Consider the following 55,855-nt stretch of genomic DNA (forward strand, 5'->3'; position numbering starts at 1 on the left):
TCGTGGCGGGCTACCTGCTGGGAGGCCAGACCGGCCTCGTCATCGCCCTCGTCGCCGCGCTGGGCATGAACCTCTTCGCCTACTGGAACAGCGACCAGATGGTCCTGCGCATGGCCAATGCCCAGGAAGTCGGGCCGGAGAATGCGCCCGAGCTGTTCAACATCGTCCACGAGCTGGTGCAGCGCGCCGGCCTGCCGATGCCGCGCGTCTACCTGATCGACGAAGACCAGCCCAACGCCTTCGCGACCGGCCGCGATCCCGAGCATGCGGCGGTGGCCGCGACCACCGGCCTGCTGCGCTACCTCAGCCGCGAGGAGGTGGCCGGCGTGATGGCGCACGAGCTGGCCCATGTCCGCCACCGCGACACGCTGATCATGACCGTGGCCGCGACCCTGTCGGGCGCCATCGGCATGTTGGCCAGCTTCGGCGGCCTGATGGGCGGCGGCCGCGATTCCGAGGGCCGGCCGCTGGTCAATCCGATCGTCGCCATCGCCGCGATGATCCTGGCGCCGATGGCCGCCATGCTGGTGCAGATGGCGATCAGCCGTGGCCGTGAATACGAGGCCGACCGCATGGGCGCGGAGATCTGCGGCCAGCCGCAGTGGCTCGCCTCGGCACTGGCCAAGCTGCACGCCGGCACGCAGCAGATCCACAACGAGGCGGCCGAGCGCAATCCCGCGACCGCCCACATGTACATCGCCAACCCGCTCGCCCTGGCCGGCGGCATGTCGAGCCTGTTCTCGACCCACCCGCCGATGGAGGAGCGCATTGGGCGCCTGCAGGCGATGGGCGGCCAGGCCTACGCCCAGCCGCGCCCGCAGGCGTCGTACGCGCCTGGTCGCGGTCCGTGGGGAAATGCCTCCCCGCAGACCCCGCGCCGCGGTCCGTGGGGCTAACGAAAGGTCCCTCGCTACGCTCCAGGGCGGGGACGTAGCGAGGGACCTTTAGCTCGATCAGCTAAACCTTCGGCGGCAACGCCGCGGGCTCCTCGCCGAGGTCGACGGCGAGGATGCGTTCACCGCGGCGGGTGATCGCCGTGGTCGAAGTGTCGATCTCGCGCAGGTCCTTCTCGGTCTGGGCGAAGTGCTTCTTGAGATTGTCGACCCGGTCGTCGAGCCGCTTCACGTCGCCCAGGATCAGCCCGACCATCTTCTGGATCTCGCCGGCCTGCTCGCGCATGCGCACGTCCTTCAGGACCGCGCGCACCGTGTTGAGCGTGGCCATCATGGTGGTCGGCGACACGATCCACACCCGCGCCCTGTAGGATTCCTCGACCAGGCCGGTGAAGTTGGCGTGCAGCTCGCCATAGACGGCCTCGGAAGGCAGGAACATCAGCGCCGATTCGGCGGTCTCGCCGGGCACGATGTATTTGCTGCGGATGTCGGCGATGTGCTTGCGGATCGCCTGCTGGAAGCCGCGCTGCGCCGCCAGCAGCGCCGCGCCGTCGCCGGCCGGCACCGCCCGCAGCTGGCTGTAGCTTTCCAGCGGGAACTTGGCGTCGATGGCGATCGAGCCCGGCGGGTTGGGCAGCTTCAGCAGGCAGTCGGCGCGCACGCCGGTCGAGAGCGTCACCTGGAAGTCGTAGGCCGAGGGCGGCAGGGCGCTCTGGACCAGGTCGTTGAGCTGGACCTCGCCGAAGGCGCCGCGCGCCTGCTTGTTGGACAGGACCTCCTGCAGGCTGACGACCTGGGTCGACAGTTCGCCTATCTTCTTCTGCGCCTCGTCGATGCGGACCAGCCGCTCGCGCAGGTCGGTGACGATCTGGCCGGTGGCCTTCTCGGTGCGGTCGAGCCGCTCGGCGACGACCTTGCCCAGCGCCTGCTCCTGCTCGCGCAGCGACTTCTCGACCCGCTGCACGGTCTCGGCCTGCTGGCTCAGCGCCAGGGCGAGCTGCTGCTGCATGCGCTGCTCGGCCTCGCGGCTGCCACCACCCTGGCGCATCAGCACCGCGACCAGCACGACGACCAGCGATGCGACGGCGGCGAGGAGGGCGATCGACAGGGTATCCATTGTCCGACGTTATAATCCGCCGGCTCGACAAGCGCACGGTCGGCCGGTAATCCAAGCGTCCAATGGCACGCAAATACGATCCCCCCGCGCACGATCCGGACGTGTGGCTGTTCGATCTGGACAACACCCTCTACCCGGCGCGCTGCAATCTGTTCTCGCAGATCGACGTGCGCATCGGGCGCTACATCGCCGACTGGCTGAAGGTCACGCCGGAAGAGGCGCGGATCGTGCAGAAGCAGTACTGGCGCGACCACGGTACCTCGATGCGCGGGATGATGACGCTGCACGGCGTGAACCCCACGCACTATCTCGACTATGTCCACGACATCGACTACTCGCCGGTCGAGGCCAATCCCGCGCTCGAAGCGTCGCTGCGCGCGCTGCCGGGCCGCAAGCTCATCTTCACCGCCGGCGACGTGCCGCACGCCGAGCGCGTGATGGAGCGGCTGGGCGTGGCGCATCATTTCGAGGCGATCTTCGACATCGCCGCGGGCGAGTACTGGCCCAAGCCGCATCCGCAGATCTACGAATCGCTGGTGAAGAAGCACGGCATCGATCCGACCCGCGCCGCCTTCGCCGACGACATCTCCGTCAACCTAAAGCCCGCCGCCGACATCGGCATGCGCACGGTGTGGATCCGCACCGACGAGAGCGTGAAGCGCGCGGCCGACGCCGATCTCAGCCACATTCATCACCAGACCGACGACCTCGCCACGTGGCTCGACGACTGGCTGACCGAAAGGAACCTCAAGACGTGAAGATCCTGATCCTCGGCGCCGGCGCGGTCGGCGGCTATTGGGGCGCGCGCCTCACGCAGGCCGGCATCGACACCACCTTCCTGCTGCGCGAGAAGCGCGCCGAGAAGGTGCGCCAGGAAGGCCTTGTGGTGAAGAGCCCGAAGGGCGACGCCGTCGTGCCGGTCAAGGTCGTGACCAAAGGCGGCGAGGGCGGGCCCTATGACGTCATCGTGCTGGCCTGCAAGGCCTACGATCTCGACTCGGCCATGGAGTCCATCGCACCAGCGGTCGGACCGGACACGGTCATCGTGCCGATGCTGAACGGCCATGCCCATTTCGCCGCGCTCGACGCGAAGTTCGGCGCGGCGCACGTAGCCGGCGGGCTCGCCCGCATCTCCGGCATGCTGGGACCCAACGGCGAGATCCTGCACAGCGGCGCCTCGGGTGTGTCGTTCGGTGAGCGTGACGGCAAACCGGCGCGCGCCTCGCTGGTCGAGCTCGACGCCGCCTGCAAGAAGGCCGGCATCGATGGCGGCCTCAACCCCAACATCAACCAGGATCTCTGGGACAAGTGGATCATGCTGTCGACGATCGCCGGCATGTGCGCCTCGATGCGCGGCACGATCGGCGACATCATGGAGAGCGAGGACGGCGCCGCGATCGTCGCCGAGACGCTCGAGGAGAGTCGCAAGGTCGCCGTCGCCGAGGGCCAGCCGCCGAGCGACAAGGTCGTGGCCAACCTGCTGGGCATGCTGACGGCCAAGGGTTCCAAGGCGGTGGCCTCGATTCTGGGCGACATGGAAAAGGGCGGCGCCGCCGAGGGCAAGCAGATCATCGGTGACATGCTGGGACGGGCGCGCAAGCACGGCATCGCCGCGCCCAACCTGCGCTATGCCTACGCTCATCTGCAGACCTATGAAGCACGCCGCGCCCGCGGTGGGTTAAAGTAGTGGGTGGATTGAAGTAGAGGTTGCCATGAAGATCCTGATCCTCGGCGCCGGCGCGATCGGCGGCTATGTCGGCGGACGCCTGCAGCAGAGCGGCGCCGACGTGACGTTCCTGGTGCGCGAGAAGCGGAACGAGGCGCTGCAGCGCGACGGGCTGGTGATCAAGAGCACCAAGGGCGACATCACCCAGAAGGTGAAGAGCGTGACCAGCGGCACCGAAGGCGGGCCGTACGACGTCGTGCTGCTGACCTGCAAGGCCTACGACCTCGACTCGGCGATGGATGCCATTGCCCCGGCGGTCGGCGCGCACACGATGATCGTGCCGCTGCTGAACGGCATGCGCCATCTCGAGGCGCTCGACGCCAGGTTCGGTGCCGACAAGGTGGTGGGCGGCCTGGCGAGGGTCGGCGTTGCCATGAACGCGGAGGGCCATATCCTTCACACCAGCCCCTTCGCCGTGATCTCGTTCGGCGAGCGCGGGGCCGCACCCGCGCGCCAGGCGCTGGTCGATCTCGATGCCGCCATCAAGGCATCGGGCATCGACGGCGGGCTGAACGCCAACATCGTCCAGGATCTCTGGGACAAGTGGATCATGCTGTGCACTTTGGCCGCGACCTGCTGCCTGATGCGCGGCTCGTCCGGTGACGTGCTCGAAGCCGACGAGGGCCTGGAGATCGTGCTGGAGACGGTCGAGGAGGGCCGCAAGGTCGGGGCCGCCGCCGGGCACGACCCCGGCGAGAAGGGCCTCAAGACCATCCGCTCGTTCCTGACCGTGAAGGGCTCGAAGTTCACCGCCTCGATGCTGCACGATCTCGAGAAGGGCGGCATGGTCGAGGCCGACCATATCGTCGGCGACATGATCGCCCGTGCAAAGAAGGCCGGAATCGCGACGCCCAACCTGCGCCTCGCCTATGCGCACCTGCAGGTCTATCTCGCGAAGCGTGCGCGCAAAGCGGCTTGAAAGCCGGCACGGGAGGGGCTTAACTCCTCCTCATGAACTTTTCGGGCCCCTATTCGCGCGTGCCGCGACGGAACCATCCGATCGCGGAAGCGTAGTCCCCGAGCCGGCCATTGTGTCCCGGCATCGGGGCACGATCGCATTTGCGCGATCACCGATTAAATCCCATTCGTCTCATCAAATGCAGGAGCATCCGCGATGCCCGCCGTTGCACGTAATCGTTCCGTCCCCAACATCGTGGTCAGCGACGCCGACTGTGACCGGCTGACAGACCTCGCCACCGCGTCGCTGGAGCGGCTGCCGGAAGTGGCGGAGGAGCTGCTGGCCGAGATGGAGCGCGCCAAGGTGGTGAGCAAGGACAAGGTGCCGGCCGACGTCGTGCGCATGGGCTCGACGGTCACCTTCCGCTCCGACGCCGGCACCGATGGCGAGCAGCATGAACTCACCGAGACGCTGGTCTATCCCGCCGACGAGGACAGCGACGCTCACAAATTGTCGGTGATGACGCCGGTCGGCGCGGCGCTGATCGGCCTCGCGGTCGGCCAGTCCATCTCGTGGACGGCCCGCGATGGTCGCAAGCATCGCCTCACCGTGGTGAAGGTTTCCTGACCCTCACGGCTTGAAGCGCAGCAGGGCGACGCCGAAGCCCACGAAGACGGCGCCGCTCGCGCGATTGAGCCAGCGGCGCCAGATCCCGTGCATCAGGCGGTCGGCGAGCTTGCGCCCCGAGAGTGCATAGATCGAATAGAAGAACAGCTCGGCGCCCAGGAAGGTCGCGACCATCAGCGCGAACTGCGGACCCCAGGCGCGCGCGGGGTCGATGAACTGCGGAAAGAACGCCGCCGCGAAGACCAGCAGCTTTGGATTGCTGATGCCCACCAGGAAACCGTCGCGGAACAGCGCCACGCCGGACGTTCCGGTGGAAGGCGGTGGCGCCTCGTCGGCGACGGGCTCTCGCCAGACCTGGATGCCGAGATAGACCAGATAGGCGGCGCCCGCGATTTTCAGCACGTCGAAGGCACCGGGCAATGCCAGGAGGAGCGCGCTGAGGCCGGCGACCGAGCCCGTCAGCATCAGCACCAGCGCGGTGAGGCAGCCCGCCACGCCGATGAAGGCGGGTCCCAGCCCGAAGCGGATGCTGCGCGTCGTCACGTACAGCACGTTCGGCCCCGGCGTGCAGGAGATCAGCACGACGGCGCCGAGATAGAGCCACCAGGTTTCGAGAGTCATGGTGCGACCTCTGTGCTTTCCGCTTTCCTCCCCGTTCAAATGGGGAGGTGGCCCCGGCGCTGTTTACAGCGCCTTTTGGCCGGAGGGGTCGTGACCCCATCGCCCTCGCAAGACGAGGGCACTTCCCCTTTGCGGGCTCCGCAAAGGGGAAGAGGCTGAGTTGTCCTACCTCCGCGAGATCAGCGCCCCATACGCGGCCAGCGCCGCATGGTTCACGAGATCGCTCACGGTCGCGCCCATCTGCACGATCTGAACGGGCTTGGAGAGGCCGTCGATCACCGGGCCGATCACCGTCACGCCACCCAGCGACTGCATCAGCCGAGAGGAGATATGGGCGGAGTGCAGGCCCGGCATGATCAGGATGTTGGCCGGGCCGGTGAGGCGCGTGAACGGATAGGTCGACTTCAGCAGCTCGTAGTCGAGCGCCATGTCGGCCTGCATCTCGCCGTCATACTCGAAGTCGACCTCCTCGGCGTCGAGCAGGCGGATCGCCTTGCGGATGCGGTCGATGCGCTCGATCTCGCGGCTGCCGAAGTTCGAGAAGGACAGGAACGCGACCCGCGGCTCGTGGCCCATCATGCGGGCGTTCTTCACCATCTGCTTGGCGATGATGGCGAGCTGCTCGGGGCTGGGCGTCTCGTTGATCGAGGTGTCGGCGAGGAACACCGTGCCCTGGCGCGAGACGACGATGGAATAGCCCATCGGCACCTTGCCGGCTTCGATGTTGATCACGCGCTTCACGTCGGCGTAGCACTCGGGGAAGCGCCGCGTGATGCCGGTCACCATGCCGTCGGCGTCGCCCGCCGCCACCATGCAGGCGCCGAAGACGTTGCGGCCCTGGTTGACCATGCGCTGCACGTCGCGATGCAGGTAGCCGTCGCGCTGCAGCCGCTTGTAGACGAGGTCGGTATAGGGCCCGTTCTTGGTCGACAAACGGGCATTGTGGATTTCCAGGCCCGACGCGTCCTTGATGCCGAGCGTCTTCATGCTCTCGAGCACCTGCTCTTCGCGGCCGATCAGGATCGGCGTGCCGTAGCCGTTGTCGCGGAACATCACGGCGGCGCGGATCGTGCGCTCCTCCTCGCCCTCGGCGAAGACGATGCGCTGCGGATTGGCCTTCACCTGCTCGAACAGGCTCTGCAGGAAGTGGCTGGTCGGATCGAGCCGGCCCGAGAGGCTGCGCTTGTACTCGGCCATGTCGGTGATCTGCTTCTGCGCGACGCCGGAATCCATGGCCGCCTTGGCGACGGCGGCGGAGACCTCGACGATCAGGCGCGGATCGAACGGCACGGGCACGATGTACTCCGGTCCGTAGCGCAGGCGGCGGCCGGAATAGGCGCGGTCGACCTCGTCGGGCACGTCCTCGCGGGCGAGCTTGGCCAGCGCCTCGGCGGCGGCAACCTTCATCGCCTCGTTGATCGTCGTGGCGCGCACGTCGAGCGCGCCGCGGAAGATGTAGGGGAAGCCCAGGACGTTGTTGATCTGGTTGACGTAGTCGGAGCGGCCGGTGGCGACGATCGCATCGCCGCGGGCTGCACGCACGTCCTCCGGCGTGATCTCCGGGTCCGGGTTCGCCATGGCGAAGATGATCGGCTTGGCGGCCATCGACTTCACCATTTCCTTGGTGACCGCGCCCTTGACCGACAGGCCGAGAAACACGTCGGCGCCCTTCATCGCCTCTTCCAGGGTGCGCGCCTTGGTGCGCACCGCGTGGGCGCTCTTCCACTGGTTCATGCCCTCGGTGCGGCCCTGGTAGATTACGCCCTTGGTGTCGCAGAGGATGGCGTTCTCGTGCGGCATGCCCATCGCCTTCACGAGCTCGATGCAGGCGATCGACGCCGCGCCGGCGCCGTTCACCACCATCTTGATGTCCTTGATGTCGCGCCCGGTGAGATGCAGCGCGTTGATCAGGCCGGCCGCCGACACGATCGCCGTGCCGTGCTGGTCGTCGTGGAAGATCGGGATGTTCATCAGCTCGCGCAGGCGCTGCTCGATGATGAAGCACTCCGGCGCCTTGATGTCCTCAAGGTTGATGCCGCCGAAGGTCGGGCCGAGATAGCGCACGCAGTTCACGAACTGGTCGACGTCCTTGGTGTCGACCTCGAGGTCGATACAGTCGACGTCGGCGAAGCGCTTGAACAGGACGGCCTTGCCCTCCATCACCGGCTTGCCGGCCAGCGCCCCGATGTCGCCCAGGCCCAGCACGGCGGTGCCGTTGGAGATCACGGCCACCAGATTGCCCTTGATCGTGTAGTCGTAAGCGGTCGAGGGGTCCTTCTCGATCGCGAGGCAGGGGGCGGCGACGCCCGGCGAATAGGCCAATGCCAGGTCGCGCTGGGTGACCAGCGGCTTGCTGGCGATGATCTCGATTTTCCCGGGCCGCCCGCTGCGATGCATGATCAGCGAGTCGCCGTCGAGATCGCCCATCTGGTTGCTGACCATTTCTTCCGAGCTTTTGCTCGCCATCTGCTTTTTCTCTCCCAATTGAGCACGCATATTGGCGGTATTCCGCCGCGCGTGCCAGACACCCATCCCGCGCTGCAGCGCAACTTCCATGCCCAAGTACCGTCCACCTGTCGTCCACATGGACCGCTGTGCGGCGTGTGCTAGACCGAACCTCTCCCGAGGAAGCATTCAGTGTCCGACAGTTCAGCGATCCCCGCCGAGGCCACGCCGATGATGCGCCAGTATCTGGCGATCAAGGCCGCGCATCCGGACCATCTGGTGTTCTACCGGATGGGAGATTTCTACGAGCTGTTCTTCGACGATGCGGTGAAGGCCTCGGCGGCGCTCGACATCGCCCTCACCAAGCGTGGCCAGCATCTTGGCGAAGACATCAAGATGTGCGGCGTGCCGGTGCACAGCCACGAGGCCTACCTGTCGCGGCTGATCCGCCAGAGCTTCAAGGTCGCGGTCTGCGAGCAGGTCGAGGACCCGGCCGAGGCCAAGAAACGCGGCGCCAAGTCTGTCGTCGAGCGCGCCGTGGTGCGGGTCATCACCCCCGGCACGCTCACTGAAGACTCGCTGCTCGATGCGCGCAGCCACAACTATCTGGCGGCCCTGTCCGAGGCGCAGGGCGACCTGGCGCTGGCCTGGCTCGATCTTTCGACGGCCGATTTCGCGACCCAGCCGCTGCTGCCGGGTCAGTTGGCGGCGGCGCTGGCACGGCTGTCCCCGGGCGAACTGCTGGTGCCCGACCGGCTGCTGGCGCGCGAGCCGCTCAAGACCGTGCTGGAGGAGTGGAATGCCGTCCTGACGCCACTCCCCTCTGCCCGCTTCGACAGCGACAATGCCCGCAAGCGCCTGCTCCAGGCCTTCAACGTCGCGGCGCTGGAGAGTTTCGGCGATTTCTCGCGCGCCGAGGTCGCGGCCTGCGGCGCCCTGCTCGACTATGTCGAGCTGACCCAGGCCGGCAAGCGGCCGGCGCTGGTGCCGCCGCGCCGCGAGCGTGCCGACGGCACGATGGAGATCGATCCCGCGACGCGGCGCAATCTCGAGCTGGTTAAGAGCCTCGACGGGCGCCGCGACGGCAGCCTGCTCGCCACCATCGACCGCACCCTGACCGGCCCGGGCGCGCGCCTGCTGGCCGAACGCATCGCCGCGCCCCTGACGGACCGCGCCGAGATCGAGCGCCGGCTCGACCTGGTGCAGCTCTTCGTCGAGCGGCCGGCCGTGCGCGAGCGGGTGCGCGAGGCGCTGCGCCGGACTCCCGACATCGAGCGCGCCCTGCAGCGCCTTTCGGTCGGCCGCGGCGGCCCGCGCGACCTTGCTGCCCTGCGCGACGGGCTGGACTCGGGCGAGACGCTGGCGCGGTCGCTGCGGGCCGAGCCCGAAGCGTTGTTGCCGCCGCCGGCGCCTCTGGCCGAAATCGTCATGTGCTGCTCCGACCACGGTGCCATCGTGGCGGCGCTGGCCGAGGCGCTGGCCGATGAGCCGCCGCTGCTGGTGCGCGACGGCGGCTTCGTGCGGCAGGGTTACCGGGCCGAACTCGACGAGCAGCGGACCCTGCGCGACGACAGCCGCAAGACCGTGGCCGGCCTCGAAGCCAAGTATCGGACCGCGACCGCCGTGCCGTCGCTGAAGATCCGGCACAACAACATGATCGGCTACCATATCGAGGTGACGGCCACCCACGCCGACAAGCTCGACCTGGCGGCGCTCGGGTTCACGCGGCGGCAGTCCATGTCGAACGCCACGCGCTTCAGCACGGCCGAGCTGGCCGATCTCGAAACCCGCATCGGCCGCGCCGCCGACCAGGCGCTGGCGCTGGAGCTCGCCGTCTTCGAGGAGCTGGTCGCCAAGGTGATGGCCGTGGCGGCGTCGATCGCCGCGGCCGGCCGCGCTCTGGCGTGGCTCGACGTCGCCTCGGCGCTGGCCGAGCTGGCGGCCAGCAGCAACTACGTGCGGCCCCAGCTCGCCGACGATCCGGCTTTTTCGATCGAGGGCGGCCGCCATCCCGTCGTCGAGGCGGCGCTGGCCCGCCAGGGCGGCGCGGCCTTCGTGCCCAACGACTGCGCGCTGGGCACCGACCGTCGCCTGTGGCTGCTGACCGGCCCGAACATGGCCGGCAAATCGACCTTCCTGCGCCAGAACGCCCTGATCGCCGTGATGGCCCAGGCCGGCGCCTTCGTGCCGGCCAAGGCCGCCACCATCGGTATCGTCGACCGCCTGTTCAGCCGGGTCGGCGCCGCCGACGATCTGGCGCGCGGCCGCTCGACCTTCATGGTCGAGATGGTCGAGACCGCGGCGATCCTGAACCAGGCGACAGCTAGGAGCCTCGTCATCCTCGACGAGATCGGCCGCGGCACCGCGACCTTCGACGGCCTGTCGATCGCCTGGGCGACGCTCGAGCATCTGCACGACGTCAACAGATGCCGCGCGCTGTTCGCCACCCACTATCACGAGCTGGGCGCGCTCAGGGAGCGTCTCGACGCGCTCGCGCCCTACACGATGCGCGTCAAGGAATGGCAGAACGAGGTCGTGTTCCTGCACGAGGTGGCGCCCGGTGCGGCCGACCGTTCCTACGGCATCCACGTGGCCCAACTCGCCGGCCTTCCCGCCGCCGTCGTGTCGCGCGCCGAGGAAGTGCTGGCCGTGCTGGAGAAGGGCGAACAGTCCAGCGCGGCCACGCGTCTGGCCGACGACCTCCCGCTCTTCGCCGCCGCCCCGTCCCGTCCCGCGAGCGGCACGGCGAAGACGAAGGAATCGGAAGTCGAGAAGGCCCTGGCCGAGATCAACCCCGACGAACTCTCGCCCAAGGAAGCGCTCGACGCCCTTTATGCCTTGCGCGCACGTCTGCCCGGCACATGATCGCCGTCAGGCCGTTGGCAAGGGTTCGGGTTGCCAGCCTGTCCTCGCCATGAAGAGGCGGGCCGTGCCGTAGGCCAGCAAATACAGCGCAAACAGGTCGATGAACGCGACCAGGACGGCGAAGGCGATGGCGAAGGTCGACGAAGGTTGCTCCAGGGCCGCCGACGAGAAGGCTAAGAGCAGCGGGACGGCCAGGTCGATCAGCGTGCACAGGATCACGAGGGAAACGAGAGGGACCCGGATGCCTTTGGATTGCCGGGTGGCTTCACGGGGATCCCACTTCAATCCTGCCACGCTAGCGGCCGGTGCCAGGAACTGCAGCGAGAAGACCAGGCTCGTCAGAAGCATCGTCGCCGCGCTGATGACAGTTGCGGCCACCAGCCCCGTCTTGGACAACCCCGGTGCCACGACGATGAGCAGGGTCAAGCCTGCGACATACATGACGAATCCATAGGCGAAACCAAATCCCCAGACGCCGCCACTCGGCACAGACAAGCTTCGTCCGACTTTGCTCTTCGCCAGTAATTTCTTTCGCTGCTTCAGGTCGGCAAACATGGCGAGTTTCAGCCACCGATCGAGAGCAAGGGTGAAGAGGATCGCGAGCGCGATCGTTCCGGTGTTGGTGATCCTGAACCAGGCGATGCCCGGAATGGCAAAGGCCGCGAACAGCCAGAAATCGCGCTGGTGAGCGCACCAGTGCTGGAAGCCTTCGCGGAACAGGTGGCTAAGCGAAGGCGTGTCGGCAGTCATTCCCTCGAACCTACTGTTGCCCGTTACCAAAAATCTCAGCGTGCGACTGTATCGTGTTCTACCAGAGATTGTACCGTGCAACGAGAAGAAGGGTTGCCGAGATGAGCGCCGATGAACTCTTGCGGCGCAACGCCCTACGCCCTGCGCCAGCGGTTACCGGAGTCGTAGTCGCATCAACACTTTCCTTGTCATCCCGAGCGCAGCGAGGGACCTTTAGCGGTCCCTGATCAAAGGTCCCTCGCTGCGCTCGGGATGACAATGGTGGGTGGTCGAAGAGACGCTTAAGCGAACGCCTTGCGCGCCAGCGCAGCACCTTCGCTCAGCGCACGCAGCTTGCCGTAGGCGACGCCGAGGGTCATCGGGGCCATGCCGCAGTTGGTGCAGGCCTGGATGCGCTCGGGATCGACGAACTCGGTCGCGAGCTTCAGGGTCGCGGCGACTTCCTCGGGCGTCTCGATCTTGTCGGAGGCGACGTTGATGGCCCCGACCAGTACGGTCTTGGTCTTCAGCAACTTCATCAGCTCGGGCGGCACGTGGCTGTCGCGCACTTCGAGCGAGACCTGCTGGATGCTGCTGCGGTCGAGCGCCGGGAAGGTCTGCTCGTACTGGCGCCAGCTCTCTCCCAGCGTCTCCTTCCACTTGTTGTTGGCCTCGATGCCGTAGCCGTAGCAGATGTGAACGGCGGTGGTGCACTTCAGCCCTTCGGCCGCCTTCTCCAGCGCCGGCACGCCCCAGTCCACCGTCTCGTTGAGGTAGACGTTGAAGGCGGGCTCGTCGAACTGGACCACGTCGACGCCCAGCCGCTCGAGGTCCTTGGCTTCCTGGTTCAGCAGCTCGGCGAAGGCGAAGGCCATCTTCACGCGGTCGCCGTAGTAGCCGTCGGCCAGCGTGTCGATCAGGGTCATCGGGCCGGGCAGGGTGAACTTGAGCTTGCGCGAGGTCGCGGCGCGGGCGATGCGCGCCTCGCGCTCGTGGACGAACTTGCGGCGCTTCAGCGCCGAGGTGACGGTCGGGCAGTCGGCGTCGTAGCGGTTGTTGCGGATGCCCATGCGGACCTTCTTGTCGAAGTCGACGCCGTCGACCTCGGCCAGGAAGCCGTGCACGAAATGCTGCCGCGCCTGCTCGCCATCGGTCACGATGTCGAGACCGGCCTCTTCCTGGCGCCGGATGGCGAGGAAGGTGGCATCGTCCTTGGCCTCGAACAGCGGCTCTCCGGACAGCGTCCAAGGCGCCCACAGGACGTTGGGCGTGGCCAGCCAGGCCGGCTTGGGCAGGCTGCCCGCGAGCGTCGTCTCGAACATGGCGTTTCCTCTTTTTCTAACTTGTCGTGTTGTTCGGGACCGGCACCGGCAGATTGGATCCGCGCGGCGATGCCGCCAGCGCCTCGGGCGGCATCGCCTCCGGCGGCAGAATCTGTCCGTAGGTGCCGGGGGCGCGCCATTGCAGCGTGCCGAACGCCCCGCAGCTCTCGCAGACCGGCCGCCAGCCTTCGTGATGGGCGCCACACGCGTTGCAGCGCCAGGCGCGATCGGCTGGCGCGGCCGCGGCGCGGCTGAGCCACGCGCGCACCTTGTCCTGTCCGGTCTGCTCGCGCTCCTCGACCTCGGCCATGAGGCGGCAGACGCGGGTCGACGGGTTCGTGCCCGCGGCGCTGTCGAGATGGCGCCGCGCCTCGCCCCACAGGCCGGCGTCGAGCGAGGCCTGGGCGAGCGCCAGATGGCTTTCGATGTCGGACGGGTTGAGGGCGGCCAGCCGGCGCGCGACGCCAACCCGCTTCAGCGCCTCGGTCTCGCCCGAGGCGTCGAGGTAGAGCGACGCGAGATCGGGATGCGGCGCCACCGACCAGCCGCGCTCGATGGCCTTCATCGCCTTCTTCGGGTCGCCGGCCTTGAGCTGCAGCTCGGCCAGGCGCTGCGTCACCGCGATGCGTTCCGGCGCGAGGCCGAAAGCCTCGCGGGCCAGCGCCAGGGCGTCGCTGGGACGGCCGTCGCGCTCGGCCTCGCGGCTGCGCTCCACCTCCAGCAGGGCCTTCAGGGTGCGGCCCTTGTCGGCCGTGACGACCTTGCGCCGGATGCCGGTCTCCAGCGTCTCCTGGGCGGCCCTCCACTGGCCGACCTGCGCCTGCATGTCGAACAGCGAATGCACGACCCACGGCGTGTGCGGCCGAAGCGCGAAGGCTCGTTCGGCATAGGACAGCGCCTGGGCCTGGTCGCCGTCGCGCAGCGACTGTCCGATCAGGCCGCGCAGCCCGAGGAAGGCCATCTGGTCGTCTTCGAGCATGGCGGTGAAGGCGCGACGTGCGCCGTCGCGGTCGCCGTTGAGCTGCGCCGCCTGCGCCGAGAGAAGCAGCGTGAGGGCCGGCTCCGACAGGAGTTGCTCGGCCTTGCGGGCATGCTTCTGCGCTTCCACACCGTCGCCCGCGGCGACGGCGGCGAGCCCCTGTGTCAGCTCGCGATAGCCGCGACGACGGCGGCTCTCGCCCCAGCCATCGAGCAGCGCGCCCGGGGCGCCGACGATCCAGCGATAGAGAAGCCATCCGCCGACGCTGACCAGGATCAGCACGACCACGGAGATCATCAGCACGCCGACGCTGGTATCGAGCCGCCAGCCGCGGAACTCGGCGGTCACGGAGCCCGGCCGTTCGGCCAGCCACACCGCGCCCAGCATCGCCACGATGGCGAAGACGAACCAGATGATGGTGCGCAGGATCGTCATGGCAGGGCCTACCGGGCCGAGCCGAGCAGGGTGACGGCCTGCGAGGAGATCTGGTCGGCCGCCTGTTTTGCCGCGAGATTGGCTTCGGCGCGCGACAGCCAGCCGGCGGTGGCGCGCGCCGTCTGCGGCGGCAACGTCTTCACAAGCGCGACCGCCTTGGCAAGGTCACCGGCCTCGAGGGCGGCTTCGGCCCGTGCGAGCTTGGCTTCCGTGCCGTCCCCATCGACGTCGTTGCCGACCCGGCGCAGGGAAACCAGTCCCCGCACCTTGCCGAGCAGCCGCTCGCCGAACGAATCGTCGGCGAGATCGTCGGCCAGCGCGGCCTTGGCGACCGCCGGGAACTCAGCCACCAGTGTAGAACGCGAGGCCACGCCGTTCTGGGCATAGGCCTGCAAGGCGGTGGCGCTCTCGGTCAGCTTGGCGTCGCCCTGGGCCAGCGGCGTCAGCAAGGCGAGGTCGGTGGCGAAGGGCAGGCCGGATTCGACGGCCGCGCTCAGCCGTGCCGCGATGCCGATCAGGGCGGAGGCGCGCGCGGCGCTCATCGCCTTCTGTTCGCCGGCATTGCGGGCACTGGCCTCGCCGCGCGCCTTGTCGACGGCTTCGGCCAGCAGTTTCGTCTGGTCGCGCTGGGCGGCGACCGTCTGGTCGATCGTCTGCACGGTGTTGCGCATCGTCGCGAGTTCGAGCCGCAGGGTGGCGAGTTCCTTTTCCTGTTCCGGGCTGGGTGTCGCTGGCGTCGGTGCGGGGGCCGGCGTCGCGGGCGCCGCCGTTGCGGCCCCAGGCGTAGCGGCGCGGCCTTCCAGCGCCTCGACCTTGCTGCGCAGCTCGGCAATCGCCGGATCGGGGCCGGTGCCGCCGGGGCTGGCCGGCCGCTCCGCCGCAGCGGCGGAGGCCGCACGTACCCGCTTTTCGAGATCATCGAGGCGGGCCGAGAGCTCGCGCTTGGCGGCTTCCACCGAGGCGTTTGCAACGGCGGCCGCATCCTGGCGAACCTGTTGGAGGTCGAGGGCGGGTGCCGGCGTTACGGACGCCGCCCCCTGGCCCTGCCACAGCGCGCGGACCTCGGCCGGCCAATAGGGGAGCGTGATCAGGGCGCCGGCCAGCACGAGGCAGGCAGCGATCAGACCGGTGAAGAAGGCCCCGACGATGCCGAGGCCGCGGCGGACCTGCACGGGCGGCGGCGCGACGGCAGATGCCGGCGGCGCGGTCGGCTCGGGAGAAGAAGGTGTGTCGCTCATGATGCTCGGTCCTTCTACGGCTGCCCGGGGGGCAGCCTTGGGGGCGTCCGCTACGGGCGCCACGGGCAGCCGGTCGATCTCGTCCAGAACGGACTGGCGGGTGGGGCGCGCCGCCGCCACCGTCGCCTTGAAAGGCAGGACACTCAAGGGTTCGAGCGCCGCAGGGCTGATGGCGATGGCGGTGACGTTCGACAGGGAGGCGGAAAGTCCGGCCTCCTGCACCAGCCGGGCGAACAGCTCCGAGGCGCGCGGCGAAAAGAACATCGCGGCGTCGAGTGCGCGGGCCGCGATCGCGGCGCGCGCCGAGTCGGGCAGGGCGGTCTCCTCGCGGGCGTCGTACAGGGCCGCGCGGCGCACGTCGAAACCGTCCGCGGCGAGGGCCGCGGCGAAATCCAGCGCGATGTCGACGCCGGACACGTGAAGGAGGGGACCGGCCTTTGGGTCGAGGCGCGTTCGCACGAGTTCGGCCAGCGCCAGTCCGTCGCCCGCGGCGGAGGTGACCGAGACGAAGCCCAGCCCCTCGGCGGTCGCGGCGGTGGTGTCGCCGACCGCCAGGATCGGTTTGCCCCGTTGTTCGCTGGCTTCGGCCAGCGCGCGCGCGCCGTTGGCGCTGCTCAGCAGGATGGCCTGGCATGCGGAGAGATCCGTGGCGAAATCCGCCGACGGATGAAGAATCTCGAGACGGAACAGGGGCGCGATGACGGGGACATGGCCGCGCTCGGCCAGCGCCGTCGCCAGCGTGGTCGCCTCGCGTTCCGGCCGGGTGATCAGCACGCGCATGACGCCTCCGTAGCCGGGGCGTCGGGCCGACGCAACGTCGGAGAAATTAAAGAAGTACGACGCCTTCCAGCGCGAGCAGCTGGCGCTTGGTCGGCAGGCCCTGGCCGCCCGAGAAGCCGCCCTCCTTGCCGCCGCTGCCCAGGACCCGATGGCAGGGCACGATGATGGGGATGGGATTGCGGCCGCAGGCCATGCCGACGGCGCGCGGGCCGGAACTCAGCGCTATCGCCATGCCCCCATAGGTCGCGGTCCCGCCGAAGGGTATTTCGCACATCATGTTCCAGACGCTCTTCTGGAAGTCGGTGCCGCGCGCGGCCAGCGGCAGGTCGAAGCGCTTGAGCTTTCCGGCGAAATATCGTTCCAACTGGCGCACCGCCTCTTCGAGCACAGGCGTCGTCGAGCTGTCGCGCGCGCTTTCGCCATTGGACCACCGCACCGAGGTCACGGCGTCGTGATCCGCCTCGATGGCCAATCGGCCGACCGGGCTGTCGACGTAACAAATGGACATATGGCAAGCGTAGCGCCGGCGTCCGCCATTTGCCAACATGGGGAAGATGTCAGGGGGAGTGATGAGCAAGGGGCTGAGGTCCTCGAAGAAAGGCCCGACCCGCCGCGCACTGCTCGGCGGCGCTGCCGTGCTGGCGCCTGCGCTTGCCCTTTCCGGTAAGGCGTTCGGCCAGCCGGTGCCGCGCCGTCCGCAGCCCGAGGTCGGGCCGCCGCCGGTCGTGTTCGTGCACGGCAATGGCGATTCCAGCGCGCTCTGGATCAACAATCTGTGGCGTTTCGAAGCCAACGGCTACAAGCGCAACCAGCTCTTCGCCATCGACTTCATCTATCCCAACGCGCGCAGCGACGATTCGAAGGCGCAGCCGTTGCGGTCCTCGGCCGAGGACCAGATGAAGGAACTGTCGGGCTTCGTGCTGCAGGTCCTGAAGGCCACGCGCCGCCGCAAGGTCGCTCTCGTCGGGTCCTCGCGCGGCGGCAATGCCATCCGCGCCCTGCTGAAGAACGGCGGCGGGGCGGACCTGATAAGCCACGCCGTGCTCTGCGGAACGCCCAACAAGGGGATCGTAATCTCCGAGTCCCTGCTGCCTGGCAGCGAATTCAACGGCGCCTTTCCGTTCCTCAAGGGTCTCAACGACGGTCCCGACGATCTGATCCCGGGCGTCGAGATGATGGCGATCCGATCGGACAGCAACGACAAGTACTCGCAGCCGGATGGTCGCTTCGTCGGCGCGCCCGGCAAGCCGACCGGCGTCGGCTACGATGCCTCCGAACTGCGCGGCGCGCGCAACGTGATCCTGGACGGACTCGACCACCGCGAGGTGGCGTTTCACAAGCTGGCTTTTGCCGCGATGTTCGAACACATCACCGGCAAGCCGCCGGGCAGCATGTTCATCGCCCAGGAGCCGCTGCCGATCCTGAACGGCAAGGTGACCGGCATCAGTGAAGGCACCTACACCAACATCCCCGTCGCCGGCGCGGAGGTCGAGATCTTCGAGGTCGACGCAAAGACAGGCGAGCGCAAGAGCGCGGTGGCGCTGCTGCGCAAGACCACCGGCGAGGACGGCGTCTGGGGACCCTTCGTCGGTCGCTCCGATTCCCATTACGAGTTCGTGCTGCGTATCGCAGGCCTGCCGACGACGCACACCTACCGCTCGCCGTTCCTGCGCTCCAGTGACGTGGTCCATCTGCGGCCGCAGCCCTTCGGCAAGGCCGACGAGGGCGCCGGGGCGATCACCCTCATGAGCCGCCCGCGCGGCTATTTCGGCGTCGGTCGCGACAAGTTCTCGCTCGACGGCAAGGTGCCGCCCGGCATCAACGATGGTGTGCCCGGCGTGTCCGTGGGCCGACTGGCCTTCGAGGCCGCGCCGCCGCGCACCGTGACCGCCGTGTTCAACAACGAAACCATCCCGACCCGCACCTGGCCGGCCAAGGACGGCCACATCGTGGTGGCGGAGTTCCTGAACTGAATCCTGTCTATTCCTCTCCCCCTAGCGGGGAGAGGAGGAAGATGCTGTTCAGCTCTCGTACGTGTACTTGAAATTGCAGTGGCTGGCGCCCTGCATGATCGTCTGGGTGCGTTCGAGCTTGAGCTTGGGGTCGTAGCCCTCGCAGAAGGCGCCGTCGCGGTTGCAGGACAGCAGGCCGCCGATCTCCCCGAGCCCCATCTTCTTGTAGGTTTCGGCATAGCGGCAGCGCACGACATCGAACACGAAGGTCTTGTCGGTCTGCTCGCGCACCTCGATCTCCAGTGACCCGCCCTTGGTCCAGAGATGCTGGATGTCCTGAAACGACTTGAGCGAGGTGCCGCCGGGTACCGAGGCGGCGAAGGCCCTGGCCTGCTCGATGGCCGAGCGTCGCACCGACTCCTCGATCGTCTTCTTCGCGACCTCCTCGCCGTGGCTCGCCTTCAGGGTCTCGTAGACCTCTTTGAGGAGCTCGGCCTCGATGGTCCGCCTCTCCAGCATCGAGAGGCCTTCGGGATGGGGCGAGGCGGCGGGTGACTGGCTCATGGCTTGTCTCCAGAACAGGGAATAATCGAACCTAGCGTGTCGGCGGCATCTTGACATGGGGGAGCCCCGATGAAATATCGGCCCCAGCATGATTTCGCTCGCCCTCCTCCGGTCGCGACGTCGCCGCTCGCAAAAGCGGTAAGAGAACGCGCGCGCGCAACAGTAACAAACGCGCCGTATCGTGAAGCCGCTGGAGAGACGAAGCGGCTTCCATCCTTCCTTCTCCAGTCGGCCGTTTCCCTCAAGGCCCTGCATCGAGAGAGAAGTCCATGACCAGCAACAAGACCAAGATTTTCATCGACGGCCAGCACGGCACCACCGGCCTGCAGATCCTCGACCGGCTCAAGGACCGGCCGGACATCGAGTTGCTGGAATTGCCAGTGGCCGACCGCAAAGATCTGGGCAAGCGCGCCGAGATCGCCAAGGCTTCCGACATCACCGTGCTGTGCCTGCCCGATGCCGCCGCCAAGGAGCTCGTGGCGGCGATCGGCGACAGCGACACGGTCGTGATCGACGCCTCGACGGCGTATCGCGTGGCCGACGGCTGGACCTACGGTTTCCCGGAACTGGCCAAGGACCAGCGCAAGAAGCTGCTCGCCTCGAACCGCATCAGCAATCCGGGCTGCTATCCGACCGGCGCCATCGCGCTGCTGCGGCCGTTGGTCGACGCCGGCATCGTGCGCGCCGATTCCACGCCCGCCGTGTTCGGCGTGTCGGGCTACACCGGGGGCGGCAAGGAGCTGATCGCCGTCCATGAGCAGCCGGGCGTCGAGCCGTTCGGCCTCTACGGGCTGGAGCTCACGCACAAGCACGTGCCGGAGATGAAGAAGTATTCCGGCCTCACGCATGCGCCGCTGTTCGTGCCGTCGGTCGGCCACTATGCCCAGGGCATGCTGATCACCGTGCCGATCACGCGCGACATCACCACGAAGCAGGTGACGGCCAAGGACGTCCACCAGGTGCTGAGCGACTATTATGCCGGCGAGACCTTCGTGCCGGTGCGGCCGCTCGCCGACCGGGCGTGGCTGGAGCGCGACCGCTTCCTGCGGGCCGACCGGCTGATCGACACCAACACGATGGAGCTGGCGGTCTACGGCAACGATGCCGAGGGCAACGTGCTGGCCGTGGCCTCGCTCGACAATCTCGGCAAGGGCGCGTCGGGCGCGGCGGTGCAGTGCATCAACCTCAAGACCGGCGTCGCCGAGACGACGGGCCTCACCGTCGGCTGAGGCGCGTCTCATGGACGAGACACCGGCGCTGCGGCGCGCGGTGGCGGACGATGCCGCCGCCGTGCGCGTGCTCACGCGCGAAGCCTACGCCAAGTGGGTCCCCGTGATCGGCCGCGAACCGCTGCCGATGCGCGCCGACTATGACGAGGCAGTGCGCCAGCACCGCGTCGACCTGGCGTTTCTCGATGGCGGCCTCGCCGCCCTCATCGAAACGATCGACAAGGGCGATCACCTGGTGATCGAGAATGTCGCCGTCGCGCCCGCCTTCCAGGGGCACGGCCTGGGCAGGTACCTGCTCGCGCACGCCGAGCGGCTGGCGCTCGGCCTCGGCTACGCCGAGGTACGGCTCTATACGAACAAGATGTTCGAGGCGAACGTGCGGCTCTATCTCGCCTTCGGCTATCGGATCGACCGCGAGGAGACCTCGGCGCTCGGTGTCACGGTCTATATGAGCAAACCCCTCCTGCCGTGCGGCGTCGCGGCTTGACCGTGATCCCTTGAATGTGGTCGCGTCCGGCGCGGAGGAAAAGCCATGCCGGACAGCAAGCCAAAGAACAAAACTCCCGATCAGCTGCGCAGCGCACGCTGGTTCGCGCCCGACGATCTGCGCGCCTTCGGCCATCGCTCGCGCGCGATGCAGATGGGCTACGCACCGGAGGAATGGGCCGGCAAGCCGGTGATCGCCATCCTCAACACCTGGTCGGACGCCCAGCCCTGCCACATGCATTTCAAGACGCGCGTCGACGACGTGAAGCGCGGCGTGCTCCAGGCCGGCGGCTTCCCGATCGAGTTGCCGGCGCTGTCGCTGTCGGAAAGCCTGCTGAAGCCGACGACCATGCTCTACCGCAACCTGCTCGCCATGGACGCGGAAGAGCTGCTGCGCGGCCATCCGGTCGATGGCGTCGTGCTGATGGGCGGCTGCGACAAGACCACGCCGGCGCTTTTGCTGGGTGCGATCAGCATGGGCCTCCCGACGATCTACCTGCCGGCCGGGCCGATGCTGCGCGGCAACTGGAAGGGCAAGACTTTGGGCTCGGGCTCCGACGCCTGGAAGTATTGGGACGAGCGCCGTGCCGGCAAGATTTCCGAGAGCGACTGGGTCGACGTCGAGGCTGGCATCGCGCGCAGCTACGGCACCTGCATGACGATGGGCACGGCCGCGACGATGATGGCGATGGCCGAGACGCTCGGCATGTCGCTGCCCGGCGCCTCGTCGATCCCGGCTGCAGACGCCAACCACATCCGCATGTCCTCCGAATGCGGCCGGCGCATCGTCGACATGGTCTGGGAAGACCTGACGCCGAACAAGATCCTGACGCACGAGGCGTTCCTCAACGCCATCACCGTGGCCATGGCGGTCGGCTGCTCGACCAACGCCATCATCCACCTGATCGCGCTGGCGCGCCGCGCCGGCCAGAAGATCGGCCTCGACGATTTCGAGCGCGCCAGCCGCACCGTGCCGGTGATCGCCAACATCCGGCCGAGCGGCGACAAATACCTGATGGAGGATTTCTTCTATGCCGGCGGCCTGCCGGGCCTGATCGAGCAGATCCGCGATCATCTGCATCTCGATGCCCTCACCGTGACGGGAAAGACGCTGGGCGAGAACGTGAAGGGCGCGGAGATCTACAACGACGACGTGATCCGCTCCGTCGCCAACCCGATCTACAAGGAGGGCGCACTCGCGGTGCTCAAGGGCAACCTCGCGCCCGACGGCTGTGTCATCAAGCCGAGCGCCTGTGCGCCCAAGTTCCTGAAGCACACCGGCCCGGCCCTGGTGTTCGACGACTACCCGTCGATGAAGGCGGCGATCGACCGCGAGGATCTCGACGTCACGGAAGACACGGTGCTGATCCTGCGCAACGCCGGGCCTCAGGGCGGGCCGGGCATGCCGGAATGGGGCATGCTGCCGATCCCGACCAAGCTGGTGAAGCAGGGCGTGCGCGACATGGTGCGGCTCTCCGACAGCCGCATGAGCGGCACCAGCTACGGCGCCTGTATCCTGCACGTCTCGCCTGAATCCTATATCGGCGGACCGCTCGCTCTGGTGAAGACCGGCGACATGATCTCGCTCGACGTCGACAAGCGCACGATCGACATGGACGTCTCCGACGAGGAACTGGCAAGGCGCAGGGCAGCGTGGACGAAGCCCGAACCCCGCTACGAGCGAGGTTATGGCTGGATGTTCACCAAGCACATCAAACAGGCCAACGAAGGTTGCGACTTCGATTTCCTCGAAACCGAGTTCGGCAAGCCGGTCGCGGAGCCGTCGATTTACTGAGGCATCAAAAAGGCGTCGTCTCAGGGCGGGGGTTACCCCGCCCGAACCGGAGCACCGAAGGCGCGGAGGGGAGAGACCTTGTCTCCCCCAAAGATCGGCAAATGGTGGAGAGCAGGTCTCTCCACCACGCCTCTCTTTGCGAGGCTCCGGTCGAGACGACGAGGATCCATTGGTGTAGAACGACGCGCCTCGATTCGGCCGTGGGGAGAAAATCCTTTTACGCCGGTCACGTAGCGCGACCACTTCTCATCGATTTGCGCCTGACCGATTGTCTGGCGCGAACGAGTTTTCTATCTCAGTCGCGCTGCACGCAGCCGCGTGCCCGTTTGCAGAGAGTTTTCATGACCTTGTCGTCGTTTCAGCGTCGCGCCTTCCTGGCGGGCGGCGTGTCGCTGCTGGCCTCCCCTGCGCTTGCACAGGGCGCGCGTGTCCCCGTTCGTGTCGGCAATATCCCGGTGATCGGCGCGGCGCCGATCTTCGTGGTCGACCATGAAGGATGGGCCAGGCAGGCCGGTCTCGATCTGACCCTGACGACCTTCCAGTCGGGCCCGCATGCCATCCAGGCGCTGGCCTCCGGCACGCTCGACGTCTACGTCGCGGGCATCGCGCCGCTGGGCGTCGCGCGGTCGCGCGGCGTCGACGTGAAGGTGGTGGCGGCGACAGCCAGTGGCGAGAACGTGTTCGTGGCCGTGCCGCGGCTCGCCACGCATTTTGCCCGTGGCGTCGCGCCCGCGGAGGCCTTCAAGCGTTATCGTGCAGCCTCCGGCAAGCCCGCGCGCCTTGCCACGCAGCCGGCCGGCTCGGTGCCCAACACGACGCTGCAATACTGGCTTTGGGAAGTCATCAAGGCCAGTCGCGACGACGTCGAGATCGTGGCCATGGGCATCGATGCCACGCAGCAGGCCGTGCTGGCCGACGCCGTCGAGGGCGCGACCGTGCGGGAGCCCGCCCTCTCGATCATCCAGAAGGCCAATCCCGGCATCAAGCTGGTCGAAGTCGGCGACAAATTGTTCCCCGGCCAGCCCGGCACTGTCGTGGGCGTCTCGGGCGCATTCATCGCCAAGCATCCGGCGGCGGTGCAGTCGCTGGTCGATGCGCTGGTGCGCGCCGGCGATCTGCTGACACGCGATCCGGACAAGGCCGCTCCTGCCGTTGCCGCGAACCTCGCCAAGGGCATCGTTAATCTCGAGATCATCAGGACGGCGCTGAAGTCCCCGGCGACCAAGTTCGTGATCGATCCGCGCGAGGTCATCGCGCCGTCGAAGGCGATGGAGGCCTATCAGGTGAAACTGGGCTCGCTCAAGGAAGCCGCACCCCTCGACGACCTGTTCGACGTGCGCTTCTACGAGAAAGCGCGGCGGCCAGGCTGAGCTCGGGCCAGGATAGGCCGATGGCCATGACCCAGACCGCCGACTTGCCGGCCTCGTCCGCGCCGAGCCGCGCTCGCCTCAGCGCGCTCGGCTCGATCGGGCTGGGCGCCGCGGGCCTGCTCGCCTTCCTGCTGATCTGGCAGGCCGTACCGACCTTCGGGCTGGTCAACCCGATGATGCTGCCGGGCCCGCTGGCGATCCCCGAAGCTTTCCGCAGCGAGCTCGACTCCGGCATGTGGCTGAAGGCGGTCACGGGCAGCCTCAGCCACTATGGAATCGGACTGGTGGTCGGTGCGGTCCTCGGCGTGGCGGTCGGCGTCCTCACCGGCATGTCGCGCGTCGCCGAGGACCTGACTTCGTGGGTCGTGCGGCTGCTGCGTCCGATCCCCGGCCTCGCCTGGGCACCCTTCGCCATCATCTGGCTCGGCGTCACGCCGAAGGCCGCGGTCTTCATCATCGCCGTCTCGGTGTTCTGGATCGTGTTCTTCGCGGCGCACGGCGCGGTGCGCGGCGTCGATCGCGACCTTCTCGAAGTGGCGGAGGCGTTCGGCTTCCGCAGCCCTCTCGAGAAACTCTTCAAGATCTACCTGCCGGCCGCGATGCCGGGCATCCTCGTCGGCCTGAGGACTGCACTGGGCCAGGCCTGGATGGCGGTGGTCGCCGCCGAGATCTTCGGTGTGCCGGGCCTCGGCAACCGCATGATCGAGGCCTCGTCGCTGCTCGCGACCGACATCGTGGTCGTCTACATGCTCACCATGGCCGCGCTCTACGGCATCCTCGATTCTGCGTTCCTCGTCACCCAGAACTGGCTGCTGCGATGGAAAGCGTGATCGACAGCGTCATCGACATAAGGGGCCTCGGGCTCACCTTCGAGCGTGACGGTCGTCGCACCGAGGTGCTGCGGGAACTCGACCTGGCGATCCCGCGTGGCGGGTTCGTGGCCATCGTCGGCGCCTCGGGCGTCGGCAAGTCGACCCTGCTGCGCGTGCTGATCGGGTTGGCGAAGGCCAGCGCCGGTCGCGTGTCGCTGGCAACCCGCTCGACGGCGCGCCAGCCGGTGGCGCTGGTCTTCCAGGACTCGCGCCTCCTGCCATGGCGGCGGGTGGTCGACAACGTTGCCTTCGGCCTCGAAGGGGCGGGCCTGTCGAAGGCCGAGCGCCGCGCCCGGGCGGTCGGGGCGCTGCGCATCGTCGGCCTCGCCGAGCTCGCCGGCCGCTGGCCCTACCAGCTCTCGGGCGGCCAGCGCCAGCGCGTGTCGCTGGCCCGCGCGCTCGCCGTCGAGCCCGAGGTCCTGCTGATGGACGAGCCGTTCTCGGCCCTCGATGCGATCTCGCGCGAAGGGCTGCAGGACGAGCTGACACGCATCTGGCAGCAGACCGGCAAGACCATCCTGTTCGTCACGCACGATATCGAGGAAGCGACCTATCTGGCGGACCGCGTGATCGTGCTGGCGGGGTCGCCGGGACGGGCGGTGGTCGACCGGGTGATCGACTCGCCGCGGCCGCGCCGGCGCGACGATCCGGCCGAAGCCGGTCTGGTGGCGGAAATCAGGCGCCATCTTGGCAAGACAGGCTGATCCCGAACCCAAAGCGGCCTAACGACGCGCGTGATGCGCGTTCACGAAACCGAAAGCCTGCCGACTTACAACCGGCCCCCGATGGGGGTAGGGCGATGCGCCGTGCCGCTGCGTAGTATCGGGAAAAGCGCACATGCTCGTATCCAGACCTGACCAGGGCCGCCCGGCCACCACGCCGCTTGGCGTAGGCGGTACCGGCTTCCGGCCCAATCTCTACGACGCGGTCATCTTCGTGCTCGTGGTCGGCGTCTTCGTGCTGGTCGCGCACGGCTTCCGGGAGATGAACGCGCCGGCCCTCCGGCTCTCGACCGAACCCGTCACGCTCGATGTTGCCCGCCTCCCGGAATATGCGCTGCGCACCACGCTGCGCATGTTCGCGGCCATCATCGCCTCGCTGGTCTTCACGTTCGTGGTGGCGACCCTGGCGGCGCGCAGCCGCAAGGCCGAGCTGGTCATCCTCCCGGCGCTCGACATCCTGCAGTCGGTGCCGGTGCTGGGCTTCCTCACCTTCACCGTGACGTTCTTCCTGCAGCTTTTCCCCGGCAGCGTGCTGGGCGCGGAGTGCGCGGCGATCTTCGCCATCTTCACCGCCCAGGCCTGGAACATGGCTTTCAGCTTCTACCAGTCGCTGCGCACGGTGCCGCGCGACCTCGACGAGGTGGCGCGGCATTATCGCTTCTCGCCGTGGCTGCGCTTCTGGCGGCTCGACGTGCCTTTCGCCGCCCCCGGCCTGATCTGGAACACGATGATGTCGATGTCGGGCGGCTGGTTCTTCGTCGTCGCCTCCGAGGCGATCACGGTCGGCGACACCACGGTGATGCTGCCGGGCATCGGGTCCTGGCTGGCGCTGGCTATCCAGGCCCGCGACCTCAACGCGGTGCTGCTCGCCATCGCCACGATGGCCGCGGTCATCCTGGCCTATGACCAGCTCGTCTTCCGCCCGATCGTCGCCTGGGCCGACAAGTTCCGTTTCGAGCAGACGGCTGCCGATTCCCGGCCGCATTCGTGGCTCTACGATTTCTGGCGTCGCAGCCGGGTGCGGCCTCATCTCGTGCGCTCGATTGCCGGAGTGGCGGACCGCATCGCGCTGTTGCCCACGCCGCTCACCCGGCCGCCGGCCAGACCGAAGTTCGGCTTGCCCTCGCGCACAGGCGAAAGGATCTGGATCGCGTTCCTGGTCCTTCTGGCGGCCTACGCGCTTTGGCACATCGTACTGTACACCCGCACGACCCTGGGCTTCGCCGATCTGCGGATCGCCCTGTTCGACGGGTTTCTGACACTGATCCGGGTGCTGGTCCTGATCGCGCTGGCCAGCCTCATCTGGGTCCCGATCGGCGTGTGGATCGGGTTGCGCCCGCGTCTCGCGACGAGCCTGCAGCCGGTCGCCCAGTTCCTGGCGGCCTTCCCGGCCAACGTCGTGTTCCCCGTGGCCGTGGTGGCGATCGTGAGCCTGCGGCTCGATCCCAACATGTGGCTGAGCCCGCTGATGATCCTGGGCACCCAGTGGTACATCCTGTTCAACGTCATCGCCGGCGCGAGCGCGATCCCGACTGACCTGCGCGACGCCGCGGCGCTCTTTCGCATCAGCTCCTGGTCATGGTGGCGCAAGGTCGGTGTTCCGGCGATCCTGCCCTACTACGTGACCGGCGCGCTGACCGCGGCGGGCGGCTCCTGGAACGCCAGCATCGTGGCCGAGGTGGTGAGCTGGGGCGACACCCATCTGCGGGCCGAGGGATTGGGCGCCTACATCGCGGACGCGACGACTGCCGGCGACTTTCCGCGTGTCGTGCTGGGCATCGTGGTCATGGCGTTGATGGTGACCACGTGCAACCGCATCCTGTGGCGACCGCTTTATCGCCTCGCCGAGAACCGCTTCAGGCTCGAGTAGGAGAGACCGAATGGACACGATGATCTCCGTGGCCGACCGCACGCTGGTCAATGTCGACCACATCCGCAAGGTCTATCCCAAGGGGAGCGGCGAGGACCTGCTGGTCCTCGACGATGTCTGCCTGACGCTGGGCAAGAATGAGATCGTCTCGTTCCTTGGCCGCTCCGGCTGCGGGAAGACGACTCTGCTGCGCATCCTCGCCGGCCTGATGCCGGCGACCGGGGGCGAGGTGACCATCGCGGGCAAGAGCGTGGTCGGGCCGTCGCCGGAAGTCGCGATGGTGTTCCAGTCCTTCGCGCTCTTCCCCTGGCTCACGGTACTGCAGAACGTGGAGATCGGCCTCGAAGCGCAGGGCGTCGGCCCGGCCGAGCGCCACCGCCGCGCGCTCGCCGCCATCGACCTGATCGGGCTCGACGGATACGAGAGCGCCTATCCGAAGGAGCTGTCGGGCGGCATGCGTCAGAGGGTCGGCATTGCGCGCGCCGTCGTGGTTCAGCCCACCGTGCTGTTGATGGACGAGGCCTTCTCGGCCCTCGATGTGCTGACCGCCGAGACACTGCGCACCGACCTCCTGGACCTGTGGATCGAGGGTCGCCTGCCGATTTCGGCGATCGCCATCGTCACGCACAATATCGAGGAGGCGGTGCTGCTGTCGGACCGCGTGCTGGTCTTCGGGTCCAATCCCGGCCACGTCGCGGCGGAGATCAAGATCGACCTGCCGCACCCACGCAACCGCCTCGACCCCGCCTTCCGGGCGCTCGTGGAGAGTCTCTATGCCACGATGACGGCGCGTCCCGAAGGCAAGGCGAATCAAGGGCACTTCTTTGGTACCGGCATCGCCATGCTGCTCCCGAGGGTCTCGCCGAACATGATCGCGGGTCTTCTCGAATCGGTGGCGGCCGAGCCTCATCGAGGTCATGCGGGCCTGCCCGAACTGGCCGGCGACCTGCATATGGAGGTAGACGACCTGTTCCCGGTCGCCGAGGTGCTTCAACTGCTGCGCTTCGCCGAACTGGCGGAGGGCGACATCAAGCTCACCGAGCCGGGACGGCAGTTCGTCGGCTTCGGGCCCGATGCCCGCAAGAAGCTGTTCGCCCAGCATCTCCTGAATTACGTGCCGCTGGCGGGGCATATCCGCCGCGTCCTCGACGAGCGCGGCACGCATCGCGCACCGGGCAGCCGCTTCCGCGGCGAACTCGAGGACCACATGTCCGAGTCTTTTGCCGCGCAGACATTGCGCACCGTCACCTCGTGGGGCCGCTTCGGCGAGATTTTCGCCTACGATGAGGTGAGCGACGTGTTCAGCCTGGACAATCCGGGCTGACGGCGGCGCCGGAGGACGAGCGATGCATTTCGACTTGCTGGAGCTTGGCGAGACCGCCCTGCGTCTCGGCGTGGCGCTGTTGCTGGGCTCGGCCATCGGGTTCGAGCGCCAATGGAACCAGAAGATGGCGGGCCTGCGCACCAACGCGCTGGTGGCGCTGGGCGCGGCGGGCTTCGTCACCTTCTCGGGGCTGGTCGGCGCCGGCGATCCGACGCGCGTGGCCGCGCAGGTCGTGACCGGCATCGGCTTCCTCGGTGCGGGCGTCATCCTGCGCGAGGGCGTCAACGTGCACGGGCTCAACACGGCGGCGACGCTGTGGTGCTCGGCGATGGTCGGCACGATGGCGGGGGCGGGACATGGCGGTCCCGCGCTTCTGGCGGCCGGTATGGTGATCGCCACCAACCTCGTCCTGCGGCCGCTCATCCGGCGCGTGAACAGCCGCCTCGTGACCAGCAGCAACGCCGAAACGCATTACACCGTCGAAGTGGTCTGCCGCGGCGCCGAGGAGGCGCAGATGCGATCGTTGTTGCTCACCGCTCTGGCGCAGGCGGGGCTCGGCCTGCGCCGCCTCGACAGTGAGGACATTGCCGACACGTCGAAGGTTACGGTGACGGCACAGGCCGTCGCTGCAAAGCGCAACGATGCGGCGCTCGAGCAGATCGTCGGCCGCCTCAGCCTCGATCCCACCGTCACCGGCGTCACCTGGCAGATCGACCGCACGATCCCGGAGTCCTGACCCTGCTGCCTGCCCTAGCCGAAAGCGCCCGCCGCCCGTAGCTTGTCGAGCTGTGCGTCGCCGTAGCCCAGTTCGCGCAGCACCTCGTCGGTGTGGGCGCCGTGGTCCGGGCCGGCGCCGGGCGCCGCGGGTTCGGGGGCAAATGACATCCGGATCGGCGCGGAGATCGCGCGCGGCATGTCGTCCTGCCGGGTCGTCACGACCGCGCCGTTGGCGACGGCCTGTTCGTCGTCGGGCACGTCGCGCAGGACCCCCAGCAGGCCGAAGGTGATCTCGTGGCGGCGCAACCGCTCCTTCCACTCGGGCCAGGGACGGCCGGCGAAGACGGGATCGAGGATCGCCGCCAGGTCGGTGGCGTGGGCGCGCCGTTTCTCGGTGGTCTCGAAGCGCGGATCGTCCATCAGGTCGGTGCGTTCCAGCGCCTGGCAGAGTTCGGGCCAGAGCTTGTCCTCGCGCACGATCGTGAGCTGGATCCAGCGCCCGTCGGAGGTGCGGTACTGGTTGGCCAGCGCGCTGCGCGGCTTGGTGCGCGGCGGACGCGGCGAGACATAGGCACCGAGCAGGGCGCCCTGCGCCAGGATCGCGTTCGACCACAGGCCGCTCGCATGCAGCGACGTGCCGACCTCGCTGCCTTCACCGGTGCGCTCGCGGTGGAGCAGCGCCATCGAAATGGCTGCGAACAGGTTCATGCCGGCCATCTGGTCGCCCTGCGCGGGCAGAGAGAAAGCCGGCGGCCCGCCCTCGTAGGTCAGGGCATCGAGCAGGCCGGAGCGGGCGAAGAAGGCGGTCGAGTCGAAGCCCGGCTGGTCGGCGTCCGGACCCTGCTCGCCGTAGCCGGTCAGGGAGGCGTAGATCAGGCGCGGGTTGGCGGGCTTCACGTCGGCGTAACGCATGCGCAGCCGTTCGCGGACCTTGAGCGGGAAGTTCACCACCATCACGTCGGCCGTGGCGACCAGCCGGTCGAACGCCTCGCGCCCCAGCGGGTTCTTGAGGTCGAGGACGACCGAGCGCTTGTTGCGGTTGGTCATGTGCCAGCAGAAGTTGACCGGATGCTGCGGAATCGAATGGGCCTGGCCGAGCTTGCGCTGCGGGTCGCCCTCGCCGGGCGGTTCGATCTTGATGACCTCGGCGCCATAGTCGCCCATCACCGTCGTGGCGACGGGGGCGGCGATGAAGCTGGCCAGGTCGAGGACCCGCAGGCCCTGCAACGGCAATGGTCCGCTCATTGAGTTTTTCCTTTCGAACGCCTACACCCAGCCTATCCGGGGAGAAGGCTTTCAGGTCAATGGCCGGCAGGTTTCGCAATTTCTGGCTGGTAGGCGCCTTCTTGCTCGTGATCCTCGGGGTCGGGCTCGTCCTGCAGTCGGCCCTCTGGGCCTGCGTTGCTGCGGCCCTGCTCGGCATCGTGGGCGTCGTCACGTTGCGCGGCAATCGCTGGCGCAGCGGCGCGCTTCTGGCGACCGCGCTGGCGCTCAGTCTGGTGGCGCTCGACCTGTTCGCCGGCCTGCTCTCGCCAAAGGCCATGAACATGGGGGTCGTGACCCGCACGATTCCCCAATGGTGGCCGCCGCCCGACCCGATCCTGGGCTTCCGTCCGAAACCCGACAGTGAAGTGATCGCCACCGCCACCTGGGGCTCCGAACTCGTCTATCGCCAGACCTATCATTTCGATGCCGCCGCGGCGCGCGTGACGCCGCCGGCGCCGGACGCGACCGACACCTACCTGTTCATCGGCGATTCGTTCATCTTCGGGCAGGGGCTGCGCGACGACGAGACGATGCCGTCGCAATTCGCGAAACAGAATGCGCCCGCCGCCCGCAGCGTCAATCTCGGCGTGCCCGGCTACGGACCCAACCATCTCGTCCGCGCCTTCGAGGCGGGTCTCCTCGACCGCTACACCGACCGCAAGGTGAAGGCGGTGGTGACCTGGATCATCCCGGCGCATCTGCAGCGCGTGACGGGCGACGGGTCCTGGCTCGGCTCCTCGCCGCGCTACGTGCTGGAGAACGGCAAGCTGCGCTTTACCGGCACCTTCAACGAGCATCGCTGGCGCGATCCCCTCGCCGGCCTGCACTACCTGCTCGGCCAGCAGTTCGCCTTCATCGAGGCGATCGGCCAGCGCCAGCGTCAGGAAGAGCAGATCGAGCTGTTCCTCGCGATGATGGCGAAGCTGCAGGCCGACGCGCGCGAGAAGTTCGGCGCGCCCCTCGTCATCCTCTATTCCTGGCCCGACGAGCAGACCCGGGAACACTACGGCGATTCGAAGGTGGCGCAGCCGCAGCTGGTCGAGACGCTCGTGCGGTTGCGCAAGCTCGGCGCGCCGATGCTGGGCGAGGCCGCTTCCACCTTCGGTACGGACGTCAAGAAGCTGGCCATCCCGCACGATGGCCATCCCTCGGCCGTCACCACGGACCTGATCGCCGCCCGCCTGAAGAAGCTGCTCGACGGACCCTGAACGGCGATTCGCCGAGAGGGCGATCATGCGTTGCCGTGATCATCCGTTTTAATTGACAGTTCGCCTGCAATCCCGGCAGCCTGTCGCCAACATGATCGCCCGCATGAACGGGCGACTGAGGAAGCGTCTTTGCGGGAGGATGGACAGGGTGAGCCATATAGCACCCCTGTGCGCGCTTGACCGGTGCGTGCGGACTAGGCCCTTACAGGATCGGCCCAGACTGGCGGTTTCTGCCGGTTCCTTCGGTATTCCCGACGGGAACCGTTGATGCAGGCCTACATCGTGCGCCGCGTCCTGGCGCTCATCCCGACGCTGTTCTTCGCCAGCCTCATCGTCTTCGTGACGGTCCGGATGATCCCCGGTGACGTCATCGACCTCATGCTGAGCCAGAACGACATCGCGGCATCGAAGATGGGCCGCGAGCAACTCGAAAAGGCGCTCGGCCTCGATCAGCCGATGTGGCTGCAGTACGGCCGCTGGGTCGGCGCCATCCTGTTTCACGGCGATTTCGGCCGCTCGCTCTGGCAAAACACGCCGGTCAGCGAGCAGCTCCTGCAGCGCCTGCCCGTGACCTTCGAACTCGGCCTGATGGCGCTGATCGTGGGCCTTTCGGTGGCGATTCCGATCGGCGTCTATTCGGCGGTCCGCCAGGACACGCCCGGCGACTACGTCGCGCGCTCCTTCTCCATCCTGATGCTGGCGGTGCCGAGCTTCTGGCTGGGCACCATGGTGATGGTCTTTCCGTCGATCTGGTGGGGCTGGTCTCCCCCCATCCAGTTCGTGTCGTTCTCCAAGGATCCGATCGGCAACCTCAGCCAGATGATCATTCCGTCGATCATCCTGGGGTGCGCACTGTCGGCCATCACCATGCGGCTGACGCGGACCATGATGCTCGAAGTGCTGCGCCAGGACTTCATCCGTACCGCCTGGGCCAAGGGTCTCGGTGAGAAACTGGTGGTGGCGCGCCACGCGCTGCGCAACGCGCTGATTCCCGTGGTGACCCTGATCGGCCTGCAGGCGCCGCTGCTGATCGGCGGCGCCGTCATCATGGAGCAGATCTTCGTCATTCCCGGCATGGGTCTGCTGCTGCTCGATGCCGTCAGCCAGCGCGACTATCCGGTCATCACCGGCGTCTTCCTGATCGTCGGCGTGGCCGTCATGTGCATCAATCTGCTCGTCGACCTGAGCTACGGCCTGCTCGACCCCAAGGTGAGGTACCGCTGATGGCGTCCGTCGCGGAAACCACGGTGGCTGCCGCGCCGCGCCGCAAGCGCAGCCCGGTATTGCACTTCATCGGCCGGCTGTTTCGCGAGAAGCCGCTCGGTGCCGCTGGCGCGGTCGTGTTCGTGCTGTTCCTGCTCTGCGGTATTTTTGCCGACGTGCTTGCGCCCTACGGCATGAACCAGATCGCGCCGCTGAACCGCTTGAAGCCGCCGTCCTGGGCCTTCCCGTTCGGCACCGACAATCTCGGCCGCGACATGCTTTCGCGCTGCCTCTACGGTGCCCAGCTCTCGGTCATCATCGGCTTCTGTGCCGCCGGCATCGCGACGGTCATCTCCGTATTCCTCGGCATCGTCTCGGGCTATCTCGGCGGCAAGTTCGACCTCGTGCTGCAGCGCTTCGTCGATGCCTGGATGAGTTTCCCCGACCTCATCATCCTGATCGTGGTCGTCTCCGTCGTCGGCCCCGGCATGCCGCAGATCATCGTGACCCTGGGACTGCTCCTGGGCATTGCCGGGTCGCGCATCATCCGCGGCGCCGTCGTCTCGGTGCGCGAGAACATGTACGTCCATGCCGCGCAATCGACCGGTGCCTCGACCTTCCGCATCCTGTGGCGCCACATCCTGCCCAACGTCATGGCGCCGGTGATCGTGCTGTTCACCACCCGCGTCGGCACGGTGATCCTGGCCGAATCGGGCCTGTCCTTCCTCGGCCTCGGCGTGCCGCCGCCGGCGCCGACCTGGGGCGGCCTGCTGTCGGGCAGCGGGCGCACCTTCATGCTGCAGGGGCCGTGGCTCGCGCTCGCGCCGGGCCTCTGCCTCACGGTCGTCGTCTATGCCACCAACATGTTCGGCGACGCCCTGCGCGATCTGCTCGATCCGCGCATGCGGGGCTCGCGCTGAAACGAAGAAAAGAAAACGGGAGGAAGCGATGATCAAGAAACTGGGAAAGGCGCTGCTGGGCGGCGCAACGGCTCTCGCACTCCTGGCCTCGCCGGCGTTGGCGCAGGATAAGCCGAAGTACGGCGGCACCCTGGAGGTCGGCACGGTCTATGTGACGCTGTCGGCTCTGTCCTTCGATCCGGCCGACTGGAACTGGAAGCTGAACCACGACACCGGCCAGTTCTACGAACAGCTCTTCGCCGCCGATCTCTCCCAGAGCAAGCAGAATGGCGGCAAGTATCCCTTCTACGCCGATGCCTGGCTGCCGTCGGACGCCATCCGCGGCGAGCTCGCCGAGAAGTGGGTGTGGAGCGACGATCCGCTTCGCCTCACCATCGACCTGCGCAAGGGCGTGATGTTTCCGGAGAAGCCGGGCGTGATGAAGGAGCGCGAGCTCACGGCCGAGGATGTCGTCTTCGCCTTCAACCGCCTGGCCACCAGCCCCAAGAAGATTGCGGGCTATTTCGATCACGTCGAGAAGGTCGAGGCGACCGGCAAGTACACCGTCGTCTTCACCTTCAAATACTTCAACGCCGAATGGGATTATCGCTTCGGCTGGGGCTACTACTCGACCATCACGCCCAAGGAAGTGGCCGATGCCGGCGCCACCAACTGGAAGAACGTGAACGGCACCGGCCCGTTCGTGCTGAGCGATTTCGTCCAGGGCAGCTCCAACACCTATACGAAGAACGCCATCTATTGGGACAAGACGAAGATCGGTGGCGAGGAATACAAGCTGCCGTTCCTCGACAAGGTCGTCTTCCGCACGATCAAGGACGAGGCGACCTACCTGACGGCGCTGCGCACGGCCAAGCTCGACCTGCTGGAGAACATCCGCTGGAGCGCGGCCGACGATCTCAAGAAGACGACGCCGCAGCTCAAATGGTCGCGCTGGCTCGGCATGAGCGGGCAGTTCCTGGCGATGAGGGTGGACACCAAGCCGTTCGACGACATCCGCGTGCGCCGCGCGCTGAACATGGCGGTGAACAAGCAGGAGATCGTGAAGGCCTATTATGGCGGCAACGCCGAATTGTTCGCCTACCCGCAGCACCCCGACTATCTCGGCTACTACGAGCCGCTGGAGGCGATGCCGGAATCGGTGAGGGAGCTGTACGCCTTCAATCCCGATAAGGCCAAGAAGCTGCTGGCCGAGGCGGGCTATCCCAAGGGCTTCAGCTTTAAGGTCCAGGTCTGCTCCTGCAACCCGGACCACATGGACCTGCTGCCGCTGGTCTCCGCCTATCTCGAGGCGGTCGGGGTCAAGCTCGAGATCCAGCCGATGGAATATGCGGCCTTCCTCTCGGCGATGACGACCAAGACCAACGCCGCCGGTTACTTCATGAACAACGGCCACACCAATCCGACGACGACGATCCGCAAGAGCTTCGTCACCAAGGAGGTGTGGAATCCGTCGCAGTATTCCGACCCGGCCTTCGACAAGAAGGTGGCCGACATGTACCTCGAACGGGACGAGCCCAAGCGCCAGGCGATGATCAAGGAGATGACCCGCGAGATCCTCGACAAGGCCCCGTACATCTGGCTGCCGACACCTTACATCTATACGGCGTGGTGGCCGTGGGTGAAGGGCTACAACGGCGAGCTGCGCGCCGGTGCGGTCCGCCCCGGCCCGATCTACGCCCGCATGTGGGTCGACCAGGACCTCAAGAAGTCGATGGGCCGCTGATGTCTGCGCTGGGGGCGCGCCACTCCAGTGGCGCGATCTTTTTCGCTCCAACATATGACGCGCCACTGGAGTGGCGCACCCCCGGCCCATGACCGCTCCACTCCTTAGCGTCCGTAACCTGTCGACGCGCTTCCGCACCGAACGAGGCACGGTGCGGGCGGTCGATGGCGTGTCGTTCGACGTGGCCGCCGGCGAGACGCTGGCGATCGTGGGGGAGTCGGGCTCGGGCAAGAGCGTGACCGCGCTGTCGATCCTGCGCCTGATTCCCGACCCGCCCGGCAAGATCGAAGAGGGCGAGATCCTCTTCGAGGGCAAGGACCTGCTGAAGCTCGATGATGCCGGCATCCGCGCGATTCGCGGCGACCGCATCGCCATGATCTTCCAGGAGCCGATGAGCTCGCTCAATCCGGCGCTGACCGTCGGCATGCAGGTCGGCGAGCCGATCAACCTGCACCGCAAGACGGTGTGGGCCAAGGCGCTCGACAAGGCCGCGGAGCTTCTGGGCAAGGTGCGCATTCCCGATGGGCGCAGCCGGCTCTCGTCCTATCCGCACCAGTATTCCGGCGGCATGCGCCAGCGGGTCATGATCGCCATGGCGCTGGCCTGTCAGCCGCAGCTCATCATCGCCGACGAGCCGACGACCGCGCTCGACGTCACGGTGCAGGCGCAGATCCTGGCGCTGCTCAAGGAACTCACGCGCGAGGCCAACTCGGCGATGATCCTGATCACCCACGATCTCGGCGTCGTCGCGCGTTACGCAGATCGCGTCGTGGTGATGTATGGCGGCCGCATCATCGAAAGCGCGCCGGCACGCCAGCTCTACAAGACGCCGCGCCATCCCTATACGCGCGGGCTCATGGCGTCGGTGCCCCGCCTGGACGGCGACACCGACCGGCCGCTGGTCCCGATCGACGGCCAGCCGCCCGATCTTGCCACCCTGCCGCCGGGCTGCGCCTTCGCGCCGCGCTGCAAGGAAGCGACCGATCGCTGCCGCGCCGAGCGGCCGCCGCTGGTCGAGAGCGCTCCCAACCATCATTCAGCGTGTTTCTTCCATGACCGCCTCGCCGCCTGACGCCGTTCGCCCGGACACGGTTCTCAAGGTCGAGGGCCTGAAGATCCATTTTCCGATCACGGCGGGCGCCATCCTGCGCAAGCAGGTCGGCACGGTGAAGGCCGTCGACGGCGTGAGCTTCAGCGTGGCGCGCGGCGAGACGCTGGGATTGGTCGGCGAATCGGGCTGCGGCAAGTCGACGACCGGCCTCGCCATCCTGCGCATGCTCGACGTGACCGAGGGCAGGATCGAGTTCGAAGGCGAGGATATCACGCGCTATGACCGCAAGCGCATGCGGCCGATCCGGCGGCGTATGCAGATGGTCTACCAGGATCCCTACGGCTCGCTGAACCCGCGCATGAAGGTGGCCGATATCGTGGGCGAACCTTTGGTCGTTCATGGGATGGCGTCCGATCAGGACAAGTACCGTGCCCGAGTCGCCGACCTCCTGCGGATGGTCGGCCTGCTGCCCGACATGGCCGAGCGCTATCCGCATGAATTCTCCGGCGGGCAGCGCCAGCGCATCGGCATTGCGCGAGCGCTCGCGCTGGAGCCCACACTATTGATCTGCGATGAGCCCGTGTCGGCACTCGACGTGTCGATCCAGGCGCAGGTCGTGAACCTGTTCATGGAGCTGCAGGAGCGCCTCGGCCTCACCTACATCTTCATCGCCCACGATCTCAGCGTGGTGCGCCACATCAGCGACCGCATCGCCGTCATGTATCTCGGCCGCGTCGCGGAGATCGCCACACGCGTCCAGCTCTACAAGGATCCGCTGCATCCCTATACGCAGGCGCTGCTGGCCGCCGTGCCGATCGCCGATCCCGAGCTGGAAGCCGCGCGCGGCGCCGACATCATCGCCGGCGAAATCCCCAGCGCCATGCGCCCGCCGTCCGGCTGCCGCTTCCACACGCGCTGCCCCAAGGCGATGGACGTCTGCAAGGCGATCGATCCGCCGTTGAAAGAAATGGACGACGGAAGAGCTGTCGCCTGTCACCTGCACACCTAGCCGACCGCAGACAAACCGACCGTAGCCTTGTATTGCAGCTTTCCCTCACTAAATGTATAAACGTGTATACATTCGGCTTCGTGGAGCCTTTTATGAGCATCACGACTCTCACCAGTAGGGAATTCAATCAGGACACTGGCCGAGCCAAGAAGGCCGCCGATGCGGGACCTGTTTTCATCACCGACCGAGGCCGTCCCGCACATGTGCTGCTATCGATCGAGGAATATCGCCGGCTCGCCGGCAGCGACCGCAGTATCGCCGACGCTCTGGCCATGGACGAGGACTTGGACTTCGACCCGCCCCGCAGCAAAATCGTGTTCACTCCTCCTGACCTCGGCTGATGTTCCTTCTCGATACCAACGTCGTATCGGAGCTTCGCAAGATTCGAGCAGGCAGGGCCGACGCCAATGTTGTGCGGTGGGCGGCATCGATTGGATCGTCAACCGTCTACATCTCGGTAATCACCGCGATGGAACTCGAACTCGGTGTGCTCCTGGTTGAACGCCGCGATCCGTCACAGGGAGCAATCCTGCGACGGTGGCTGCATGGCCAGGTGCTCAGGGAATTCGAAAACCGAATCCTGCCGATTGATCTTCCCGTCGCCCAACAGTGCGCTCGCCTGCACGTACCGGATCCAAGGAGCGAGAGGGATGCGCTGATTGCTGCAACCGGCCTGATCCATGGCCTAGTTGTGGTTTCTCGCAATGTGCGAGACTTTGCTGCAACGGGCGTCAGCCTGATTGATCCTTGGGAAGATCTCGACGATCGTCACAAGCATCGGTGAGGTCTCACCATGAGCGCTGCAACGCTGCGCACTGGTCGAGGACCCAGGCCTTCCTTTCCTCGAACACCGCTGGTGGGCGGTTGAGTTCGGGGCGCTGGTGGAACCAGCCGATGGTCGCCATCCAGCGGATCAGCCGGAACTGCGGGATCAGGCTCAGCGCTTCGTCGGGGACCGGGCGGGTGGCGCGGTAGCCGGCCAGGAAGGCGCCTTCGATCTCGGCGGCATTGGGCTTGGTCTGCCAATGCGTGAGCGCGGTGGCGATGTCGTATTGATGCCAGCCATAGCCTGCGTCGTCGAAATCGATGACGGTCAGCCGCTCGCCGTCGACCACGATATTGCCTGGATGCATGTCGGCGTGGATCAGGCTGTAAGCTGAGGAGTCCTGGCTCAGGCGGCTCAGCATGTCGTGCATATGCTGGCGGACGTCGAGCAGCAGGCGGCGCTCGGCGGCCGAGAGCGAGCGATGCTCCCAGAACTCGCCCCAATGCGGCGCCATCCCCATCAGCCCGTCGCTGTCGAGCGCGTGGCGCTTGAACCCCGATGGCGGCTGCCAGGCGCTGGCCTGCATGTGCATCGCGGCGGTGATCGCGCCCAGCTGCTTGAAGGACTCCTCGACACGCTTCTGGTCGGCGGTCTCGGCCAGCACGTCGGAGAGAAGGCGACCTTCGGTCCAGCTCGCCAGGCCGGCGAAGCGCTGCTCGCCGGTGGCGGGGATCGTCACCGGCACATAGTCCTGTCCGTCGCGCGTCATCACGGCGTCGGGGACGTCGATGCCGGACTCGGCGAGAGACCGGATCCAGGCCCGCTCGGACACCAGTTCCTCGAGCGTGTGATAGCCCGGCCGGTGCAGGCGAAAGACGTAAGCCCGGCCATCGCGGCCGTCGGTGACCTTGAACGTGACATTCTCGGAGAGCGACACCAGGGTCAGGTCGCGGGGCTCGATCGGAAAGGCGTTCAGCGCGGCGTGGGCGGCCGGCGTGAAAGTCCGATCGACGGTCTCGTTGTCCATCGAGGGCTCAGCCGTCGACTTCCGCCATCGTGGCATCGAAAGCGACGATGAATTCTTCGGCGTGGCCCTGAGTGAAGACCAGCGGTGGCCGGATCTTCACGACATTCCTGTAGGCGCCGGCATTGCTGGTCAGGAAGCCGCGATCCTTCAGTCGATTGATGATGTCGACCGCCTTGTCCATGTCGGGCTCGCGCGCGGCATCCGTCTTGGCGATCTCGACGCCGATGAACAGCCCGTGGCCGCGCACGTCGGCGATCGATGCGAAGCGGCCCTGGCGCTCGGCCAGGGCCGACTTCAGGAACGCGCCGACGGCGGCAACATTCGCGGCGAGTCCGTCGCGCTCGATGACGTCGATCACCGCCATGCCGACCGCCGCCTGCAGGGGGCTCGAGGCGAAGGTGTTGAAGTAGCGCGTGGCGGCCCGGAAGGTTTCGATCAGCCTGCGGCTCGCCGCGGTGGCGGCCAGCGGCAGGCCGTTGCCCATCGGCTTGCCGGTGACCACGATGTCGGGCTTGAAGCCCAGAACGTCGTAGCCCCACCAGACGCCGCTGCGGCAGTAGCCGGCCTGGACCTCGTCGGCGATCACCAGGCCGCCGGCCTCGTGCACGATCTCCGTGGCGCGCGCCATGAAACCCCGCGGCACGTCGGGCAGGCCTTCGTTGGCGAAGATCGAGCAGACGATCAGGCCCGCGAAGCCCGTCCCGTCCTCCTCGAAGCTGCGAATGACCTGCCGCAGCCTGTCGAGATAAGCCTCGCACAATTCGTCCTCGCCGGCGCCCGGCACCAGCGGGCGCAGCATCTCGGGGAAGGGGATCGCGCGCACGTCGCCGGCGGTGTTCTGGCCGTTGCCGATGCGCGTCATCTTGCCGACCGCCTCGCTGTTGCCGTGATAGGTGGCGTTGGTGCAGACGATGCCCGCCTTGCCGGTCGCCATGCGCGTCATGCGCAGCGCCACCTCGTTGGCTTCGGTGCCCGAGCAGGAGAAGATCACGCTCTCGATCTCCGGCCCGTGCAGCGCCGCCAGCCGCTCGGCGAAGGTCACGATGCCTTCGTGCAGGTAGCGGCTGTGGACGTTGAGCGTCGACTGCTGGCGCGCCATCGCCTCGGCGACGTGGGGATTGGCGTGACCGACACAGGGCACGTTGTTGTACATGTCGACGAAGCGCCGCCCCTCGGGGTCGAACAGCTCGACGCCCTGGCCCCGCACGATGTGCAGGGGTGTGCTGTAGAAGAGGGGCGAGCCGGCGCCGAAAGCGCGGTCGCGACGTGCTGCGAGTGAGTCAGCCGGTGTCGTCGCGTTCATGGTCTCCGTCCTACATCTTCCCCGAAACGATGCGTGCGCCCAGCGCCCAGCGATGGACCTCGGACGGGCCATCGTAGATTCGGAAGGCGCGGGAGTCGCGGAAGAAGCGCTCGACCACCGTGTCGCGCGTGATGCCGAGGCCGCCCAGGATCTGCATGCAGCGGTCGGCGACGCGGAAATAGGCCTCCGAGCAGATCACCTTGGACATCGAGCTTTCGTTCGAGGCGCGCTCGCCCTGGTCGAGCAGCCAGGCGGTGTGCCAGATCGACAGCCGCGCCTGGTTCATGTCCATCAGATTGTCGGCCAGCATGAACGACACGCCCTGATGCTCGCCCAGCGTCTTGCCGAAGGCGACGCGGTGGCGGGCATAGTCGGTGGCGATGTCCTGGGCGCGCATCGCCGCACCCAGCCAGCGCATGCAGTGGCTGAGGCGGGCCGGGGCGAGCCGGACCTGGGCGTAGCGGAAGCCCTTGCCGATCTCGCCCAGCACGGCGTCGGCCGGCAGGCGCAGGTTCTTGATCTCGATCACGCCGTGGCCGCCGGTGAAGCTCGAATCCATCGTGTCGAGCGTGCGCTCGAGGCGGATGGCGGGATCTGGCAGGTCGGCCAGGAACATGGTGGCGTGGCCGTCCATCGGCCCGCCCTCGTTCTTGGCCATGATGATGGCGCAGCCCGCGCCCTCGGCGCCGGTGATCAGCCACTTGCGGCCGTTGATCACCCACTCGTTGCCCTCCAGCCGCGCCGTCGTCGTCATCAGGCTGGGGTCGGAGCCGGCGCCGCCGGGTTCGGTCATGCAGAAGATCGAGCGGATCTCGCCCGTCGCCATGCGCTTCAGGAAGTGCTCGCGCTGGTCGGGCCGGGCCACGACGTCGAGCAGGTGGATGTTGCCCTCGTCGGGCGAAGCGCAGTGGATGGCCGTCGGCCCCAGGATCGAATAGCCCGCCGCCTCGAAGACATGGGCGCGGCCGACCTGGCTCAGCGCCTGGCCGCCATATTCCTTCGGCACCTGCGGCGCGAACACGCCGGCCGCGCGGGCCAGCGCGTTCATCTCGATCCGCAGTTCGTCGGTCGGCCCGTGCGCCGTCCAGCGCGGGTCGGTCTCGTAGGGGACGATCTTGTCTTTGACGAAGTCCTTCACCTTGGCGGCCAGGTCGGTGATCGCCGCCGGCGGCGTGAAATTGAGGTCGTCGATCTTCTGCTTGGCCGTCACGAAACTCTCCCGCGTTTGCGGCCGGGAACCTAGCACGGGTCGCGGCCGGGTTGAGCACGGGAGCGCCGCAGAGCAGATTGCAACTATTACGTGCTTTACTAATCTCCAATACGTTCTTTAATTGTTCCCGATACAGGACGGGAGCATTGCATGCAGGCGACGGTTCGGACGGTGGCGTTCCAGGGCATCGATGTCCTGCCGGTGGACGTCCAGGTGCTGGTGGCGCCGGGCACCATCGCCTTCGCGGTGGTCGGGCTGGCGGACAAGGCGGTGGGCGAGAGCCGCGAGCGGGTGCGGGCCTGTTTCCGGGCGCTGGGGCTGGCCCTGCCGCCGCAGCGCATCACCGTGAACCTGTCGCCGGCCGACCTCGCCAAGGAGGGAAGCCACTACGACCTGCCGATCGCGCTGGGTCTGCTGGCGGCGCTGGGCGTGCTGCCACGCGAGAGCGTCGAGGGGTTCGTGGTGCTGGGCGAACTGGCGCTCGACGGCTCGCTCTGCCGCGTGCCCGGCGTCCTGCCGGCGGCGATCGCCGCCCAGGCGGCGGGGCGCGGCGTGATCTGCCCTTCGGTGTGCGGGGGCGAGGCCGCTTGGGGTGGCTTCGACTCCCTCCCGGACACCGAACGGCCGCCGATCATCGCCGCGCCTTCGCTGCTGGCCTTGATCAACCATCTGCGCGGTCAGCAGACCCTGCCGGCGCCCGAGGCGCTGATGGCCGACGACCGCGCGACCTATCCCGACCTCAGCGAGATCAAGGGCCAGGAGAGCGCCAAGCGGGTGCTCGAGATCGCGGCGGCCGGCGGCCACAACCTGCTGATGATCGGGCCGCCGGGCTCGGGCAAGTCGATGCTGGCGGCGCGCCTGCCGGGTCTGCTGCCGCCGCTCGATGCCGAGGAGGCGCTGGAAGCCTCGATGGTACGCTCGCTGGCCGGTGACCTGGGCGAGGGGCGGTTGAGCCGCCGCCGCACCTTCCGCGACCCGCACCACTCGGCGACGTTGCCGGCGCTGATCGGCGGCGGCACGCGGGTCAAGCCCGGCGAGGTCTCGCTCGCCCATCATGGCGTGCTGTTCCTCGACGAGCTGCCCGAGTTCAACCGCGCCACGCTCGAAGCCCTGCGCCAGCCGCTGGAGAGCGGCCGGGTGACGGTGGCGCGGGCCAATGCGCACGTCACCTATCCGGCACGCTTCCAGCTCGTCGCCGCCATGAACCCCTGTCGCTGCGGCCATCTCATGGATCCGAACCGCGCCTGCGCCCGCGGCCCGCGCTGCGGCGCCGACTATCAGGCCAAGCTCTCGGGCCCGCTGCTCGACCGCATCGATCTCACCATCGACGTGCCGGCCGTCGCCGCCGCCGACTTGGCGCTGCCGCCGCCGGCCGAGAGCTCGGCCGACATCGCCGCCCGTGTCGCCGCCGCGCGCACCGTGCAGCGCGAGCGGCTGGCCCAACTCGATGCCAAGGGAAAGCTGGTCGCCATCGAAGCCGATCCGGGCGCCGGCCTGCTGGCCGACCGCGCCCGCAACTGGTCGAAGCCGCGCTGCAACGCCGACACCGACGGCGCCCTGCTGGCCGCCATCGCCGAGCCGGACGCCGAGGGGAGGGCTCTCCTCGCCCGCGCCGCCGAACGTCTCGGCCTGTCCGCCCGCGCCTGGCACCGCACGCTCAGGGTCGCGCGCACGCTCGCCGATCTCGACGGCTCAGACGCCGTGCGCCGCCTCCACATCGCCGAGGCGCTGAGCTACCGCCGGCCGCAGACCCGCTCGGTGCTGGCCGCCTGACGCTACCGGTCCCGGTTCTCCATCAGGACGATCGTCTGCCGCAGCGGCTGGGCGTCCACCGCGGTCTGGCCCTTGAAGGGCTGGTCCATGATGAACACGAAGCCGATGAAGGCGCCCATCACGGCCATCTGCGCCGAGAGCACATAGGCGCGGAAAGCGCTGCGCTGCAGGGTGCTGGTGATGAACAAAAGCATGAGGACGGCGAACAGCACGACCTGCCAGTAGGGTGCGGGCAACGACAGCGAGACGGCGTTGAGCCGGGCATCGCGTGACTCGGCGATCGAGTCGAAGGAGCGCAGGATCTCGGCATAGATCGTCGTCTCGCGGCCGGGCCGGGGCTCGATCTCGAAGATGCCCCGCGACAGGGGCGCGAAGGCGAGGCGAACCTTGTCGCTGCGTTCGCCGCGCAGCATCGCCGGCCACTCGTCATCCACGATTGCCTTCGCATAGGCCAGCAGGTTGAGCCGAAGTTCCGTAACCGATTCGTCACCATATCGGTTGAGCAGCCGGTCGAGCCGGTTGATCTGCGACGCCTCGGTTGCCACCAGCGAATCGGCCTTGCGGAAATTGCTCTCCGCCTCGACCAGGGTGAACGCCAGCACGAGGCTCGTCATGGTGAACAACGTCGCCTGCATGCGCAGCACGAAGTCGTTGCTCTCGTTGCTGGTCCGCAGATAGGGCAGCCGATGCACCAGCGACGGCAAGGCGAGGATCGCGCCCGCCATCACGAGCGCGCCGGCCACCAGCACGAGGGTCTCGGGAAGTGAGTACAGCCAGTCGATCATGATCCGATATCGGCGGTTGAGAGCGGCGGCTTCAGTGCAAGCGCAATATCAGAGATTGCTCCCGAACAAAGCGCTCGACTAGGGTTGATCACGGTCGTACCCGGCCGGCGATCCTGCTGCAAAGGCCCATCCCATGATTCGTACGCTTATGCTTCTTCTGACGTCGCGGTACATGATCGGACTCATCTCGCTCGTGATCTGTATCCCGATGGTCATCACTCTGTTCGAAGTGTCCAAGGTACTCTGGGTCAAGCCGGACATGAAGGAGGAGATGGATATCGTCACCGGCATCGGCATCATCATGATCGGCTGGGGTGTCGTTCTCGAAGAACGGAAGACCCTGCGCGAGATCTTCGGCCTGCTCGAAGTGCAGGACGAACAGTGGCAGCTGGCGATCGATCACGTCTGTCACAATTACGGCGTCGGCCAGCTCTGCATCGGCCTGATGGCCGAGATCTGCATCGAACTGATCAAGATTCCCAACACCATCATCTACACCGGCGAGGTCGACGACTATCTTGTCGCCGCCGGCCTGGTCTTCGTGGGCGTGGGCGCGCTGCTGCTCGTCCGTCACGTGTTGGTCATGTTCTTCTTCCTGCCGCGATCGGTCGCGGTCGCGCACTGACCACCCTGCGTCAGGGATCGATCAACACACCGGGATTCATCATCCCCTTCGGATCCAGCTCCCGTTTGGCGCCGCGCAGCGCCCGGGCGAACAGCTCGGGGCGCTGCCTGTCGTAGAAGGGCCGGTGGAAGCGGCCCACCGCGTGATGGTGCGTGGTCGTGCCGCCATGCTCCACGGTCGCGGCGGTGCAGGTCGACAGGACTTCCATGAACTGCGCCAGCGCATCCTTCTTCGGGTCGAACAGGCCGCCGAAGGTGAAGTAGAGACACGGTCCGTCGGGATAGACGTGGGTGAAGCGGCAGGTGACCGTGCCCTCGCGGCCCGTCACCGCCTTGATCGTGTCCTTGGCGATCTTCGTGATCTTCGCGTGGAAGTCGCGGGTGCGCTCCCAGGTCATCGAGGTCTCGAAGGTCGAGGACAGGATGCCGCGGGCCACCGCATGCTCGCCATAGTGCGGCGCGCGGATGAACTTGTTGCGCCAGGCGCCGGCCGCACCGGAGCGGTGTGCATTCTCGTCGTCGTCGCTCCGGTCGGCGACGCCGCCATGGGCGGCGCAGATCTCCAGCGCGCGCTTCATCCAGGCGTCGAGCGGATGGTCGGGCGATTCGAAGGCCAGGACGAGCACGGCCTCCTCGTTGCTCCACGGGATGCCGGGCAGCGCCTCGCGCGCCTCGAGCAGGCGGCAGTTGGCGGGATAGAGGCCGGCCTGCGTGATGTCGCGCACCGCGTCGGCGCCTGTATAGAAGTCGCGGAAGCGCACGCTGGCGGAGGCGCGGAAGGTCGGCTTCTTGCGCAGGCGCACCCAGGCTTCGGTGATGATGCCCAAAATGCCCTCGGAGCCGATGAACATCCGGTCGGGGCTGGGGCCGGCGCCGGAACCGGGCAGGCGGCGGGTTTCCAGCGTGCCCTCGGGCGTCACGACCCGGGTGCTTTCCACGAAATCGTCGATATGGGTGTAAAGCGTGGCGTAGTGGCCGCCCGAGCGCGTGGCGATCCAGCCGCCCAGGGTCGAGCAGCGATAGGCCTGCATGTAGTGGCGCATGGTGAACGGCGTGTCGCGCAGCGCATCCTCGATCGCCGGCCCGTAGATGCCGCCCTGGATGCGCGCGGCCTGGCTCACCGCATCGACCTCCAGCACTCTGTCCATGTGACGCGTCGAGATGGTCACGACCTTGTCGAAGGCGGCCGAGGGCTCGATGCCCTTCACGACGGAGGAGCCGCCGCCATAGGGGATCGCCTTGGCGCCGATGCGGTCGCACCAGTCGAGGACCTTCACGATGTCCTCTTCGCTTTCCGGGAAGGCCACCGCGTCGGGCGGGTTGGGCACGGAGCGCATGAACATGCGCAGCGTGTCGAAGCCCGCCTTGCCGTAGCTGTGTTCCAGCCGCGTCAGGTGATCGGTGCGCACCATCGCCTGCAGCGCCGCGGGGACATCGACGCGGCTCTTGCGCAACGTGATCTCGTCGGCCTTGGGCGGCGGGATCACGTCGAAACCGAAGAGGCCGTAGCGCTGGGCGATCTCGGCCTCCCACGGCCGAATCTCGTCGGCGGTCAGGTCCTCGTCGGCGTAACCCCAGGCATAGAACTTCTTCTGCCGCCGCATGTTTCCTCCGGTCTTTTCTTCATTTGTCGTCTTTTTGCTTTTTAGGCCGCGAAGGCGAGCGGCTTCGTCGTCCCCTTGATCTGCGTGCGATGCATGATGCGCCGCGCCGTTTTGTCGAACGGATCGCGGCGATGCATGGTCGAGCGATTGTCCCACATCACCAGGTCGCCCAGCTTCCAGACATGCTGGTAGACGAAGCGCGGCTGGGTGACATGCGCCCACAGTTCTTCCAGCACCGCGTCGGATTCGGCTTTCGTGTAGCCCTCGACATAGGAATTGCGCCGCCGGCCGAGATAGAGCGTGGCACGGCCATTGACCGGGTGGCGCAGGATCGCCGGATGCCAGGCGCCGGGCGCGACCATCGGATCGTCGGTCGGCGTGACTCCTTTTCGCAGGAAGCCGCCGGAATTGTAGGTGCCGTCGTGCTTCACCCTGCGGCCCTCGATCTTGGCGCGCAGGCTCGCCGGCAGGGCGTCGCACGCGGCCTGCATGCTGGTGAACCAGGTGTTGCCGCCGGTCGGCGGGATTTCCAGCGAGTAGAGCATCGACGCGTCGGGCGGCACGTCGAGATAGCTCATGTCGGTGTGCCAGACCGCTTCGCCGTCGCCCAGGGCGCCGATCGGATCGCCCTTGGTGTCGAGCACGTTCGACACGACATAGATATCGGGATAGCCCGGCGGGCTGATGCGGCCGCGTTCCTGGTTGGGCGGCGGGTCGAGCTCGCCGAAGCGGCGGCTGAAGGCCAGGAGATGATCGTCGCTGAGCTGCTGGCCGCGCAGCAAGATCATCGAATGCGCGTACCAGGCGCTCTCGATCGCGGCGAACTCCTCGTCGCTGAAGTTGCGCAGATCGACGCCGAGAATTTCCGCCCCGACCGACTCGGTCACCGGCCGCACAGTCACGCTCATTTCATTGCCTCCGTGTCTCGGCGCGATGATCGGCCGGCCGGCAGGAACGATCAAGCACCCAGCGCCGCGACCAGCCACTTCAGCAAGGCCTCAGCGACCGCCGGCGAGAGCGGCCCGCCGAACCCCGGATCGAGCGGATCGGCCACGGTCTTCAGATTGTGGCTGACCTGGGGGATCACGACGGCTTCGCCCGAGACGTTACGGGTGCGCAGCGCATCGATCAGCGGCTGGACGTCCTCCATCGGCACGACCTGCCGGTCGGCGCCGCCCTGCACGAGGAGGCAGGCCATTCGGCTCTCGGCCAGCATGATCGCGGGATCGAAGGACAGCAGGCTCTGCAGGAACGGCCCGGCATAGATCGGGAACAGGAGCTGCAGTTCCGGCGGCAGGTTGTTGGGGACGCGGCCCGTCTCCAGGATGGCGGCGATCGCGCGGTCGGTGGGAAGCCGCAACGCCGGCGGCGCGCCGCGTGCGATCTGGGCGCGCAGGATGTCTTCGAGCTTGCGGCCCGGCGTGGCGGCCAGCACCAGCGCATGCAGCTTCTTCGCTGCCAGCGACCGGCTGGCCGCGAGGGCCAGCAAGCCGCCCTCGCTGTGACCCAGCAGGGCGGTGGCGTAGGGCTTGATCTCGTCGTGGCGCAGCAGCTCGGCATGCGCGGCCTCGACGTCGCCCACGAAATTGTCCCAGGCGAAGAAGGCTTCCTGCTCCTCAAGCGAACCGCGCGGCCGCGGCGTCGACTGGCCGATGCCGCGCTTGTCGTAGCGCAGCGAGGCGATGCCGTTGCGTGCCAGCAGCTCGGCGATGTCCTTCAGCAGGTCGATGCGCTCGGGCGCCAGGGGGTTGTTGCCGTTGCGGTCGGTCGGGCCGCTGCCGGCGACCAGCACGATGCCCGGCACATACTGGATCTCGCTGAACAGCGGCATCAGCAGCGTGCCGGCCAGGGTGACACCGCCGCGGCCGGCGAACTGCAACGGTCGCTCCTTGGTCTTGCCCCTGGCGTACCAGCCGCTTTCCGGCGGCGGCGGCTGCGTCCGCTTCTGCGCCCACGCCGCACCGGGCGCGAGAATGCCGGCGGCCAGCAGGGCGCGACGCCGGATCAACCGGCGTTGTCCTGATGGGGCATGCTGCCCATGGCATGGCTCATGGTGCGGCCGCCGAAGATGTGGACATGGAAATGGAACACCAGCTGGCCGCCATTGGGCCCGTGATTGGCCACGATGCGATAGCCCTCGGCATCGAGACCGAGCTCGCGCGCGACCTTCGACACGGCGCGCCAGAAGCCGACGATCATCTCGGGCGGTGCCTTGGTGCCGAAATCGGCCTGGCTGATGTATTCGCCCTTCGGGATCACCAGCACATGTATCGGTGCCAGCGGCGCGATGTCATGGAAGGCCAGCGCGAAGTCGTCCTCGTACACTTTCTTGCACGGCAGCTCGCCGCGCAGGATGCGGGCGAAGACGTTGGTGCGGTCATAGGCGGGGATCATCGAATCGGACATAGAGGTACTCCGGGTGCTTGCTGCAATGACGCTACGCGGCGAGCGTGTTAATCGCATGGCGCGGCGCCCCACTGAATGAAGCGGCACTATAGGGAAGGTTCGACACATGACGGAGTTCGAAAAGCGTCTGGCCTGCGTGATCGCGGCCGATGGATCGATCGCGCGCGGCTACATGATCGACAAGTGCGAGCTGGTGGGCGCCAATCAGTACGTCATCACCTGGAAGGTGCCGTTGCAGAAGGAAGCCAAGACCAACTTCTCCTGCGTGATCGGCAGCACCGAACAGGAAGCGGTGGAGCCCGGCTTCTGCACCGTCGGGCTAATGGGCGACCCGATGAAGATGAACGTCCACACCTATGACGTGGCCGGCAAGCCGGCGAAGCGGCCCTTTCATCTCGCGGTTTTCCGCGACTGACGTCATTAATCTTCGCCTCCCCATTCAAAATGGGGAGGCAACTCGCCGTCAGCCTTTGAGGAGTCGCGGACGCCCGGGGTTTTCGACAGGCTTCGCGTGTCGGCGCAGGACGCCGACAAGTACGTCGCGGGCCTCGTCGATCTTGGCCGCGAGATAGGGCGAACCGCCGGCATCGGGATCGGCGCCACGCATCAGGCGACGATGCGCGGTGTGGACACTGGCGAGGTCGGTGCCCTCCAGCAGGCCAAGCACGTCGAGCGCCTCCTTCACCGACATGCCGTCACTGTCATCGCCGACTGCGGGAGCTGATAGCTGCCATTGCGGGGAAGCCATCGGCGCAGTCTGCTTCAGATAGGCTTCGAGCAGAGCGGCCGCATGTTGCAGCGCACGCGGATCGCGAGAAGCCGGCTCTTCCCAGACCGGCGGCATCTCGAAGGGCTTGGGCTTGCGTCGGAACTGTCCGAAGGCAGCACGCAGCGGAATGAGGATCGCGCGCCACTTCAGGAATGTCGGCACGATGATCATCACGGCGCCCAGCAGCATCGCGCCGGCATACTGTTCGCGCACGATCATCGTCACCAGAAGCGGAATGGCCACGATCACCAGCAGCAACATCATCCAACGGACGGTGCGCACCATCGTCTTGGGATCGGAATGGAGAAACCAGTCGATGAACTTCGCCGCCGTGGCCAGCACGGAAAGGCCGAGCACGATGGCACTGATGATCACGGCGTAGTCCATCGACGTACTCCTTCGCGAAAAGCCTACTCGCATTGCGGGATGAATTCAGCGACCTCGACTGCAAATTGCGAATGCGTTTCGATAGGAGTCGTGCTTAGACTTCGCGCACTAAGAAAAGAGGGGAGAGCAGCCGATGACTGAGCCCACCCGAGAGACACCCGTCCCGAAGGTTTGTTCTGACGCAAGCGTCCCGCCCCTCATCGCCCCGCTCGAACAAGGTTCGGAATCGAACCTGCCGGCCCGCAAAGGCTCGATCGACGAATTCCTGAAGCGCAACGAAGAGGTCCTCGCGAAGGACCGCGAGGAATTCCAGGCCTATCTCGTCGCCAAGCACGAGCAGGCGACGCGCAAAGCCCGCGAAGAGGCGGCCAAGCCCAAGGTCAAGACGAAGGTCAGCCGGCGCACGATGCTGAACGTCGCCGTCGGCACCGCGGCCGCCGCCGAAGTCGCCGTGCTGGGCTACAGCGCCATGAACGGCGGATCCTCGACGGACAACGGAATCATCCGCGCGGCCGGCACCGGCGCGCAGCAATCGCCGATCACCCGCGAAGTCGTCGACTCGCGCGCCGACATCAGGGGCCAGAGCCTCGGTAACTGGGTGGCGCTGCTGCCGACCAAGATGGGCGGCGGCACCTATGCGATCGATCTCAACTCCAACCGCGTGCTGGGGTCGATCTGGTACTGGAACTATGGCGACTACAATCCGATCAGCCATCATCTCTGCGCCTTCCCGAGTTCCGATCCTACGCACGGCTTCGAGTTCGTGAACTCGACGCAGGGCGGCCAGAACTCTTTGATCTACGGCATCCCGACGAATGTGACGGCGGAGAACGTGCCGGGCGGCACCAACATCTACCGCGTGCGCTATGACGGCACGCAGATGCAGATGATCGAGAACGTGTCGGAGACGACCGGCCTCGGCCTCGGCGTGCACGTCACCGTCAACCCGAAGGACGCCCAGTCCTATTTCGTGACCGACGGGCAGAAGGACATCGCCGCCTGCTTCGACCGCACCACCTCGAAGGTGAAGGCCGCGCTCCGGTTCGACTGGACGCCGAACGTGCCCGACCTGCGCGAAGCCTGGATCAAGGGCGGCACGCTTACCATCAAGAAGATCTATCCCGACGAGAAGACCGGCCTCTACAATCTGCGAGGCACCAAGGGCAACAAGATCGACTGGGAAATGGTGCCCATGGGCGAACTGTTCGTCGAGGAGGGATCGCTGCCCGGCGAAGCGCCGCTTACACTCACCGGCGCCGACGGCACGGTCTGGCATCCCGAAGGCCGCTGGGCCGCGACGGTCGTGCGCCTGTGCGGCGGCATCTGCATTCTCGATCCCGAAAAGAATTTCGAGCCGGCCGCCTTCCTGCAGTTCAACAAGGATTCGCAGGATCAGTACAAGGTCGAGCAGATCGACAAGGACACGTGGCAGGTCGTGTTCGACAAGATCCACTCGCCGGGACACGAGATCGGCTTCTCGCCCGACGGCAAGTTCCTCGTGATGATGAACAACCTGCGGGAAAACAACTGCTCGATCTTTTCCTGCAGCGATCCCGACCCGACCAAGTGGCGCAAGATCGCGCATGTCGAGGATCCGCTGTGGCGCGGCAAGTATCCCAATCCGTTCCACATGGTCTTCTCGATGGACAGCTCGAAGCTCTATCTGTCCATCCTGCATCCGTCGCCGGCCTATAGCGGCATCATGGTGATCGACACCAAGACCTGGACGATCCTCAAGGAGATCCAGGGCATCGGGCCCGACCTGCAGACGCCGGCCATCACCTATGACGGCAAATACGTGCTGACGCCGTTCAGCGGCTTCCAGCGCCAGTCGACCGGCATCGCCGTCATCGAGACCGCGACCGATACGCTGATCGGCATCCTGCCGAGCAACGGCGGGCATCATGACTGCGTGATCATCCCGACCAAGCTGGAGCACATGAAGCACACGCGCTCCTGTACGCTCTGAGTGGGCACGCTTTGAGGCTGCTCGCCAGCCTGGCGCTGCAGAATCTCGGGCGCCGCAAGGCGCGCAGCCTCCTGCTGATCATGGCCGTGGCCGTGGCCAGCGGGGTCGTGTTCACCGGCGCCACGCTGATGCGCAGCATCGACAGCAGCATGGCGGTGGGCTTCACGCGGCTGGGCGCGGACATGATGGCGGTGCCCGAAGGCGCGCTGACCAACATCACCGCCGCGCTGCTCACCGTCGAGCCCACCGACCTCGTGCTCGACCAGGACCTGTTCGCCAAGGCCGGCCTCGCCAGCGTGAGCCGCGCCGCGCCGCAGAAGATCGCGCGGGTGGAGCACTCGGGCATCGGCAGCCATCACGATTCGGTCGATCTCATCGGCTTCGATCCCGCGCTGGACTTCACGGTGCGGCCCTGGCTGGTCGAGAAGATCAATCGCGACATGAGGCCGGGCGACGTGATCCTGGGAGCCGGCCGAGACGCCGCACTCGGATCGGAGCTGCTGATCTTCGGCAAGGCTCATACAGTCTACGGCCGGCTGGGAAAGACCGGCGTCGGCACGCATGAGCGCGGCGTCTTCATGACGTTCGACACGCTCGAAGCTCTTGCCGGCTCGGTGCACGGGCATGGCGGCGGTCCGCCCGCCGTGCTGCAGAAGGGCAAGGTGAGCGGCTTCCTCGTCGAGCTGGCGCCGGGCGCCACGCCGCTGCAGGCGCGCTTCGCCATTCTCTCGACTCTCAAGGGCGTCAAGGTCGTGACCGGCGATTCGACGATGAGCGGCATCCGCCAGGGGCTGGCCGCGCTTCTGAACGGCATCCTCGCCTTGATGGTGCTGATGTTCGCCAGCACCGCCCTGATGGTGAGCGTGCTCTTCTCGGCGATCGTCACCGAACGGCGCGGCGAACTCGGTCTCCTCAAGGCAATCGGCGCGCGGCGCGGCCAGATCGTGGGCATGATGGTGATCGAGGCGGTCATCGCCACCGGCGCCGGCGGCGTGCTGGGTGTTGCGCTGGGTGTCCTGGTGATGCGCCTCTACGAGCGCTCGCTGGTCTATTACCTCGAGAATATCGGCGTGCCGTTCGTCTGGCTCGACGGGCCGCGCATCGTGATCGTCGCGGTGGCGGCGGTGGTGATGGCCTCGATCATCGGCGCCCTGGGCTCGCTCTATCCCGCCTGGCGCGCCAGCCGCCGCGATCCCTATGATCTCGTGCGCGGGGAAGGCTAGGCGATGCTCACCTGCCGCGGCCTGCGCAAGGACTATGTGACCGAACGCGGCGAGGTGGCGGCGGTGGCCGGCATCGATCTCGAGATCGCGACCGGCCGCTACGCCGCGATCATCGGGCGTTCCGGGTCGGGCAAGTCGTCGCTGATGGCGATGATCGGCGGTCTCAGCCGGCCGTCGCAGGGCCAGGTGACGGTCGACGGCACCGACATCTGGAGCCTGTCGGAGAACGCACTGGCGGCTTTCCGAAACAAACGAATCGGCTATGTCTTCCAGTTCGCCAGCCTCCTGCCGACCCTGCGCCTGGTCGACAACGTCGCCCTGCCGGCGATGCTGGGGGGCGGCGGGAAATCCTCCGCGACCTATGCCCGGGCGGCGGCACTGCTCGGCCAGATGGGTCTGGGCGACCATCTCGACGCCTATCCGTCGGAAGTATCGGCCGGCGAGCAGCGGCGGGCGGTGATCGCCCGCGCGCTGATCAACGAGCCGGCGCTGATTCTGGCCGACGAGCCGACCTCCGATCTCGACGAGCAGACCGAGATCGAAATCATGGACGAGCTGCTGGCGGTCAACCGCGAGCGCGGCACGACCCTGATCCTGGTCACGCACAATCTGGCGCTGGCCGAACAGGCCGAGCAGATCGTGCACATCGCCCACGGCGCGATCGTGCCATGAGCGGGGCTCCCACCGATCCCGGGGCGCCCGGGCCGGACAAGGATGCGCTGATCGCCGATCTGCGCCGCCAGCTCGGCGCCGCCCAGTCAGAGGTGCGTGTGCTGCGCCGGCGCCTGGGCGCTGCGACGCCAGTTGAGACTCCGCAGGCGCAGGGCGGCCTGCTGAACGAGCTGCGTGAGGCCGCACCGCGCAAGGTCGAGGCGCCGGCCAGCGTCGCCGTAAAGCTCGGCCGGCGATTCGATCTCTGGCGGTCGCCGGTGCTGGTCGGGCTGGTCATGCTGCTGCTGACGGGCTTCGCGGTCGATGCCGGCGTCGGCCTGTACCAGGCACGCGCTCTGCGCGAGGCGCGACAGGCTCGGCTGCTGCTCGAGAACACCGCGATGCGCTCGCTCTATGTCGAGCTGAAGGGAATCTCCTACGAGCCCGACGGCAAGTCGTACCGCATGACGCTGTTCCTGCAGAACGTCAGCCAGACCGGTCCGCTCTACGTCATGCTGAACGCCGTTGCCGTCTACGTGCAGGCAGGCATGGTCTGGCAGCAGGTGCCGTCACGGCCGGCCGAGGGCGTGAGCTGGGGCGTCGTGAAGGTCGTCGACGGTTACACGTTCGACGTCCTCTTCACGCCCGACATTCAGAACTGGGCCGAGCTGATCCCGGGCTACATGCATGTCCGCATCCAGTCGGACCTGCTGGTCAGCGAGAAGGCCCAGCCGGGCAACGACGTCGTCGAACGGCGCACACCCTACTACGTGTATCTGAAGCCGCACGGCGCCAACGACGAGGACATCAAGGCGCGCAGCAAGTCGACCCGCACGCCGCCGATCTTCATTCCGATGCCGCCGCATTGAGCGGGCAAACGAAGACAATTACGCCGCGCTGTCATCGCGAGCGGGGTAACCCCCACTCTGGAGCGAAGCGAAGGATCTAACGCCAGCTACGGAGTACTTCGGTCGTTCCGTGAGGTCCTTCGCTGCGCTCAGGACGACAGGTTGCGACTAACTCAACCTTGCTTTCGGTGGCGTTATCGCTTGCGGGACGCCTTCTCGGCGATGCCGGAGAGGCCTTCGCGGCGGGCGAGTTCGTCCCATACGGACTTCGGCTGCACGCCGACGGCGGCCCACAGAGTCAGCAGGTGATAGAGCATGTCGGCGCTCTCGGCGATCAGCTTGGGCTTGTCGCCCTGAATACCCTCGATCAGCGCCTCGACGGCTTCCTCGCCGAGCTTCTTGGCAATCTGCTGACGGCCCCGGCTAAACAGGCGCGCGGTGTAGGAGGTCTCGGGATCGGCGCCCTTGCGGCTGTCGATGACGAGATACAGGCGATCGAGCACGTGCTCATCGATCGTCACGATGTTCGGCCGCTGGGCCTTCTTCGGTTTCTT

Annotated in this window: 51 protein-coding genes (2 of these 51 running past the window's edge); 31 read left to right on the forward strand and 20 right to left on the reverse strand. The window is 67.1% G+C overall.

What is annotated here, in order from left to right; genetic code table 11:
- Positions 1 to 896: the 3' portion of a zinc metalloprotease HtpX gene (gene htpX / locus ACQY78_RS16605; RefSeq protein ID WP_428676840.1), read on the forward strand. It extends 52 nt beyond the left edge of the window; the window shows 896 of its 948 coding nt (coding positions 53-948); its start codon lies beyond the left edge, outside the window; the stop codon is at positions 894 to 896.
- A gap of 61 nt (positions 897 to 957) precedes the next feature.
- Here htpX and ACQY78_RS16610 read toward each other — a convergent pair whose 3' ends face one another.
- Entirely contained in the window at positions 958 to 2,010 is a 1,053-nt protein-coding gene (locus tag ACQY78_RS16610) for a DNA recombination protein RmuC (RefSeq protein WP_428676842.1), read from the reverse strand.
- A gap of 62 nt (positions 2,011 to 2,072) precedes the next feature.
- Here ACQY78_RS16610 and ACQY78_RS16615 point away from each other — a divergent pair, with 62 nt between their 5' ends.
- The 4 genes from ACQY78_RS16615 (at position 2,073) to rnk (ending at position 5,261) form a co-directional block, all read left to right on the forward strand.
- Positions 2,073 to 2,768, forward strand: a complete 696-nt coding sequence (locus tag ACQY78_RS16615) for a pyrimidine 5'-nucleotidase (RefSeq protein ID WP_428676843.1) — start codon at positions 2,073 to 2,075, stop codon at positions 2,766 to 2,768.
- Entirely contained in the window at positions 2,765 to 3,697 is a 933-nt protein-coding gene (locus ACQY78_RS16620; RefSeq protein ID WP_428676845.1) for a ketopantoate reductase family protein, read from the forward strand. Before ACQY78_RS16615 ends, ACQY78_RS16620 begins: the two co-directional genes overlap by 4 nt.
- A 25-nt stretch (positions 3,698 to 3,722) precedes the next feature.
- A complete protein-coding gene (locus ACQY78_RS16625) occupies positions 3,723 to 4,655 on the forward strand; it encodes a ketopantoate reductase family protein (RefSeq protein WP_428676847.1) in 933 nt (310 codons plus the stop codon).
- Between the two features lie 195 nt (positions 4,656 to 4,850).
- Positions 4,851 to 5,261, forward strand: coding sequence for a nucleoside diphosphate kinase regulator (rnk, locus tag ACQY78_RS16630; RefSeq protein ID WP_425068811.1), 411 nt, complete (start codon positions 4,851 to 4,853; stop codon positions 5,259 to 5,261).
- 3 nt (positions 5,262 to 5,264) lie between these two features.
- Here rnk and ACQY78_RS16635 read toward each other — a convergent pair whose 3' ends face one another.
- Positions 5,265 to 5,882 carry a LysE family translocator gene (locus ACQY78_RS16635; protein WP_428676849.1) on the reverse strand — a complete coding sequence of 206 codons (618 nt, stop codon included), beginning with the start codon at positions 5,880 to 5,882 and terminating at the stop codon, positions 5,265 to 5,267.
- 165 nt (positions 5,883 to 6,047) lie between these two features.
- Complete coding sequence (locus ACQY78_RS16640) at positions 6,048 to 8,348, reverse strand: NADP-dependent malic enzyme (protein WP_428676850.1); 2,301 nt, start codon at positions 8,346 to 8,348, stop codon at positions 6,048 to 6,050.
- 210 nt (positions 8,349 to 8,558) lie between these two features.
- Here ACQY78_RS16640 and mutS point away from each other — a divergent pair, with 210 nt between their 5' ends.
- Entirely contained in the window at positions 8,559 to 11,192 is a 2,634-nt protein-coding gene (gene mutS / locus ACQY78_RS16645) for a DNA mismatch repair protein MutS (protein ID WP_428686407.1), read from the forward strand.
- A 6-nt stretch (positions 11,193 to 11,198) separates the two neighbouring features.
- On the opposite strand, the gene ACQY78_RS16650 is transcribed toward mutS, so the two are convergent.
- The 5 genes from ACQY78_RS16650 to ACQY78_RS16670 form a co-directional block, all read right to left on the reverse strand.
- A complete protein-coding gene (locus ACQY78_RS16650) occupies positions 11,199 to 11,942 on the reverse strand; it encodes a hypothetical protein (RefSeq protein ID WP_428676851.1) in 744 nt (247 codons plus the stop codon).
- 281 nt (positions 11,943 to 12,223) lie between these two features.
- The gene (locus ACQY78_RS16655; protein WP_428676853.1) at positions 12,224 to 13,243 is read right to left on the reverse strand and encodes a methionine synthase; all 1,020 of its coding nucleotides are present in this window, start codon (positions 13,241 to 13,243) and stop codon (positions 12,224 to 12,226) included.
- 16 nt (positions 13,244 to 13,259) lie between these two features.
- Positions 13,260 to 14,657 (reverse strand): heme biosynthesis protein HemY, encoded by a 1,398-nt coding sequence (locus ACQY78_RS16660; RefSeq protein ID WP_428676854.1) that lies wholly within the window; start codon positions 14,655 to 14,657, stop codon positions 13,260 to 13,262.
- A gap of 8 nt (positions 14,658 to 14,665) precedes the next feature.
- On the reverse strand, positions 14,666 to 16,675 hold the full coding sequence (locus ACQY78_RS16665) for a uroporphyrinogen-III synthase (RefSeq protein ID WP_428676856.1): 2,010 nt from the start codon (positions 16,673 to 16,675) through the stop codon (positions 14,666 to 14,668).
- A gap of 46 nt (positions 16,676 to 16,721) precedes the next feature.
- Entirely contained in the window at positions 16,722 to 17,183 is a 462-nt protein-coding gene (locus ACQY78_RS16670) for a methylated-DNA--[protein]-cysteine S-methyltransferase (RefSeq protein WP_428676857.1), read from the reverse strand.
- Between the two features lie 61 nt (positions 17,184 to 17,244).
- Here ACQY78_RS16670 and ACQY78_RS16675 point away from each other — a divergent pair, with 61 nt between their 5' ends.
- Positions 17,245 to 18,648 (forward strand): alpha/beta fold hydrolase, encoded by a 1,404-nt coding sequence (locus ACQY78_RS16675; RefSeq protein ID WP_428676859.1) that lies wholly within the window; start codon positions 17,245 to 17,247, stop codon positions 18,646 to 18,648.
- Between the two features lie 48 nt (positions 18,649 to 18,696).
- On the opposite strand, the gene ACQY78_RS16680 is transcribed toward ACQY78_RS16675, so the two are convergent.
- The gene (locus ACQY78_RS16680; protein ID WP_428676861.1) at positions 18,697 to 19,191 is read right to left on the reverse strand and encodes an L-2-amino-thiazoline-4-carboxylic acid hydrolase; all 495 of its coding nucleotides are present in this window, start codon (positions 19,189 to 19,191) and stop codon (positions 18,697 to 18,699) included.
- Positions 19,192 to 19,460: 269 nt separating this feature from the next.
- On the opposite strand from ACQY78_RS16680, the gene argC reads away from it, so the two are divergent.
- From argC to ACQY78_RS16725, 9 genes are all read left to right on the forward strand, one after another.
- Positions 19,461 to 20,420, forward strand: coding sequence for an N-acetyl-gamma-glutamyl-phosphate reductase (gene argC, locus ACQY78_RS16685; RefSeq protein ID WP_428676863.1), 960 nt, complete (start codon positions 19,461 to 19,463; stop codon positions 20,418 to 20,420).
- A 10-nt stretch (positions 20,421 to 20,430) separates the two neighbouring features.
- Positions 20,431 to 20,907, forward strand: coding sequence for a GNAT family N-acetyltransferase (locus tag ACQY78_RS16690; protein ID WP_428676864.1), 477 nt, complete (start codon positions 20,431 to 20,433; stop codon positions 20,905 to 20,907).
- A gap of 45 nt (positions 20,908 to 20,952) precedes the next feature.
- On the forward strand, positions 20,953 to 22,701 hold the full coding sequence (gene araD / locus ACQY78_RS16695; RefSeq protein WP_428676866.1) for an L-arabinonate dehydratase: 1,749 nt from the start codon (positions 20,953 to 20,955) through the stop codon (positions 22,699 to 22,701).
- Between the two features lie 341 nt (positions 22,702 to 23,042).
- A complete protein-coding gene (locus tag ACQY78_RS16700) occupies positions 23,043 to 24,071 on the forward strand; it encodes an ABC transporter substrate-binding protein (RefSeq protein ID WP_428676868.1) in 1,029 nt (342 codons plus the stop codon).
- A 20-nt stretch (positions 24,072 to 24,091) separates the two neighbouring features.
- Positions 24,092 to 24,901, forward strand: coding sequence for an ABC transporter permease (locus tag ACQY78_RS16705; protein WP_428676870.1), 810 nt, complete (start codon positions 24,092 to 24,094; stop codon positions 24,899 to 24,901).
- Positions 24,889 to 25,647, forward strand: a complete 759-nt coding sequence (locus ACQY78_RS16710; RefSeq protein ID WP_428676872.1) for an ABC transporter ATP-binding protein — start codon at positions 24,889 to 24,891, stop codon at positions 25,645 to 25,647. Before ACQY78_RS16705 ends, ACQY78_RS16710 begins: the two co-directional genes overlap by 13 nt.
- 133 nt (positions 25,648 to 25,780) lie before the next feature.
- On the forward strand, positions 25,781 to 27,535 hold the full coding sequence (locus tag ACQY78_RS16715; RefSeq protein ID WP_428676873.1) for an ABC transporter permease: 1,755 nt from the start codon (positions 25,781 to 25,783) through the stop codon (positions 27,533 to 27,535).
- 19 nt (positions 27,536 to 27,554) lie between these two features.
- Positions 27,555 to 28,859 carry an AAA-associated domain-containing protein gene (locus ACQY78_RS16720; protein ID WP_428686409.1) on the forward strand — a complete coding sequence of 435 codons (1,305 nt, stop codon included), beginning with the start codon at positions 27,555 to 27,557 and terminating at the stop codon, positions 28,857 to 28,859.
- 22 nt (positions 28,860 to 28,881) lie between these two features.
- The gene (locus tag ACQY78_RS16725; protein WP_428676875.1) at positions 28,882 to 29,595 is read left to right on the forward strand and encodes an MgtC/SapB family protein; all 714 of its coding nucleotides are present in this window, start codon (positions 28,882 to 28,884) and stop codon (positions 29,593 to 29,595) included.
- Positions 29,596 to 29,609: 14 nt separating this feature from the next.
- Here ACQY78_RS16725 and ACQY78_RS16730 read toward each other — a convergent pair whose 3' ends face one another.
- On the reverse strand, positions 29,610 to 30,821 hold the full coding sequence (locus ACQY78_RS16730) for a CaiB/BaiF CoA transferase family protein (protein ID WP_428676877.1): 1,212 nt from the start codon (positions 30,819 to 30,821) through the stop codon (positions 29,610 to 29,612).
- Between the two features lie 59 nt (positions 30,822 to 30,880).
- On the opposite strand from ACQY78_RS16730, the gene ACQY78_RS16735 reads away from it, so the two are divergent.
- From ACQY78_RS16735 to ACQY78_RS16770, 8 genes are all read left to right on the forward strand, one after another.
- Entirely contained in the window at positions 30,881 to 32,050 is a 1,170-nt protein-coding gene (locus tag ACQY78_RS16735) for a hypothetical protein (protein WP_428676878.1), read from the forward strand.
- 267 nt (positions 32,051 to 32,317) lie between these two features.
- Entirely contained in the window at positions 32,318 to 33,274 is a 957-nt protein-coding gene (locus ACQY78_RS16740) for an ABC transporter permease (protein WP_428676879.1), read from the forward strand.
- Complete coding sequence (locus ACQY78_RS16745; RefSeq protein WP_428676881.1) at positions 33,274 to 34,173, forward strand: ABC transporter permease; 900 nt, start codon at positions 33,274 to 33,276, stop codon at positions 34,171 to 34,173. Before ACQY78_RS16740 ends, ACQY78_RS16745 begins: the two co-directional genes overlap by 1 nt.
- 28 nt (positions 34,174 to 34,201) lie before the next feature.
- Positions 34,202 to 35,896 (forward strand): ABC transporter substrate-binding protein, encoded by a 1,695-nt coding sequence (locus ACQY78_RS16750; RefSeq protein ID WP_428676882.1) that lies wholly within the window; start codon positions 34,202 to 34,204, stop codon positions 35,894 to 35,896.
- An 88-nt stretch (positions 35,897 to 35,984) separates the two neighbouring features.
- Complete coding sequence (locus ACQY78_RS16755) at positions 35,985 to 36,968, forward strand: ABC transporter ATP-binding protein (protein ID WP_428676884.1); 984 nt, start codon at positions 35,985 to 35,987, stop codon at positions 36,966 to 36,968.
- Positions 36,949 to 37,956, forward strand: a complete 1,008-nt coding sequence (locus ACQY78_RS16760) for an ABC transporter ATP-binding protein (protein WP_428676886.1) — start codon at positions 36,949 to 36,951, stop codon at positions 37,954 to 37,956. The genes ACQY78_RS16755 and ACQY78_RS16760 overlap by 20 nt, the downstream gene beginning before the upstream one ends.
- 92 nt (positions 37,957 to 38,048) lie before the next feature.
- Positions 38,049 to 38,297, forward strand: coding sequence for a type II toxin-antitoxin system Phd/YefM family antitoxin (locus tag ACQY78_RS16765; RefSeq protein WP_428676888.1), 249 nt, complete (start codon positions 38,049 to 38,051; stop codon positions 38,295 to 38,297).
- On the forward strand, positions 38,294 to 38,740 hold the full coding sequence (locus tag ACQY78_RS16770; RefSeq protein WP_428686411.1) for a type II toxin-antitoxin system VapC family toxin: 447 nt from the start codon (positions 38,294 to 38,296) through the stop codon (positions 38,738 to 38,740). Before ACQY78_RS16765 ends, ACQY78_RS16770 begins: the two co-directional genes overlap by 4 nt.
- A 4-nt stretch (positions 38,741 to 38,744) precedes the next feature.
- Here the strand turns inward: ACQY78_RS16770 and ACQY78_RS16775 are convergent, their stop codons facing one another.
- The 3 genes from ACQY78_RS16775 to ACQY78_RS16785 are packed head-to-tail and all read right to left on the reverse strand — an operon-like array spanning position 38,745 to position 42,262.
- Positions 38,745 to 39,749: a phosphotransferase enzyme family protein gene (locus ACQY78_RS16775; RefSeq protein WP_428676890.1), complete on the reverse strand. Its 1,005-nt coding sequence runs from the start codon at positions 39,747 to 39,749 to the stop codon at positions 38,745 to 38,747.
- Positions 39,750 to 39,756: 7 nt separating this feature from the next.
- The gene (locus ACQY78_RS16780; protein ID WP_428676891.1) at positions 39,757 to 41,052 is read right to left on the reverse strand and encodes an aspartate aminotransferase family protein; all 1,296 of its coding nucleotides are present in this window, start codon (positions 41,050 to 41,052) and stop codon (positions 39,757 to 39,759) included.
- Between the two features lie 10 nt (positions 41,053 to 41,062).
- Positions 41,063 to 42,262 (reverse strand): acyl-CoA dehydrogenase family protein, encoded by a 1,200-nt coding sequence (locus ACQY78_RS16785; protein WP_428676892.1) that lies wholly within the window; start codon positions 42,260 to 42,262, stop codon positions 41,063 to 41,065.
- A 150-nt stretch (positions 42,263 to 42,412) separates the two neighbouring features.
- Here ACQY78_RS16785 and ACQY78_RS16790 point away from each other — a divergent pair, with 150 nt between their 5' ends.
- Entirely contained in the window at positions 42,413 to 44,035 is a 1,623-nt protein-coding gene (locus tag ACQY78_RS16790; RefSeq protein ID WP_428676894.1) for a YifB family Mg chelatase-like AAA ATPase, read from the forward strand.
- Positions 44,036 to 44,037: 2 nt separating this feature from the next.
- On the opposite strand, the gene ACQY78_RS16795 is transcribed toward ACQY78_RS16790, so the two are convergent.
- Positions 44,038 to 44,820 carry a hypothetical protein gene (locus tag ACQY78_RS16795; RefSeq protein ID WP_428676895.1) on the reverse strand — a complete coding sequence of 261 codons (783 nt, stop codon included), beginning with the start codon at positions 44,818 to 44,820 and terminating at the stop codon, positions 44,038 to 44,040.
- A gap of 133 nt (positions 44,821 to 44,953) precedes the next feature.
- Here ACQY78_RS16795 and ACQY78_RS16800 point away from each other — a divergent pair, with 133 nt between their 5' ends.
- Positions 44,954 to 45,445 (forward strand): hypothetical protein, encoded by a 492-nt coding sequence (locus ACQY78_RS16800; protein WP_428676897.1) that lies wholly within the window; start codon positions 44,954 to 44,956, stop codon positions 45,443 to 45,445.
- A 10-nt stretch (positions 45,446 to 45,455) separates the two neighbouring features.
- Here the strand turns inward: ACQY78_RS16800 and ACQY78_RS16805 are convergent, their stop codons facing one another.
- From ACQY78_RS16805 to ACQY78_RS16820, 4 genes are read right to left on the reverse strand one after another with little or no spacing between them, the layout of a single operon-like run.
- On the reverse strand, positions 45,456 to 47,048 hold the full coding sequence (locus tag ACQY78_RS16805) for an FAD-binding oxidoreductase (RefSeq protein ID WP_428676898.1): 1,593 nt from the start codon (positions 47,046 to 47,048) through the stop codon (positions 45,456 to 45,458).
- A gap of 41 nt (positions 47,049 to 47,089) precedes the next feature.
- A complete protein-coding gene (locus tag ACQY78_RS16810) occupies positions 47,090 to 47,956 on the reverse strand; it encodes a TauD/TfdA dioxygenase family protein (protein ID WP_428676900.1) in 867 nt (288 codons plus the stop codon).
- Positions 47,957 to 48,006: 50 nt separating this feature from the next.
- Positions 48,007 to 49,056, reverse strand: coding sequence for an alpha/beta hydrolase family protein (locus tag ACQY78_RS16815; protein ID WP_428676902.1), 1,050 nt, complete (start codon positions 49,054 to 49,056; stop codon positions 48,007 to 48,009).
- Positions 49,053 to 49,454: a histidine triad nucleotide-binding protein gene (locus ACQY78_RS16820; protein WP_428676904.1), complete on the reverse strand. Its 402-nt coding sequence runs from the start codon at positions 49,452 to 49,454 to the stop codon at positions 49,053 to 49,055. The genes ACQY78_RS16815 and ACQY78_RS16820 overlap by 4 nt, the downstream gene beginning before the upstream one ends.
- Positions 49,455 to 49,560: 106 nt before the next feature.
- Between ACQY78_RS16820 and ACQY78_RS16825 the strand changes: the two genes are divergently transcribed.
- Complete coding sequence (locus tag ACQY78_RS16825; protein ID WP_428676905.1) at positions 49,561 to 49,869, forward strand: hypothetical protein; 309 nt, start codon at positions 49,561 to 49,563, stop codon at positions 49,867 to 49,869.
- A 48-nt stretch (positions 49,870 to 49,917) separates the two neighbouring features.
- On the opposite strand, the gene ACQY78_RS16830 is transcribed toward ACQY78_RS16825, so the two are convergent.
- Positions 49,918 to 50,610, reverse strand: coding sequence for a hypothetical protein (locus ACQY78_RS16830; RefSeq protein ID WP_428676907.1), 693 nt, complete (start codon positions 50,608 to 50,610; stop codon positions 49,918 to 49,920).
- Positions 50,611 to 50,743: 133 nt separating this feature from the next.
- Between ACQY78_RS16830 and ACQY78_RS16835 the strand changes: the two genes are divergently transcribed.
- Genes ACQY78_RS16835 through ACQY78_RS16850 form a run of 4 tightly spaced genes read left to right on the forward strand, consistent with a single transcriptional unit; the run spans position 50,744 to position 55,322 of the window.
- Positions 50,744 to 52,579, forward strand: coding sequence for a YncE family protein (locus tag ACQY78_RS16835; RefSeq protein ID WP_428676909.1), 1,836 nt, complete (start codon positions 50,744 to 50,746; stop codon positions 52,577 to 52,579).
- A gap of 11 nt (positions 52,580 to 52,590) precedes the next feature.
- On the forward strand, positions 52,591 to 53,802 hold the full coding sequence (locus tag ACQY78_RS16840) for an ABC transporter permease (RefSeq protein WP_428676911.1): 1,212 nt from the start codon (positions 52,591 to 52,593) through the stop codon (positions 53,800 to 53,802).
- 3 nt (positions 53,803 to 53,805) lie between these two features.
- Positions 53,806 to 54,474 (forward strand): ABC transporter ATP-binding protein, encoded by a 669-nt coding sequence (locus ACQY78_RS16845; protein ID WP_428676912.1) that lies wholly within the window; start codon positions 53,806 to 53,808, stop codon positions 54,472 to 54,474.
- Positions 54,471 to 55,322, forward strand: coding sequence for a hypothetical protein (locus tag ACQY78_RS16850; RefSeq protein WP_428676914.1), 852 nt, complete (start codon positions 54,471 to 54,473; stop codon positions 55,320 to 55,322). The genes ACQY78_RS16845 and ACQY78_RS16850 overlap by 4 nt, the downstream gene beginning before the upstream one ends.
- Before the next feature lie 173 nt (positions 55,323 to 55,495).
- On the opposite strand, the gene ACQY78_RS16855 is transcribed toward ACQY78_RS16850, so the two are convergent.
- Positions 55,496 to 55,855, reverse strand: the 3' portion of a protein-coding gene (locus ACQY78_RS16855; RefSeq protein WP_422032868.1) for a phosphoribosyl-ATP diphosphatase. It continues 12 nt past the right edge of the window; only the last 360 of its 372 coding nucleotides appear in the window; its start codon lies off the right edge, out of view — the gene reads right to left on this strand; the stop codon is at positions 55,496 to 55,498.

Origin of the sequence: Reyranella sp., assembly GCF_965279625.1 — a bacterium.
In the GTDB taxonomy this organism is placed as follows: Bacteria; Pseudomonadota; Alphaproteobacteria; order Reyranellales; family Reyranellaceae; genus Reyranella.

What these genes read in the sequence shown, in the direction of transcription:
- rnk (WP_425068811.1), top strand. Translation starts at nt 4,851, where the DNA reads ATGCCCGCCGTTGCACGTAATCGTTCCGTCCCCAACATCGTGGTCAGC.
- ACQY78_RS16655 (WP_428676853.1), bottom strand. Translation starts at nt 13,243, where the DNA reads ATGTTCGAGACGACGCTCGCGGGCAGCCTGCCCAAGCCGGCCTGGCTG.
- ACQY78_RS16670 (WP_428676857.1), bottom strand. Translation starts at nt 17,183, where the DNA reads ATGTCCATTTGTTACGTCGACAGCCCGGTCGGCCGATTGGCCATCGAG.
- ACQY78_RS16725 (WP_428676875.1), top strand. Translation starts at nt 28,882, where the DNA reads ATGCATTTCGACTTGCTGGAGCTTGGCGAGACCGCCCTGCGTCTCGGC.
- ACQY78_RS16730 (WP_428676877.1), bottom strand. Translation starts at nt 30,821, where the DNA reads ATGAGCGGACCATTGCCGTTGCAGGGCCTGCGGGTCCTCGACCTGGCC.
- ACQY78_RS16715 (WP_428676873.1), top strand. Translation starts at nt 25,781, where the DNA reads ATGCTCGTATCCAGACCTGACCAGGGCCGCCCGGCCACCACGCCGCTT.
- ACQY78_RS16720 (WP_428686409.1), top strand. Translation starts at nt 27,555, where the DNA reads ATGATCTCCGTGGCCGACCGCACGCTGGTCAATGTCGACCACATCCGC.
- ACQY78_RS16775 (WP_428676890.1), bottom strand. Translation starts at nt 39,749, where the DNA reads ATGGACAACGAGACCGTCGATCGGACTTTCACGCCGGCCGCCCACGCC.
- ACQY78_RS16705 (WP_428676870.1), top strand. Translation starts at nt 24,092, where the DNA reads ATGGCCATGACCCAGACCGCCGACTTGCCGGCCTCGTCCGCGCCGAGC.
- ACQY78_RS16760 (WP_428676886.1), top strand. Translation starts at nt 36,949, where the DNA reads ATGACCGCCTCGCCGCCTGACGCCGTTCGCCCGGACACGGTTCTCAAG.
- ACQY78_RS16610 (WP_428676842.1), bottom strand. Translation starts at nt 2,010, where the DNA reads ATGGATACCCTGTCGATCGCCCTCCTCGCCGCCGTCGCATCGCTGGTC.
- ACQY78_RS16650 (WP_428676851.1), bottom strand. Translation starts at nt 11,942, where the DNA reads ATGACTGCCGACACGCCTTCGCTTAGCCACCTGTTCCGCGAAGGCTTC.
- ACQY78_RS16660 (WP_428676854.1), bottom strand. Translation starts at nt 14,657, where the DNA reads ATGACGATCCTGCGCACCATCATCTGGTTCGTCTTCGCCATCGTGGCG.
- ACQY78_RS16825 (WP_428676905.1), top strand. Translation starts at nt 49,561, where the DNA reads ATGACGGAGTTCGAAAAGCGTCTGGCCTGCGTGATCGCGGCCGATGGA.
- araD (WP_428676866.1), top strand. Translation starts at nt 20,953, where the DNA reads ATGCCGGACAGCAAGCCAAAGAACAAAACTCCCGATCAGCTGCGCAGC.
- ACQY78_RS16755 (WP_428676884.1), top strand. Translation starts at nt 35,985, where the DNA reads ATGACCGCTCCACTCCTTAGCGTCCGTAACCTGTCGACGCGCTTCCGC.
- ACQY78_RS16675 (WP_428676859.1), top strand. Translation starts at nt 17,245, where the DNA reads ATGAGCAAGGGGCTGAGGTCCTCGAAGAAAGGCCCGACCCGCCGCGCA.
- ACQY78_RS16665 (WP_428676856.1), bottom strand. Translation starts at nt 16,675, where the DNA reads ATGCGCGTGCTGATCACCCGGCCGGAACGCGAGGCGACCACGCTGGCG.
- ACQY78_RS16835 (WP_428676909.1), top strand. Translation starts at nt 50,744, where the DNA reads ATGACTGAGCCCACCCGAGAGACACCCGTCCCGAAGGTTTGTTCTGAC.
- ACQY78_RS16800 (WP_428676897.1), top strand. Translation starts at nt 44,954, where the DNA reads ATGATTCGTACGCTTATGCTTCTTCTGACGTCGCGGTACATGATCGGA.
- ACQY78_RS16740 (WP_428676879.1), top strand. Translation starts at nt 32,318, where the DNA reads ATGCAGGCCTACATCGTGCGCCGCGTCCTGGCGCTCATCCCGACGCTG.
- ACQY78_RS16735 (WP_428676878.1), top strand. Translation starts at nt 30,881, where the DNA reads ATGGCCGGCAGGTTTCGCAATTTCTGGCTGGTAGGCGCCTTCTTGCTC.
- ACQY78_RS16680 (WP_428676861.1), bottom strand. Translation starts at nt 19,191, where the DNA reads ATGAGCCAGTCACCCGCCGCCTCGCCCCATCCCGAAGGCCTCTCGATG.
- ACQY78_RS16780 (WP_428676891.1), bottom strand. Translation starts at nt 41,052, where the DNA reads ATGAACGCGACGACACCGGCTGACTCACTCGCAGCACGTCGCGACCGC.
- ACQY78_RS16635 (WP_428676849.1), bottom strand. Translation starts at nt 5,882, where the DNA reads ATGACTCTCGAAACCTGGTGGCTCTATCTCGGCGCCGTCGTGCTGATC.
- ACQY78_RS16795 (WP_428676895.1), bottom strand. Translation starts at nt 44,820, where the DNA reads ATGATCGACTGGCTGTACTCACTTCCCGAGACCCTCGTGCTGGTGGCC.
- ACQY78_RS16810 (WP_428676900.1), bottom strand. Translation starts at nt 47,956, where the DNA reads ATGAGCGTGACTGTGCGGCCGGTGACCGAGTCGGTCGGGGCGGAAATT.
- ACQY78_RS16700 (WP_428676868.1), top strand. Translation starts at nt 23,043, where the DNA reads ATGACCTTGTCGTCGTTTCAGCGTCGCGCCTTCCTGGCGGGCGGCGTG.
- ACQY78_RS16830 (WP_428676907.1), bottom strand. Translation starts at nt 50,610, where the DNA reads ATGGACTACGCCGTGATCATCAGTGCCATCGTGCTCGGCCTTTCCGTG.
- ACQY78_RS16625 (WP_428676847.1), top strand. Translation starts at nt 3,723, where the DNA reads ATGAAGATCCTGATCCTCGGCGCCGGCGCGATCGGCGGCTATGTCGGC.
- ACQY78_RS16615 (WP_428676843.1), top strand. Translation starts at nt 2,073, where the DNA reads ATGGCACGCAAATACGATCCCCCCGCGCACGATCCGGACGTGTGGCTG.
- ACQY78_RS16820 (WP_428676904.1), bottom strand. Translation starts at nt 49,454, where the DNA reads ATGTCCGATTCGATGATCCCCGCCTATGACCGCACCAACGTCTTCGCC.
- ACQY78_RS16850 (WP_428676914.1), top strand. Translation starts at nt 54,471, where the DNA reads ATGAGCGGGGCTCCCACCGATCCCGGGGCGCCCGGGCCGGACAAGGAT.
- ACQY78_RS16690 (WP_428676864.1), top strand. Translation starts at nt 20,431, where the DNA reads ATGGACGAGACACCGGCGCTGCGGCGCGCGGTGGCGGACGATGCCGCC.
- ACQY78_RS16765 (WP_428676888.1), top strand. Translation starts at nt 38,049, where the DNA reads ATGAGCATCACGACTCTCACCAGTAGGGAATTCAATCAGGACACTGGC.
- ACQY78_RS16710 (WP_428676872.1), top strand. Translation starts at nt 24,889, where the DNA reads ATGGAAAGCGTGATCGACAGCGTCATCGACATAAGGGGCCTCGGGCTC.
- ACQY78_RS16750 (WP_428676882.1), top strand. Translation starts at nt 34,202, where the DNA reads ATGATCAAGAAACTGGGAAAGGCGCTGCTGGGCGGCGCAACGGCTCTC.
- ACQY78_RS16640 (WP_428676850.1), bottom strand. Translation starts at nt 8,348, where the DNA reads ATGGCGAGCAAAAGCTCGGAAGAAATGGTCAGCAACCAGATGGGCGAT.
- argC (WP_428676863.1), top strand. Translation starts at nt 19,461, where the DNA reads ATGACCAGCAACAAGACCAAGATTTTCATCGACGGCCAGCACGGCACC.
- ACQY78_RS16790 (WP_428676894.1), top strand. Translation starts at nt 42,413, where the DNA reads ATGCAGGCGACGGTTCGGACGGTGGCGTTCCAGGGCATCGATGTCCTG.
- ACQY78_RS16745 (WP_428676881.1), top strand. Translation starts at nt 33,274, where the DNA reads ATGGCGTCCGTCGCGGAAACCACGGTGGCTGCCGCGCCGCGCCGCAAG.
- mutS (WP_428686407.1), top strand. Translation starts at nt 8,559, where the DNA reads ATGATGCGCCAGTATCTGGCGATCAAGGCCGCGCATCCGGACCATCTG.
- ACQY78_RS16805 (WP_428676898.1), bottom strand. Translation starts at nt 47,048, where the DNA reads ATGCGGCGGCAGAAGAAGTTCTATGCCTGGGGTTACGCCGACGAGGAC.
- ACQY78_RS16845 (WP_428676912.1), top strand. Translation starts at nt 53,806, where the DNA reads ATGCTCACCTGCCGCGGCCTGCGCAAGGACTATGTGACCGAACGCGGC.